At 67.9% G+C, this 56762-nt stretch carries 52 protein-coding genes and 1 tRNA gene (1 of these 53 running past the window's edge); 25 read left to right on the top strand and 28 right to left on the bottom strand.

Annotated elements, in window-relative coordinates; genetic code table 11:
* Positions 1-671, bottom strand: a 671-nt coding sequence (locus CXY76_RS05600) for a hypothetical protein (RefSeq protein WP_369826073.1), incomplete at its 3' end; no start/stop codon positions are given.
* Between the two features lie 493 nt (positions 672-1164).
* On the opposite strand from CXY76_RS05600, the gene CXY76_RS05605 reads away from it, so the two are divergent.
* The 4 genes from CXY76_RS05605 (at position 1165) to CXY76_RS05620 (ending at position 4467) form a co-directional block, all read left to right on the top strand.
* The gene (locus CXY76_RS05605; protein WP_088455544.1) at positions 1165-1857 is read left to right on the top strand and encodes an NTP transferase domain-containing protein; all 693 of its coding nucleotides are present in this window, start codon (positions 1165-1167) and stop codon (positions 1855-1857) included.
* Positions 1858-1927: 70 nt separating this feature from the next.
* Complete coding sequence (locus tag CXY76_RS05610) at positions 1928-2728, top strand: ABC transporter permease (protein ID WP_233199595.1); 801 nt, start codon at positions 1928-1930, stop codon at positions 2726-2728.
* A complete protein-coding gene (locus CXY76_RS05615; RefSeq protein ID WP_104163266.1) occupies positions 2728-3474 on the top strand; it encodes an ABC transporter ATP-binding protein in 747 nt (248 codons plus the stop codon). Before CXY76_RS05610 ends, CXY76_RS05615 begins: the two co-directional genes overlap by 1 nt.
* A 93-nt stretch (positions 3475-3567) precedes the next feature.
* Positions 3568-4467 (top strand): hypothetical protein, encoded by a 900-nt coding sequence (locus CXY76_RS05620; protein WP_233199596.1) that lies wholly within the window; start codon positions 3568-3570, stop codon positions 4465-4467.
* Between the two features lie 29 nt (positions 4468-4496).
* On the opposite strand, the gene CXY76_RS05625 is transcribed toward CXY76_RS05620, so the two are convergent.
* The 7 genes from CXY76_RS05625 to CXY76_RS05655 form a co-directional block, all read right to left on the bottom strand.
* Complete coding sequence (locus CXY76_RS05625) at positions 4497-5780, bottom strand: hypothetical protein (RefSeq protein ID WP_104163267.1); 1284 nt, start codon at positions 5778-5780, stop codon at positions 4497-4499.
* 85 nt (positions 5781-5865) lie between these two features.
* Positions 5866-6732: a glycosyltransferase family 2 protein gene (locus CXY76_RS05630; RefSeq protein ID WP_104163268.1), complete on the bottom strand. Its 867-nt coding sequence runs from the start codon at positions 6730-6732 to the stop codon at positions 5866-5868.
* 14 nt (positions 6733-6746) lie between these two features.
* On the bottom strand, positions 6747-7559 hold the full coding sequence (locus tag CXY76_RS05635) for a CDP-alcohol phosphatidyltransferase family protein (RefSeq protein ID WP_104163269.1): 813 nt from the start codon (positions 7557-7559) through the stop codon (positions 6747-6749).
* Positions 7556-8617 (bottom strand): glycosyltransferase family 2 protein, encoded by a 1062-nt coding sequence (locus tag CXY76_RS05640; RefSeq protein ID WP_233199597.1) that lies wholly within the window; start codon positions 8615-8617, stop codon positions 7556-7558. The genes CXY76_RS05635 and CXY76_RS05640 overlap by 4 nt, the downstream gene beginning before the upstream one ends.
* Before the next feature lie 163 nt (positions 8618-8780).
* On the bottom strand, positions 8781-10442 hold the full coding sequence (locus CXY76_RS05645) for a S1C family serine protease (protein WP_104163270.1): 1662 nt from the start codon (positions 10440-10442) through the stop codon (positions 8781-8783).
* 139 nt (positions 10443-10581) lie between these two features.
* The gene (locus CXY76_RS05650; protein WP_104163271.1) at positions 10582-11127 is read right to left on the bottom strand and encodes a hypothetical protein; all 546 of its coding nucleotides are present in this window, start codon (positions 11125-11127) and stop codon (positions 10582-10584) included.
* A 365-nt stretch (positions 11128-11492) separates the two neighbouring features.
* Positions 11493-12071, bottom strand: a complete 579-nt coding sequence (locus CXY76_RS05655) for a hypothetical protein (protein ID WP_146073375.1) — start codon at positions 12069-12071, stop codon at positions 11493-11495.
* Between the two features lie 142 nt (positions 12072-12213).
* Between CXY76_RS05655 and CXY76_RS05660 the strand changes: the two genes are divergently transcribed.
* Positions 12214-13404: an aminotransferase class I/II-fold pyridoxal phosphate-dependent enzyme gene (locus CXY76_RS05660; protein ID WP_104163273.1), complete on the top strand. Its 1191-nt coding sequence runs from the start codon at positions 12214-12216 to the stop codon at positions 13402-13404.
* Between the two features lie 78 nt (positions 13405-13482).
* Here the strand turns inward: CXY76_RS05660 and CXY76_RS05665 are convergent, their stop codons facing one another.
* Entirely contained in the window at positions 13483-14556 is a 1074-nt protein-coding gene (locus tag CXY76_RS05665) for an alkene reductase (RefSeq protein WP_104163274.1), read from the bottom strand.
* 188 nt (positions 14557-14744) lie between these two features.
* Between CXY76_RS05665 and CXY76_RS05670 the strand changes: the two genes are divergently transcribed.
* Both CXY76_RS05670 and CXY76_RS05675 read left to right on the top strand, forming a co-directional pair.
* On the top strand, positions 14745-15746 hold the full coding sequence (locus tag CXY76_RS05670) for an alpha/beta fold hydrolase (RefSeq protein ID WP_104163275.1): 1002 nt from the start codon (positions 14745-14747) through the stop codon (positions 15744-15746).
* Between the two features lie 92 nt (positions 15747-15838).
* Positions 15839-16225: an ATP-dependent DNA ligase gene (locus tag CXY76_RS05675; protein WP_233199598.1), complete on the top strand. Its 387-nt coding sequence runs from the start codon at positions 15839-15841 to the stop codon at positions 16223-16225.
* A gap of 4 nt (positions 16226-16229) precedes the next feature.
* Here CXY76_RS05675 and CXY76_RS05680 read toward each other — a convergent pair whose 3' ends face one another.
* A complete protein-coding gene (locus tag CXY76_RS05680) occupies positions 16230-17051 on the bottom strand; it encodes a carbon-nitrogen hydrolase family protein (RefSeq protein ID WP_369826074.1) in 822 nt (273 codons plus the stop codon).
* A 104-nt stretch (positions 17052-17155) separates the two neighbouring features.
* Between CXY76_RS05680 and CXY76_RS05685 the strand changes: the two genes are divergently transcribed.
* The 10 genes from CXY76_RS05685 to CXY76_RS05730 all read left to right on the top strand — a co-directional run bounded on the left by CXY76_RS05685 (position 17156) and on the right by CXY76_RS05730 (position 30169).
* Positions 17156-17830 carry a response regulator transcription factor gene (locus tag CXY76_RS05685; RefSeq protein WP_104163276.1) on the top strand — a complete coding sequence of 225 codons (675 nt, stop codon included), beginning with the start codon at positions 17156-17158 and terminating at the stop codon, positions 17828-17830.
* A gap of 13 nt (positions 17831-17843) precedes the next feature.
* Positions 17844-19223 (top strand): HAMP domain-containing sensor histidine kinase, encoded by a 1380-nt coding sequence (locus CXY76_RS05690; protein ID WP_158253844.1) that lies wholly within the window; start codon positions 17844-17846, stop codon positions 19221-19223.
* Positions 19224-19295: 72 nt separating this feature from the next.
* Positions 19296-20843: a glycosyltransferase family 39 protein gene (locus CXY76_RS05695; protein WP_104163278.1), complete on the top strand. Its 1548-nt coding sequence runs from the start codon at positions 19296-19298 to the stop codon at positions 20841-20843.
* A gap of 96 nt (positions 20844-20939) precedes the next feature.
* A complete protein-coding gene (locus CXY76_RS05700) occupies positions 20940-21680 on the top strand; it encodes an NUDIX domain-containing protein (protein ID WP_104163279.1) in 741 nt (246 codons plus the stop codon).
* Positions 21677-23008, top strand: a complete 1332-nt coding sequence (gene nadA / locus CXY76_RS05705) for a quinolinate synthase NadA (protein WP_104163280.1) — start codon at positions 21677-21679, stop codon at positions 23006-23008. The genes CXY76_RS05700 and nadA overlap by 4 nt, the downstream gene beginning before the upstream one ends.
* Before the next feature lie 2 nt (positions 23009-23010).
* Positions 23011-24666 (top strand): L-aspartate oxidase, encoded by a 1656-nt coding sequence (gene nadB / locus CXY76_RS05710; RefSeq protein ID WP_104163281.1) that lies wholly within the window; start codon positions 23011-23013, stop codon positions 24664-24666.
* Positions 24660-25520, top strand: a complete 861-nt coding sequence (nadC, locus tag CXY76_RS05715) for a carboxylating nicotinate-nucleotide diphosphorylase (protein WP_104163282.1) — start codon at positions 24660-24662, stop codon at positions 25518-25520. Before nadB ends, nadC begins: the two co-directional genes overlap by 7 nt.
* Positions 25521-25550: 30 nt before the next feature.
* A complete protein-coding gene (locus tag CXY76_RS05720) occupies positions 25551-26696 on the top strand; it encodes a cysteine desulfurase family protein (protein WP_104163283.1) in 1146 nt (381 codons plus the stop codon).
* A gap of 203 nt (positions 26697-26899) precedes the next feature.
* Positions 26900-29653: a bifunctional acetaldehyde-CoA/alcohol dehydrogenase gene (gene adhE / locus CXY76_RS05725; protein WP_199190203.1), complete on the top strand. Its 2754-nt coding sequence runs from the start codon at positions 26900-26902 to the stop codon at positions 29651-29653.
* Positions 29654-29791: 138 nt separating this feature from the next.
* Complete coding sequence (locus CXY76_RS05730) at positions 29792-30169, top strand: hypothetical protein (RefSeq protein WP_158253845.1); 378 nt, start codon at positions 29792-29794, stop codon at positions 30167-30169.
* A 63-nt stretch (positions 30170-30232) separates the two neighbouring features.
* On the opposite strand, the gene CXY76_RS05735 is transcribed toward CXY76_RS05730, so the two are convergent.
* From CXY76_RS05735 to CXY76_RS05750, 4 genes are all read right to left on the bottom strand, one after another.
* Positions 30233-30901, bottom strand: coding sequence for a phosphatase (locus tag CXY76_RS05735; RefSeq protein ID WP_104163285.1), 669 nt, complete (start codon positions 30899-30901; stop codon positions 30233-30235).
* Between the two features lie 30 nt (positions 30902-30931).
* A complete protein-coding gene (locus tag CXY76_RS05740) occupies positions 30932-31366 on the bottom strand; it encodes an arsenate reductase ArsC (RefSeq protein ID WP_104163286.1) in 435 nt (144 codons plus the stop codon).
* Between the two features lie 672 nt (positions 31367-32038).
* The gene (locus CXY76_RS05745) at positions 32039-32809 is read right to left on the bottom strand and encodes a hypothetical protein (RefSeq protein ID WP_104163287.1); all 771 of its coding nucleotides are present in this window, start codon (positions 32807-32809) and stop codon (positions 32039-32041) included.
* 42 nt (positions 32810-32851) lie between these two features.
* Entirely contained in the window at positions 32852-33448 is a 597-nt protein-coding gene (locus CXY76_RS05750; RefSeq protein WP_104163288.1) for a dihydrofolate reductase family protein, read from the bottom strand.
* A 239-nt stretch (positions 33449-33687) separates the two neighbouring features.
* On the opposite strand from CXY76_RS05750, the gene CXY76_RS19185 reads away from it, so the two are divergent.
* Entirely contained in the window at positions 33688-33936 is a 249-nt protein-coding gene (locus CXY76_RS19185; protein WP_146073376.1) for a hypothetical protein, read from the top strand.
* A gap of 26 nt (positions 33937-33962) precedes the next feature.
* Here the strand turns inward: CXY76_RS19185 and CXY76_RS05755 are convergent.
* From CXY76_RS05755 to CXY76_RS05765, 3 genes are all read right to left on the bottom strand, one after another.
* Positions 33963-34036 (bottom strand) — tRNA-Met (locus CXY76_RS05755).
* A 149-nt stretch (positions 34037-34185) separates the two neighbouring features.
* Positions 34186-37095 carry a UPF0182 family protein gene (locus CXY76_RS05760; RefSeq protein ID WP_199190204.1) on the bottom strand — a complete coding sequence of 970 codons (2910 nt, stop codon included), beginning with the start codon at positions 37093-37095 and terminating at the stop codon, positions 34186-34188.
* Positions 37096-37204: 109 nt separating this feature from the next.
* Positions 37205-38308, bottom strand: a complete 1104-nt coding sequence (locus CXY76_RS05765) for a PDZ domain-containing protein (protein ID WP_104163289.1) — start codon at positions 38306-38308, stop codon at positions 37205-37207.
* 141 nt (positions 38309-38449) lie between these two features.
* Between CXY76_RS05765 and CXY76_RS05770 the strand changes: the two genes are divergently transcribed.
* On the top strand, positions 38450-39811 hold the full coding sequence (locus CXY76_RS05770; RefSeq protein WP_369826076.1) for a zinc-dependent metalloprotease: 1362 nt from the start codon (positions 38450-38452) through the stop codon (positions 39809-39811).
* Between the two features lie 74 nt (positions 39812-39885).
* Here CXY76_RS05770 and CXY76_RS05775 read toward each other — a convergent pair whose 3' ends face one another.
* Positions 39886-40833 (bottom strand): sugar-binding transcriptional regulator, encoded by a 948-nt coding sequence (locus CXY76_RS05775; protein ID WP_104163290.1) that lies wholly within the window; start codon positions 40831-40833, stop codon positions 39886-39888.
* A gap of 92 nt (positions 40834-40925) precedes the next feature.
* Complete coding sequence (locus CXY76_RS05780; RefSeq protein ID WP_104163291.1) at positions 40926-42155, bottom strand: MFS transporter; 1230 nt, start codon at positions 42153-42155, stop codon at positions 40926-40928.
* Positions 42156-42178: 23 nt separating this feature from the next.
* On the opposite strand from CXY76_RS05780, the gene CXY76_RS05785 reads away from it, so the two are divergent.
* A complete protein-coding gene (locus CXY76_RS05785; RefSeq protein ID WP_104163292.1) occupies positions 42179-42871 on the top strand; it encodes a maleylpyruvate isomerase family mycothiol-dependent enzyme in 693 nt (230 codons plus the stop codon).
* Positions 42872-42879: 8 nt separating this feature from the next.
* Here CXY76_RS05785 and CXY76_RS05790 read toward each other — a convergent pair whose 3' ends face one another.
* From CXY76_RS05790 to CXY76_RS05810, 5 genes are read right to left on the bottom strand one after another with little or no spacing between them, the layout of a single operon-like run.
* A complete protein-coding gene (locus CXY76_RS05790) occupies positions 42880-43821 on the bottom strand; it encodes a bifunctional riboflavin kinase/FAD synthetase (RefSeq protein WP_104163357.1) in 942 nt (313 codons plus the stop codon).
* A gap of 56 nt (positions 43822-43877) precedes the next feature.
* On the bottom strand, positions 43878-44342 hold the full coding sequence (locus CXY76_RS05795) for a hypothetical protein (RefSeq protein WP_104163293.1): 465 nt from the start codon (positions 44340-44342) through the stop codon (positions 43878-43880).
* A gap of 58 nt (positions 44343-44400) precedes the next feature.
* A complete protein-coding gene (locus CXY76_RS05800) occupies positions 44401-44769 on the bottom strand; it encodes a hypothetical protein (protein WP_104163294.1) in 369 nt (122 codons plus the stop codon).
* Positions 44766-45752 carry a tRNA pseudouridine(55) synthase TruB gene (gene truB / locus CXY76_RS05805; protein ID WP_104163295.1) on the bottom strand — a complete coding sequence of 329 codons (987 nt, stop codon included), beginning with the start codon at positions 45750-45752 and terminating at the stop codon, positions 44766-44768. Before truB ends, CXY76_RS05800 begins: the two co-directional genes overlap by 4 nt.
* Positions 45745-46392, bottom strand: a complete 648-nt coding sequence (locus CXY76_RS05810) for a TetR/AcrR family transcriptional regulator (RefSeq protein WP_104163296.1) — start codon at positions 46390-46392, stop codon at positions 45745-45747. Before CXY76_RS05810 ends, truB begins: the two co-directional genes overlap by 8 nt.
* A gap of 89 nt (positions 46393-46481) precedes the next feature.
* On the opposite strand from CXY76_RS05810, the gene CXY76_RS05815 reads away from it, so the two are divergent.
* Both CXY76_RS05815 and CXY76_RS05820 read left to right on the top strand, forming a co-directional pair.
* Positions 46482-47933 (top strand): DHA2 family efflux MFS transporter permease subunit, encoded by a 1452-nt coding sequence (locus CXY76_RS05815; protein ID WP_104163297.1) that lies wholly within the window; start codon positions 46482-46484, stop codon positions 47931-47933.
* Positions 47934-47969: 36 nt separating this feature from the next.
* Positions 47970-48971 (top strand): ketopantoate reductase family protein, encoded by a 1002-nt coding sequence (locus CXY76_RS05820; RefSeq protein WP_104163298.1) that lies wholly within the window; start codon positions 47970-47972, stop codon positions 48969-48971.
* Here CXY76_RS05820 and CXY76_RS05825 read toward each other — a convergent pair.
* Positions 48955-49557, bottom strand: coding sequence for a hypothetical protein (locus CXY76_RS05825; RefSeq protein ID WP_104163299.1), 603 nt, complete (start codon positions 49555-49557; stop codon positions 48955-48957). The genes CXY76_RS05820 and CXY76_RS05825 overlap by 17 nt on opposite strands.
* A 65-nt stretch (positions 49558-49622) precedes the next feature.
* Here CXY76_RS05825 and CXY76_RS05830 point away from each other — a divergent pair, with 65 nt between their 5' ends.
* The 3 genes from CXY76_RS05830 to CXY76_RS05840 are packed head-to-tail and all read left to right on the top strand — an operon-like array spanning position 49623 to position 52786.
* Complete coding sequence (locus CXY76_RS05830; RefSeq protein WP_104163358.1) at positions 49623-50519, top strand: A/G-specific adenine glycosylase; 897 nt, start codon at positions 49623-49625, stop codon at positions 50517-50519.
* A gap of 34 nt (positions 50520-50553) precedes the next feature.
* Positions 50554-51825 carry a D-arabinono-1,4-lactone oxidase gene (locus CXY76_RS05835; RefSeq protein ID WP_104163300.1) on the top strand — a complete coding sequence of 424 codons (1272 nt, stop codon included), beginning with the start codon at positions 50554-50556 and terminating at the stop codon, positions 51823-51825.
* Positions 51818-52786, top strand: coding sequence for an aldose 1-epimerase family protein (locus tag CXY76_RS05840; RefSeq protein WP_104163301.1), 969 nt, complete (start codon positions 51818-51820; stop codon positions 52784-52786). Before CXY76_RS05835 ends, CXY76_RS05840 begins: the two co-directional genes overlap by 8 nt.
* Positions 52787-52868: 82 nt before the next feature.
* Here the strand turns inward: CXY76_RS05840 and CXY76_RS05845 are convergent, their stop codons facing one another.
* The 3 genes from CXY76_RS05845 to infB form a co-directional block, all read right to left on the bottom strand.
* On the bottom strand, positions 52869-53351 hold the full coding sequence (locus tag CXY76_RS05845) for a DUF805 domain-containing protein (protein ID WP_104163302.1): 483 nt from the start codon (positions 53349-53351) through the stop codon (positions 52869-52871).
* A 165-nt stretch (positions 53352-53516) separates the two neighbouring features.
* Positions 53517-54050, bottom strand: a complete 534-nt coding sequence (rbfA, locus tag CXY76_RS05850) for a 30S ribosome-binding factor RbfA (RefSeq protein WP_104163303.1) — start codon at positions 54048-54050, stop codon at positions 53517-53519.
* A 212-nt stretch (positions 54051-54262) separates the two neighbouring features.
* On the bottom strand, positions 54263-56762 hold the 3' portion of the coding sequence (gene infB, locus CXY76_RS05855) for a translation initiation factor IF-2 (RefSeq protein ID WP_104163304.1). The gene runs 356 nt beyond the window's last position; only the last 2500 of its 2856 coding nucleotides appear in the window; its start codon lies beyond the right edge, outside the window — the gene reads right to left on this strand; its stop codon occupies positions 54263-54265.

Raw genomic sequence — 56762 nt, forward strand, 5'->3', positions numbered from 1 at the left:
GCTGCGGCCGCGGTGGCGGCGCGTGCCGAAGCCGTCGCGGCGGTCCTGGCGGCGGCAGACTTCGCCGCGGCGGACTTGGTCGCGGCGGCGCGGGCCGCTCCGGCCTTGGTGGCCGACTCAGTCTTCGCGGCAGCGGCCTTGGCGGCGGCGGCCTTGGCGGCAGCCGTCCGCGCGCTGCTCGAGCGGGCGGCAGCGGTCTTGGGCTTCTCGGGGCTGACCTCCGCGGAGCCGGCCGGCAGGTCCTGGTCGGAGGCCGCGGCGACGGCGGCGGCTTCGACGGCGGCAGCGGTATCCGCTGTGGACGTCGTGGTGGCCGGCAGCCGGGTGGCCTTGGACACCGCGGGCTTCACCGGCGCCTTGCGTGCGGCGGGGGTGCGCGTCACCGCGACGCGCGCGGGGGCGGTCGCGGGTTCGGCGGCGTCCGGGGTCACGGGCGTCGTCGTCGGTACCGACACGTCCTCCGCCAGCACGGCTGCGGCCGGCTTCTTCTTTGCCGGAGCGCGGGGAGTCGAAGTGGTTCGTGGAGTGACGGGGGTGCGCGGTGCGCGGGTCGTGCTTCGCACGGGCTTCACCGGCGTCGCCGCGTCATCGGGGGTCGCTACGTCGGCCGACACCGACGGGTCGGCGCCGGCTGCGGCGGGCGCGCTCGACGCCCCACCGGCCGGGGGCACGCTGGTCCGGGGCGTGCGACGGACCGGGGCCTTACGGGGTGGCTTCGCGCCCGTGGTCGGCGCGGTCGTGGAAAGAGAATCGGGCTCAGGGGCTCGGTTCGCAGGGGTGTCGTGTTCGATGGCACTACCCTCGCGTTCCGGCTCCGTATCGGGAACGGGCAAGACCGGAGTCCGCTCGTCAGGCTCGGAGTTCGGAGGCACTGGAGTCACCTCGCTAACTTACCAAGGACCGTTTGACCTTGCTGGGGCCTGTGGGCGGTCACAGGCGGATTCCCAACAAAACTCGTGCCGGAATTGCGGGTAACCGGGCCGCGCCAATCGTCACGATCCGGACACGCATCCGGTCGTCCCTTCCCCCAGAACGGGGTCGTCGGGTAGTCTGAAGGTGGCATAACGGTGTGTCTATACGTGAACTTAGGGGTGAACCGCAGGCAAACTCGGCGAAAACGTCCGGCCGCTGCGGGGCCACCCAGATCTTACTTAGGAGATATTCGTGACCACCCAGGTTGTAATACTTGCAGCAGGAATGGGAAGCCGCCTCGGCCGCTCCCTTCCTAAACCGCTGACCGAACTCAACGACGGCCGCACGATCATGCAGCAGCAGTTCGACAACATCGAGCACGCCTTCGGCAAGAAGACCAAGGTCACCATCGTCGTCGGCTACAAGCTCGAGCACATCATCGAGGCTTTCCCGCAGGCATCCTTCGTGTACAACGAGCAGTACGACGTGACGAACACGTCGAAGAGCCTGCTGCGCGCCCTCCGCGCGTCCGCCAGCGGTGGCGTGTTGTGGATGAACGGTGACGTTGTCTTCGATCCCGCCATCCTCGATCGCGCCGCCGCGATGATGAAGCGCGACCAGTCATTCGTCACGGTCAACACGTCGAAGGTGTCTGACGAAGAAGTCAAGTACACGACGAGCGCCGAGGGCTACATCAAGGAGCTGTCGAAGACCGTGAAGAACGGACTCGGCGAGGCCGTCGGCATCAACTACGTGTCTGCCGCAGACAAGCCCATGCTCATCCACCACCTCAGCAAGGTCGGCGACCAGGACTACTTCGAACGCGGCATCGAGCTGGCGATCGAGAAGAACCGCATGCTCGTCGAGCCCGTCGACATCTCCGACTTCTACGCTGTCGAGGTCGACTTCGCCGAAGACCTCGAGCGCGCCAACCTCTTCGTCTGATCAGCCTTGAGCCGTGGGGCGGCCGCGTCGATGGCGCGCCGCCCCGATCCGCTCCCATACGATAGAGCGCGTGAGTAGTTACGCTCAGGTGCGTCCTGAACAGCGCACCCCGTTTGCGCGGTACCGTCATTCCCTCTGGCTGTTGACCCAGCGGGACCTGCGGGTACGGTACTCCACGTCCGTGCTCGGCTACTTCTGGTCGATCCTCGACCCGCTGGTCATGGCCGGCATCTACTGGTTCGTTTTCACCCAGGTCTTCCAGCGCACCGTCGGCAACGAACCGTACATCGTGTTCCTGCTCGCCGCGCTGCTGCCGTGGATGTGGTTCAACGGGGCCGTCTCCGACTGCACCCGGGCCTTCCTGCGTGAGGCCAAACTCATCCGCTCCACCCGGATCCCACGCACCATCTGGGTGAACCGCCTGGTGCTCTCCAAGGGCATCGAGTTCATCGCCGCGATTCCGGTGCTGATCATCTTCGCGGTCCTCTCCGGTGCCGAGATCACCATCGATGCGGTCTTCTTCCCGCTCGCCATCCTCATCCAGGCCATCCTCACGGCCGGCGTCGGCCTCATCGTGGCCCCCCTGGTCGTGTTCTTCCGCGACCTCGAGCGGGCCGTCAAGCTCATCCTGCGTTTTCTGTTCTACGCATCGCCGATCATCTACGGCACCAGCGACCTGCCGGAGGAACTGCACTTCTGGGCCGCCTTCAACCCGCTCAGCGGCATCTTCAGCCTCTACCGGGCCGCGTTCTTCCCCGGTGAGCTGGACTGGTTCGTCGTGGCCGTCAGCGCGGTCATGTCGGTGGCGTTCCTCGGGATCGGCCTCCTGGTCTTCTCCCGCACCGAGCGCGCCGTGCTGAAGGAGATCTGATGAGCGAGACCGTCATCTCCCTGGACGACGTCGGCATCAGGTTCCGCCGCAACCGGCGCAGCCGCCGCAGTTTCAAGGACCTCTTCGCCGGCACCCGGCGCCGCACCAGGCCGGGCGAGTTCTGGGCGCTGCAGAACGTGTCGTTCACCGTGCAACGTGGCGAGGCGATCGGCGTGGTCGGCCGCAACGGCCAGGGCAAGTCCACCCTGCTCAAGCTCGTCACGGGTGTTGTGCTGCCCGACGAGGGCACCGTGACCGTCATCGAGGGCGTCGCACCGCTGATCGAGATCACCGGCGGCTTCGTCGACGACCTCACCGTGCGCGACAACGTGTACCTCACGGCGGGCCTGCACGGCATGACCCGCAAGCAGATCGATTCCCGATTCGATGACATCATCGAGTTCGCCGAGATCGCCGACTTCATCGATACCCCGTACAAGCACCTCTCCAGCGGCATGAAGGTGCGCATCGCGTTCGCGGTGATCTCCAGGCTCGAGGAACCGATCATCCTCGTCGACGAGGTCCTGGCTGTCGGAGACAAGGCGTTCCGCGAGAAGTGCTACCGCCGTATCGAGGAGCTGCTCGCCGGTGGGCGCACCCTGTTCTTCGTGTCGCACAACGAACGCGACCTGCGCCGCTTTTGCGCCAGGGGCCTGTACCTCGATAAGGGCGAGCTGGTTCTGGACGCCCCGATCGACGAGGTGCTCGACCGGTACAACGCGGAGTACGGCATTAAGAAAGCCTGATCGGCACCGCTGGCGCGTCGTCTGGGAGTTGCCTCGACGGATGCCCAGTTTCGGCCCGTAAACTCGTGCCACCGCACCGAGGAGGACTGCACCATGGCTAAGAAGCCCACCCCACTGCTGTCACCCACCGGCGGACTGCCGCAGGGCGGCCAGCTCCCGACCGGTGTCGCCACGGGTTTCGACAGGGTCATGGCGATCCATCGACCCGCCGTTCTCGCGCACATTCGCAGCATCCGTCACCGGCACCCCGATGCCACACCTGAACAGCTCGTCCGCATCCTGGAACGACGGTATCTCGCCGCGGTCACCAGCGGCGGCGCCGCAGTCGGCGCCACAGCCGTGATCCCCGGCGTCGGCACCGGCATCACCCTGGCCCTGTCCGGCGTCGAGACGGCCGGTTTCCTCGAAGCGACCGCGCTCTTCTCACAGTCCGTCAGCGAGGTGCACGGCATCACGGTGAGCGATCCCGAACGTGCCAGGGCCCTCGTGATGACCATGATGCTCGGCCACGAGGGTTCGGACCTGGTGCGGCAGCTGGCCGGGCAAGCCACCGGTGGCGGCGTGGCCCGCACCGCGTACTGGGGCGAACTGGTCACCACGAGCCTGCCCCGCGCCATCATGGGGCCGCTGACCGACCGTCTCAAGCGCACCTTCATCAAGCAGTTCGCCGCCAAGGGTGGAGCCAGCCTGATCGGCAAGGCCGTGCCGTTCGGCATCGGCGCCGTCATCGGCGGGATGGGCAACCACATCCTAGGCAAGCGGGTGGTCGGTTCGTCCAGGCTCGCGTTCGGCCAGGCCCCCGCCGGCTTCCGCCCGGAGCTCGAACCGCGGATGCACACCATCACGCTGCGGGACGGCGCCGTGATACCCGGCAACCGGCTCACCCAGCTGGGCCACGGCGCGCTCCGCGCCCTCCCCCGGCCGCTGCGCCGCCGGCCGACCGGCGCGGATCGGGTCGAGCCGGACCCGGCCGCACCGGCTGATCCCGCCTAGGCAGAAGCGGGCCGGCGGTGCCGGGCCGTTCAGACCTCTTCGGTCTCGCTGACTTCTTCGACGAACTCGGCGAGGCCGTCGTCGTCATCGGCATGCACCTGGGCGAACCTGTCCCACTCGGTCATCAGATGCTCGATCGCGGCATGGAAGCGGGCCGTCGGCGCGCCGGGTGCGGGATCGCCGAAGTACTGCTCGACCCAGACCCGCAGGCGCTGCTCGGCGCCGTCGTCGTTCACAAGCTCGTCGAGGGCTTCGACGATGCCGGCGGTCTCGCTCGCATCGAGCCATTCGCAGTCGGACAGGTAGCCGGTGGTGTCGATGGCGGCGAGAGGGTTCAGCGGACGTGTCACCATGAGCGGTTTGCCCGACGCAAGGCGGTCATAGACCATCGCCGAGATGTCGACGATCGCGACATCGGCTGCGGAGAGCTGCCAGCCGAGCTCTGCACCGGTGTCGATGATGTGCTGGGCACTGGCATCTCGGCTGTTCGCCGTGCTGATCGCCGCCATGATCTGCTTGTTCGCCAGACCGTATTCGTGGTCGACCACGCCTGAGCGCGGATGCGGCCGGTACACCAACCGGTGCCGGGGGCTTCGCAGCAGGGCCGTGACCAGGGCGACGCCGTGCGTGGCGATGGAGCCGTACGCGGCGGCGGCGCGGTCGCCTTCCCAGGTGGGCGCGTAGAGCACAACGGTGCGCTCGTCGGGCGTGAACGGCAACGGGCCCGAATAGTGGTCAGCCTGGGGGCGACCGATCGTGATCGCCCGCTTGTCGAAGTCGTAGTCCCAGAGCACCTTACCGAGCCTCGCGACGGCGGCCTGACCGGCCACGAACGAGTAGTCGTAGGCCTTGAACTGGTTGGTGGTCATGTACATCTTGTCGCTCTCACCATGGTTGATGAAAACGTGCCAGCGGCGCCCGTAGCGCATCATCTGGAAGTTGCGGGAGTTCTGGTTGACGTACAGGACGATGCGGATGTCCTGCTCGGCGATCACCCGTTCGAGGTCGGAGACCTTGCGCACGTAGGCGACCGGGATCGGGCTCTCCTCGATCAGCTTCATCGTGCCGCCGGCGGTGCGGCTCAGGACGACCACGGGCCAGGTCTCGGCCAGCTTCGCGAGGGGCTTGTACCACTGGCGCATCTGGTAGAGGTTCACCGGGCCATCCGCGAAGTACACGGCGATCTTGAAGGTATGGGCGGGCAGCGGGCCGCGTACGGCGAGGCGCTCGGTGAGAAGGCGCTGGGCCTTGCGGGAACCGAGCACATCCTTCACCAGCTTTGCTGCGAGTCGGACGTCTTTCCTGCTTACCACTGTTCCAGCCTACCCACCGGGCCGGGACCTAGGGCCCGCTGACCCCCGGAAGAGGCGCACCGGTAGTCAATCGTTAGGCGGCCGGTCAGATGACGGGGGGCCGGCCCGCGCGGGTCATCCGCCAGATGGTGCGTGTCGACAGCGGACGGCGTTCGCCAGGGTCGGTGGTCCACCCCTCCCACCAGCCACGGAACCAGGCCTTCAGGGCGGCCGGGTTGCGGGCGCCGCGCAGCACCTGGATCGCCGTCCACGACCCCACGTAAAGCGGCATCAGCGGCGCCGGCAGGTTGCGACGGGCGATCCAGACCCGGTTGCGGGCGTTGAGCCGGTAAAAATCAGCGTGCCGGGTGGGCAGGATCACCGGGTGGTTCGCCACCAGGTTGCCGGCGTACCAGGTGCGCAGGCCCTGGTCCCACACCCGCCAGGCCAGCTCGATGCCCTCGTGGGCGTAGAAGAACGGTTCGGCCCAGCCGCCCGTGGCGTCGAAGACGGGTCTGGGCAGAAGCACGGCGCCCTCCCAGACCGAGAACACGGCGCCCGAGTGCGCGGCGTCGCCCTTGCGGATGCGCGGGATCCAGCGGCGCGGCGCGGTCAGGCCGGCCGGGTCGACCACCTGCGGCTGCAGCAGCCCGATGCTGGGGTCGGCGCGCAGCACCCCCACGGCGTCGATCAGGAACCGGGGATCGGGCAGGCTGGCGTCGTCGTCGAGAAAGAAGAGGTAATCGCCGCTGACGTGCTCGACACCGCGATTGCGGCCGGCGGGGATGCCCAGGTTCTCGGGCAACCCGAGCGCGGCGACCCCGGCGGGCAGACCCGTGGGCTGCCAGCCGTTGCCCACGCAGACGATGTCCAGCTGCACGTCTTCCTGGGCGAGCAGGCTGCGGATGCCACGCTCGAGGTCGTCCGGGCGGCGGCCCTGGGTGAGCACGACCACGCCGACGGTGACGGTCACGCTGTCGCCTGACCTCAGGAGCGCACTCGCTTCGAGGCCATGATCGCCAGGAAGTGGCCGATCAGCGCGAGGAACGCGAGCGGGACGAGCACGGCGAGGAAGACCCGGTCGGTGATCGGCTGGCCGAAGAAGAGGCCGATGACCGCGGCGACGAAGATCACCATCGTCATTTCCACCGAGTGGTACAGGCGGTGGAACGGCAGGAACCGGGCCAGGCGGCGCAGGGTCGCGATCAGGCCGGCCTGTGGGACCTTCTCACCCTTGTTGTCGGCCAGCTTGGCCAGGCCGGCGTTGGCGCGGGCCACGTGCACCATGTCGTTGAGGGCCTTGTTCAGCACGATCAGCAGCGCAAGGGCCAGGCCGAGCGTGGTGAACAGGAAGTCGGCGGGTGCTTCAAAAGGGTAGGCGGCGGCGCGGATGCCCAGCGCAATGGGGATCAGGGCTTCGGTGGAGTAGTGCCCGACCTTGTCGAGGAACACCCCGGCCGGTGACGATGTTCGGCGCCAGCGGGCGACCTCGCCGTCGCAGCAGTCCACGAGCATCTGTAGCTGGCCGAGCACCAGGGCGAGCAGGGCACCCCAGATGCCGGGGATGAGCAGCGCCGCGGCCGTGGACCAGCCGACGAGGATCATCAGGCCGGTCACGCCGTTGGCCGAGATGCGCGTCTTCAGCAACATCCAGGTGAGGTACGGCGACAGGTCACGCAGGTACAGCGACGCCGTCCAGTGTTCGGCGTTGGCGCGCATCCGCACCTCGGGAGGTTGCGCGACGGCACGAAGCTCGGCGATCGAAGAGGGCCGAGCCGTGTTGGGCGAACCAGACGTCATTGATGTCTTCCCGTGTGTGCCGAGATGTTGGTGGTGAGCTTGAGGTAACCGAGCAGGAAGCCGATACCCCAGCAGAAGTGAATGCACGGCAAGACTACGAGAAACCAGAGCGCGACACGAACACCGTCGGCCCGGGTCGACAGGGCCGTGGCCGCCACGACGATGAGCAGGTAGGCCAGCGGGGCCAGGAAACCCAGCAGCAGCCAGCCCGGACCGCCCAGCAGGACCTGCACCAAGCCGGCCAGGCCGAGCAGGATGCCGATGGTGACGCCGAGCACCATCACGGGCGGAGCGAAGTAGCGCAGGCCGTTGGATTCGGGGAACCGGCGGGCCAGTTCACCGCGCCACAGCCCGGTCGAGACCATCTGGCGGGCCAGGCGGGACAGGCTGGGCCGCGGCCGGTAGATGACCTTCAGCGCCGGGGTGAACCAGACCGAGCCGCCGTGCTCGCGCAGGCGCCGGTTAAGTTCCCAGTCCTGGCCGCGCTTGATGCCCTCATCGAACATGCCCACTCGCACCAGGCTGTCGCGACGGAAGCAGCCGAGGTACACGGTTTCGGCTTCGCCCTCGGGGCCACCGACGTGCAGCGGTGTGCCGCCCAGGCCGATGCGGGTGCCATAGGCGCGGGCTACGGCCTTCTGGAAGGGTGCGGTGCCCTGGGCATCCATGATGCCGCCGACGTTGTCGGCGCCGGTGCGCTGCAGGGTGTCAACGGCGATGCGGGCGTAGTCGCGCGGCAGCACCGAGTGGGCGTCGACGCGGATCACGACAGGGAAGGTGGAGGCGCGAATGGCGATGTTGAGGCCCGCCGGCGTCGACCCGACGTCGTTGGCGACGACACGGATGCGCGGATCCACCGCGGCCATCTCCTCGACGAGTTCGGTGGTGCCGTCGATGCTCGGCCCCAGGGCCAGAGTGACCTCGAACGGGCCCTCGTAGTCCTGCTCGAGCAGGCTCTGAACCGCGGCTCGCACATGGCTGGCCTCGTTGAGCACGGGCATGATGTACGAGACGCCGATCAGCACTGTGTCTGCGCTCTCCTGCACTGGGCTGGCCATCTTTCCACTCATTCGGGCAATCGCCTGAGCCTAGCAGCCGAGTCTTTTCACTCGGTCCGCGTTACCTGTGGCCCTCCTCCACGGCGACGGCCGCGTCCCGAGACACAGCTGCGCCGCCGGTGCAGGACCGGCGGCGCAGAAGGAAGGAAGGAGCTGACCCGGGCTAGCTGGTGAGCTCACCGACGGTGACTGACACCGTTACCGATTCGCCATCACGCACGTACGTGAGGTCGGCTGTGGCACCGGCCGCGAGGGTACGCACCTGGGCGGTGAGGTCGGTCGCGTCGGTGATGGGAACACCGTTGAAGTTGGTGACGACGTCACCGGCCTTCAGCCCCGCCTTCTGGGCGGCTCCCCCGGACGACACCTCGCTGATGAGGGCGCCGACGGTGTCGCTGTCGGTGCTGGTGGCGCCGGTGACGCTGGCGCCGAGCAGGCCGTGCGTGGCAGATCCGGTTTCGATGATCTCTTCCGAGACCCGCTTGGCCAGGTTGGCCGGGATCGAGAAGCCGACACCGATGCTCCCGGCCGTGGTGGCGGTCGAGCTGCCGCCGGCGTTGGCGATGGCGACGTTGATGCCGATCAGCTCGCCCTTGCTGTTGAGCAGGGCTCCGCCGGAGTTGCCGGGGTTGATCGCGGCATCCGTCTGGATCACCGCGAGCGAAATGCTGCTCTGGGTGGCCTGGGTGTCCGGGGTCGAACCATCCCGGTTGGGCAGGTCGTAGTTGAAGAAGTTGCCGTCACCCTCGTCCGGCGTGGTCTCGTCGGGCGTGGTGGGTGCGGCGGAGGAGGCAACGGTGATGCTGCGGTTGAGGGCGCTCACGATGCCGTTGGTGACAGTGCCGGACAGACCGAGCGGCGCGCCGATCGCAATGGCGGTGTCGCCGACGTTGAGATCGCTCGAGTCCGCCCAGGCGATGGGCGTGAGGTCCGACGCGTCAGTGAGCTTGATCACGGCGAGGTCGGATACCGGGTCGGTGCCGACCAGGGTGGCCGCATACAGCTTGCCGTCGCTGGCCTTCACCTGAATGGTCGCGTCTGACGCGGCGCCGTCGAGTGTGACGACGTGGGTGTTCGTCAGGACGTAACCGTCTTCGCTCAGGATGACGCCGGAGCCGGACCCACCGGAGTCGCCCGCGGCCACCTCGATGGTGACGACACTGGGCGAGGCCTTGGCGGCGACGGCGGTGATCTCGTTGACGCTGTCGGTGTTGTTGACGACCACCGAGCTCGGGCCCTGGGCCTCGCTGGCCGGGGTGCCGTTGCTCTGGCTCGAGTAGACGACAGCGGACACCCCGGCTGCGGAGACCCCGCCGACGAGGGCGGCGATGGCCAGCGCGGCGACGAAGGCGACGTTGCTCCTGCGGCGGTTGGGGTCCTTGGGCGCCTTCGGTGCGACGGACGGCTGCGCGGGGTAGCCGTTCGCGTTGGCGTAGGCCTGCTGCTGCGCCGCGGTGGGGGCGTAAATCGGGGTGGACCCGTCCGGGCCCGGAATCGGACGACCGAAGGCATCCGTGGGGTAGGCCGGGGCCGGCTGGGTGTAGGGATGCGTCGGCTGCGTTGCCTGAGCGTGCTGGGCTGCGGCCTGGTGCGCTGCGGCCTGTTGGGCTGCCGCCTGGTGCTCTGCCGCGGTGGGCGCCGGGGCGGCGACCGGGGCATCTCCAGAACCGAGAACCTCGGTGGACTGGTTGTCGGCGGTGCGGGGAACGGCAGGCTGCGCCGCGGTGGGCTGCGCCGGGGTTTCACCCGACGAGTTCACCTCGAACGGTGCGCCGTCCTGAGGCTGGTCGGGGGTGGTGCCCGGGTCCTGAGTGTTGTCAGTCATGGTGTGCTCCTTCCAAGCGAAGCTAGCTTCTCGCCTAAAGCTGAACGTTTGATATGCGCAGACTGGGAGCAATCAATGATGAAGCCGTGACCTTGCCCGGCTCGCGGAACAACGGGGTCCTGCAGCGGCCCGATGGGCCTCAGCAGCCCGGACCACTGGGGTTGCCGGAGCAGGACTCGGCCACGAGAACCGTGCCGGCACGGTCGGCGATCGCGGTGATCGGGCTGGTCGGCACCAGCACCAGACCCTGCACATCGCGCCATTCGGCACCGGAAAAGCGATACTCGGCCGCATAGGACACCACCAGCCCGATCGACAGGGTGCCGGTGCTCTCGAACACGTGACTGGTTGCGGTTTCTGAGAACTCGGGAAGGTTCAGGGCCGCCCAGCTCGCGCCGCCCGAAACCGACGTTCGCGACGTTCCATCGCCATAGTCCCACCGGAACCCCACCGGAGTGAACCGCACCTCGGCCGAAGCGCCGAGAAGCGGCCCGGACCGGACATGCGCTGACGCCGTGGCGAAGAAATTGGCCGGAACACCCACGACGAGCCAGCCGTTGGGTTCCATCCCCTGCGTGGGTGCGGCGGCCGGGATACTGACCAGATCACTGACACGCACAATCAGATCCGGGTCGCAGGGCGTCTGGGGCTGGCACACGGGCACCGCGGGGTCGGCCGGCACCACTATCGGCGTGCGCCTCGGCCCCGTCCCCGGCCCAGCGGATGCATCGCCCTGGTCGACAGGAACTCCCCCGGGAACCCGGCTGACGCCGTCGGGCAGCCCATCCCACTCACCACCACCTGAACCGCCACCACCATCGCCGCCCCGGCCGTTGCCGGAACCAGAACCCTGCCGCCCAGGCGTGTTGACCTCCCGGTCCGCGCTGAGGTCCACCCCGCCGTTCCCAACCGCGGCGCCAGCCTGTGCACAAGAACCAGCCTTTTGCTGAATACGGTCGCATCCCGAGTCCGCGGTTGCACTCAATGGCGCCAGGACTCCGGCGAGAGAGGTTGCAAGTACAACAGCGATGGCTATCAGACCTCGCCCAATTAGCAAAAGCTCTTCCCCTTCCAAACCTCGCGAGAGTCCACGATTAGGGCTTCAACACTATTCAGGGCGAAGCCGACCTCGAACGGTGTCACGCTGTCGCGAATCTCTGAAACGAGTGAGGAGCCACTCTCGTCAAGCACATCGACTTCCGATACGTCATCGCAGATGTACAGCGAGATGGCGATCTCATCTGGACTTGCGTAGCTCAGTTGCTGGGCGCCCGCAACAACAAATGTTGTCGACCCAACGCTTCGTGCTCCCGCTTCTCTAAAACCATCGGATTGGTGCACCGCTGTCGGGAGGAGGCTAGCTGACACGAATGGAGCTATGCGTTCTGGATCGATTCCGCCTTCACTATCGATCTGGTCGGACATATCTTGATAGTTCGCGTAGGCCTCGGTGGCCGCGGCGAGCGCCTCCTCGTCGGAAGCGAAGATGGGGGCGATCGTGGGCGTGGGCGACGGTGGTGCGGGCTTCGGCGCCGCCGTACAGCCCGCCGCACCCAACAGCAGACCACCCACACAGGCAGCAGTAACCATCCGTCCGACACCCCGTCGCCCACCACCCACGATCACCATCACGCCAACGTAGGGCAGCGGCCCTCCCCCGCGTGCAAGTTATCCACAGCCCCAAACCCAGCCATGGAAGTGCGGGACGTACGGGCGCGACAGAAGTGGCTGGCGGGATGTCGTAAATTTGGGGTATGCAGCAGGTCACCACATGACGATCGCCGGCGCCTGGCGTCGCACCGCCCGAGGAGCCGGGCTCCTCGCCGCCGACGGCACCGTCTCCGCCAGCATTTTCGCGGAAATGAGCGCCCTCGCCATGTGCACCGGCGCCATCAACCTGGGCCAGGGTTTCCCCGACGAGGACGGTCCCGCCGTCGTGCTCGAAGCCGCTCGTCAGGCCATCAGCGACGGGGTCAACCAGTACCCGCCCGGGCGGGGAGCACCGGTGCTGCTCGAGGCGATTGCCCGCCACCAGCAACGCTTCTATGGGCTGGCCGTCGACCCCGGCACCGAGGTGCTCGTCACCGCCGGCGCCACCGAGGCGCTCTCCGCCACCCTGCTGGCGCTGCTCGAACCGGGCGACGAGGTGGTGACCTTCGAGCCGTTTTACGATGCGTACGGCGGCCTGATCGCCCTGGCCGGCGGTGTGCATCGCACGGTACGGCTGCACTCCCCCGATTTTCAGCCCGACCTGGATGAGCTCACGGCCGTCGTCACCGACCGCACCCGGATCATCCTGGTCAACAACCCGCACAACCCCACCGGCACGGTCTTCACCCGCGAGACCCTCCAACTGATCGTGGCGCTTGCGCACAAGCACGACGCCCTCATCGTGACCGACGAGGTCTACGAACACCTCACCTTCGGTGTCGCCCACCTGCCTGTGGCTACGCTGCCGGGCGCCCGCGAGCGCACCGTCACGATCTCCTCCGCCGGCAAGACCTTCAGCACCACGGGTTGGAAGGTCGGCTGGTTGAGCGCCCCGGCGGCCATCGTCACGGCGATCCTCGCCGTCAAGCAGTTCCTCACCTACGTCAACGGCGCCCCATTCCAGCCGGCCACGGCGATCGGCCTGGACCTGCCCGATACCTATTACACCGGCATCGCCGACGACCTGCAGGCCAAGCGCGACGTGCTCGCCGGCGGACTCAGCGCGGCGGGGTTCACCCTCGCGGTGCCGCAAGGCTCGTATTTCATCGTGGCGGATGCCGCGTCCCTCGGCCATCCCGACGCCGTCGAGTTCTGCCGCGCCCTGCCCGATCTGGCCGGGGTGGTCGGGATCCCGATCTCGGCGTTCTGCCTGCCGGAGCACAAGGCGCAGTACGCGTCGCTCGTGCGGTTCGCATTCTGCAAGCGCGTTGATGTACTTCAGGACGCCGCCGCACGGCTCGCACGCCTCTAACGGTCCGGCGAAACGAAACGGCCCCCTGCTGCAGGGGGGCCGTTTCGGTCTGATCGTGCGGGCGCGCCGCGGGTGAGGCTAGTGCGCGTAGGCCGGGTAGTCGGTGTACCCCACGGCATCCGGGCCGTAGAACGTGGCCGGGTTGGGCTCGTTGACCGGCAGGTTCTCCAACCAGCGGCGCACCAGGTCGGGGTTGGCGATCACGGCACGACCCACGACGACGCCGTCACCGAGACCGTCGTCGAGCAGGGCGATCGCCTCCTCACGGGTGGTCACCGCGCTGAAACCGGTGTTGACCAGCAGCGGTCCGCCGAACCGGGTGCGCAGCGTGCGCACCAGTTCTCCGGCGGGGTCGCGGTTCAACACGCTGAGGTAAGCCAGTCCGAGCGGCGCCAGGCCGTCGACCAACGCACCATAGGTGGCCAGGACGTCGGCATCGTCGGTCTCGAGGGCGTCCTGGATGTTGTGCTGGGGCGAGATGCGGATGCCTACCCGGTCGGCGCCGATCGCCGCGGCGACGGCCGTCACCACCTCGATCACCAAACGGGCCCGGTTCTCGGCCGAGCCGCCATAGATGTCATCGCGCTGGTTGGCGGCCGGCGAGAGGAACTCGTGCAGCAGGTAACCGTTGGCGGAGTGGATCTCGACGCCGTCGAGGCCGGCAGCGACGGCGTTGCGGGAGGCCTGCACGAAGCCGTCGACGATGCCGGGCAGTTCCTCGATGGTCAGTGCGCGCGGCACCGGGTAGGGCAGTTTGCCCTTATAGGTGTGGCTCTCGCCCTGGATGGCGATGGCGCTGGGGGCGACGATCTGGAGGCCTCCGGTGATCTCGGGATGGGACACCCGGCCGGCGTGCATGACCTGAGCCACGATGCGGCCGCCGGAGGCGTGCACGGCGTCGGCGACCTTGGCCCAGCCGGCGATCTGCTCGGTGGTGACCAGGCCCGGCTGGCCTGGGAATCCCTGACCGGCCTTGTCCGGGTAGACGCCCTCGGACACGATCAGACCCAGGGTGGCCCGCTGGCGGTAGTGCTCGATGTTGAGCGCTCCCGGAATGCCGTCGACCCCTGACCGCATCCGGGTCAACGGTGCCATGACCATTCGGTTGGGCAGCTCGAGGGCGCCGAGGTTCAGCGGGGTGAAAAGACTCACGTGGTGCTCCTTTATGTCTGTGTGATGCGGACGCAGTGGATGCGCGGCTGTGCCGCCGTTGTCGAACACGCGTCCCGTTCAGCAAACTCTGCGACCGGGCAGGGTATTCCGGACTCGGCCGATGATCAGCCGGCACTCAGACTCGTCCGGCGGCCAATCCGGACCCCTCGCCGCACCGAACCCTTGTCATGAGCACCGCCACCGACGTTCCGGCCGGGTTCGACGCCGACCTGGGCTACTGCCCGTTTGCGCTGTCACACGACTCCGGCCGGCTGGGCCTGGACACGAGCCGGATCGACACGGCCCTCGGCCCGGTCACGGTTCGGCATGGTCGGCGAACCGCGACGGGAACCTCCGGGACGGCGACGATCCTGCTGCACGGTGCGGCCGGATCGTGGACCACCTGGACACCGCTGATCAACGCTGCAGACCGGTTGCCTGCGGCGCCGCTCGCGGACCTGATCATCCCCGACCTGCCCGGCTGGGGCGACACTCCCCTGGCGATCGACGAAGACGCCGAGACCATTGAATCCCTGGCCGCCGCCGTAGCCGAGATCGCACGCGCCCTGGGCTATCGGCGCTGGCGGGTGATCGGGCACTCCCTGGGCGGGTTCGTCGCCCTTGAACTCGCGGCGAGCGCGCCCGGGACCACATTCGTCGGACTGGTGTCCGCCACGACGTTCGGCGTCATCGACAGCGTGCGGCATCCGTTGACCCGGTTCGCCACTCTGCCCGGCTTTACGGGCCTGCTCTGCGTGATGAGGGTGCTCTCGGCGTGCGGCGCGGCCGGCCGCGGCCTGGCTGCCGGGCTGCATCGGCTGGGACTGTTGCGCCCTGTGGTGGCACCGTTGTTCGGCACAGTCCACCGGGTAGACAGGAGCGTGGTGGCCGCCTTGGCCGCCGAGGCGCGGCCACACTCGTTCGCCTTGGCTGCTACCAGGGCCGGGCGGTACGACGCCGACGCATCCTGGGCGCGCATCGACTGCCCGGTGCGATCCCTGCACGGCGACCGTGATGTCTTCGTCGGCGCCGACGACGACCGGCGGCTGGCCGGCGTCATCGGTGACTTCGAGGTCACGGTACTCACCGGCACCGGTCACTTCGGGCACGTGGAGCGTCCGGTCGACACGCTGAAGGCTCTACATTCCCCGAAATTCCTTGCGCTTTACCGGGCGGCAGAGGAGAGTTGAGGTTTACTCCGGTTCTTCTGTCAGTGCCCCATCATCGCTTTCACCCGTCCCGGCACCGTGCGTGGCCAATCTGGAAGTGAACGTGAAACCTCATGGGCACCCTGTCCTACGACCGGGTCGTCGTTGAATTTGACGACAGGATCCTGACACATCTGCAAGTCGTCATCGTGCAGAAGCTCCGCCGTGGTGAGAGCTTCCTCTTCTCCTGGCGCAACGCCATCGAGGTCGGCGACGGCCGCAGTTCGGCGTGGATGAATCCGGCCATACCGCTGTACTTCAAGTTCACCGGCGGACATACGCCGACTCTCAACCCGGAGTGGATCGCGCAGCTGACGCGCTCCGCCAACAGTTCGCAGGGGCTCATCGCCACCAGTGAAGAACGCTGCATCGAATCCAGCCACACGGGTGGCATTGACGCGTCGTTCGCGGTGAAATCGGCCTCCGCGATGCCGAAATCGTCGGTGGCCGCGCCCGAATGAGCGCTTAGAGCGGCACTGTCCCGAAGCGGCGCAGAGCAAGGGCGGGGTTGACCCTCCGCACCTCGATGATTCGTGCGGCGGAAATCCAGCCGACGGCGACGTCCGTCGTCTCACCGATCGTGACCAGCTCAACCCCCATCGGGTCGACCACCATGCTCGCGCCGACACCGCTGGGCGGCGCGTGGTCGGCCGCAGCGAGATAGACCGTGTTCTCGAGCGCCCGCGCCGTGACCAGGGTGCGCCAGTGCTGCTCCTTGAGCGGTCCGCGCACCCACTCCGCGGGCACGAGCACGAGGTCGGCGCCGGCATCGACAAGACGGCGGGTCACCTCGGGGAACCTGATGTCGTAACAGGTCTGCAGGCCAACGGTGAGACCGGCAACGTCGAAGGTCTCCGGCGCCTCGATGACTCCGGCGAGCACCCGGTCGGATTCCCGTGACCCGAACGCGTCGTACAGGTGCAGTTTGCGGTACCGAGCCACGACCAGCCCGGCGGGGTCGACGGCGACGAGAGTGTTCTGCACCCGCTGGGGGTCGGCGGTGCGCTCGAGCATGCCGGCCACAACATGTATGCCCAAATCGGCGGCCAGTTGCCCCAGTGCGGTCACGAACGGTCCGTCGAGCGGTTCGGCGGCGGCAACGGATGCGTCGCCCAGCCGGCTCTCGAAGAACGACGAGTATTCGGGGAACACCACGATGCTCGCCCCGCGTGCCACGGCGGTGCCGGCCAGCGAGCGCATCGCGGCCAGATTCGCTGCCTGATCGACGCCGGGCGCGAACTGCGCCACGGCCACCCCGAGTTCGTCGCTCGCGCCCGCATCCATCATGCCGCCAGCCTAGCGGCGGCTTCCCAGCTTGCCGTCGGCAGGTCGCGAGCAAAGCGTCACGCAACGTGCCAGCATGAGATCCTGATGTGAGCGAAGGGTGACGGATGAAGATCTTGGTCGTGGAGGACGATGACCAGATGGGTGCCCTCATCGAACGCGGACTGCAGGCCGAGGGGTACGAGACCGTACGGGTCTCCACCGGGGTCGATGCACTCATCGCACTCGCCCAGGACGGTTTCAGCCTGGCCGCCATCGATGTGATGCTGCCACAGATGTCGGGATTTGAAATCTGCCGGCGCATCCGCGAGTCGGGCAACACCATGCCCGTGCTGCTGCTCACCGCACGCGACACCGTCGACGACAGGGTATTCGGCCTGGACAGTGGAGCCGACGACTACCTCACCAAGCCGTTTGCGTTCGCCGAACTCTCCGCCAGGGTGCGCGCCCTGCTGCGGCGCCGATCGATGGGCGCCCCGACCACCGTGGAGATCGGCAACATCGTGCTGGACTCACGCGACCTCCGGGTGACCGTCGCCGGACGTGCGGTGTCGATGAGCCCCAAGGAGGTGGCGTTGCTTCGGCTGCTCTGCAGCAGGGCCGGCACCACGGTCGACCGCACCACCATTCTCGAAGAGATCTGGAACGGCACCAACCACATCGATCCCAATATCGTCGACCAGTACATCAGCTACCTGCGACGCAAGATCGACACCGATGCCGCCGGCGTCCGCATCGTCACGGTTCGAGGCACCGGCTACGCCGTGGAGCTCGCCGAATGAGGCGGCCCTCCCGGTGAGTGGCCCCCGGGGCATCTGGTTGCCCGCGCTGTCGATCCGCGCGCGCATCACCTTGGGAAGCCTCCTGGTCGCGACCCTGTTGTTCAGCACCGCCGCGTTCTTCGTCCGCCTCGAGGTGCAGTCGATTCTCACCGATTCAAACGAGACGATGCTGCGCAACGACGCCGAGTCCCTGCTCGGTCAGCTCGCGACGAATCCCGCCGAGGCCATCCAGAGTCCGAGCGAAGGCCAGCTGCTGGCCATCGTCGACCCGGCCGGAACGGTGCGTAAGTCGTCACTGCCGCGCAGCCTGGACCGGCAGCTCGACGCCCTCATCGAACTGGGCGCCGAACCGCAGACCGTGACCACCCCTGCCGCCACCTACCTGGTCTCGGCGACGCCGGTGAGCTCGGATTCGGGTGACTGGCTCGTCATCGCCGCCCGCAACCAGCAGGCCCCCACCCTGCTGCTCGATGAGCTCACCGGGGTGCTCGTGCTGGGCACGGTGATCCTCACCGCCGGGTTCGGCCTGGCCTCCTGGCTACTCACCGGCGCGGCGCTGCGCCCGGTGACCCGCCTGCGAGAGGAAGCCGAGAGCCTGAGCACCACGGGCTCCTCGGCCCAGCTGCAGGTGCCCGCCGGCAAGGACGAGGTGAGCCAACTCGCCCGCACCCTCAACGACTTCATCGAGAGGCTCCGGCGCGGTGTGGACCGCGAAAAACAGATCGTGTCGGATGCGAGTCACGAACTGCGCACCCCCCTCGCGGTGCTTCAGGCGCAGCTCGAGCTGGCCCATCTCGACTCCGGCGATGCCCCCGCGCTCGAGCGCGACATCCGCGATGCGTCGGCGACCGCCGGGCGCCTGAGCCGGCTGGCGACCAACCTGCTCGAGCTGAGCAAGCTGGAGAGCGAGCAGGCGCCGCCCGAGACGGACTGGACCGGCCTGGTCGACGAGATCACGGCGTCGGTCGACCGGGCGCGGGTGGTGCGGGACGGCCACGAACTCGAGGTCGTTTACCGCATCGACGATGACGATCCCGTGGGTCGCTACGGCATTTCGGCCACCAACATGGGCCAGCTCCTCGACAACCTCATCTCGAACGCCGTCACGGCGATGGCGGGCCACGGCGGCGTCACGGTCTCCCTCTCCCGTTCAGGCTCCGGCGCGCTGCTCACCGTGATCGACACCGGTCCCGGCCTGCCCGAGGAGTTCATCCCCCTGGCCTTCGACAGGTTTTCCCGGCCGGACCATTCCCGGTCAAGCAGCTCCGGAGGATCGGGGCTCGGCCTGGCCATCGTGCACGCCATCGTCGAGCGGGCCAACGGCACGGTCCTGCTGCGCAACACCGGAAGCGGCCTCGCAGTCGAGATCCGGCTGCCGCGGCACGTCAACTAGTGCGATGTCGAGATCTTTCCAGGTCGCTGAGGCCCCTCGTCGGTAAACGTTGGATGGTTCTACGGTCTCGATGTGACGACTGTTTTCGCCCCTCCACTCGTCGAGGCCTCTGAGCCCACGAAGCGGGCTCGGCGCGGCTTCACCGGCGTAGCCATCCTGCTCGGCCTGGTCGGTTTCCTGGTGTCGGTGGCCGGATCCTGGCAACCCTCTTACTGGGGCGATGAGGCGGCCAGCGTGCTCTCCGCCCAGCGGCCGCTTCCGTCGCTGTTTCGGATGCTCGGCAACGTCGATGCCGTGCACGGCGTCTACTACCTGCTCCTGCACGGCTGGATCGACGTGTTCGGGGCGTCCGAGTTCGCCACCCGGCTGCCGAGCGCCCTGTCCATCGGCGCCGCCACGGCCGGCACCGCCGTGCTGGCCCGGATGCTCGTGAACGTGCGCGTCGCCGTGATCGCCGCCCTCGTCTTCACGGTGCTCCCCCGGGTCACGTACATGGGCGCTGAAGCCCGGTCCACGGCCCTGGCCACCATGATCGCGGTGTGGTGCACCGTGCTCCTCGTGCACGTCGTGCGATCCCGGCCCACCACCGCCACGCGGGACCTCTCCCTCTGGGCCGGCTACGCGGTCCTGCTCGGCGCCGGCATGGCCGTGTTCGTCTACACGGCTCTTCTGGTGCCGGTGCACGGGCTGCTGGTGGCCCTGCTGACCCGGCGCTCCCGGCGCGCAACGGCGGCGGCCTGGACCTGCGGAGTGGCCGCCGCGGTGGCGCTTGCCTCCCCGATCATTTTTTGGGGCCTCACCCAGCGCGAGCAGATCTTCTTCCTGGCCCGCCGCCCCCAGGCGAGCGCACTCGACGCCGCCGTGCAGCAGTGGTTCGGCACTCCGCCGCTGGCTGCTCTCGCCTGGCTGCTGATCACGGTCGGCTGCCTGGCCGCGTTCATCCCCCGCTTCCAGGGCCCTGGCGAGGGCGCCCGGCACGAGCGGGCTCCGCGGGCCGAACTACTCATCCTGCTGGCCTGGCTGGTCGTGCCGAGCGCCACCCTGCTGATCGGCACCCATCTGATCACGCCGATGTACGCCTATCGGTACCTCTCTGTCTGCGCCCCGGCCGCCGCCATCCTGGTTGCCGTGGGGATCGCCGGGCTGAGGCCGTTCTGGGCTCGGGCGACGACCCTGCTGCTCGTGGTCGCCCTCGCGGCGCCCGGCTATCTGGCCCAGCGCAGCGATTTTGCCAAGGACTACGGCAGTGACTGGCGCCAGAGCGCCGACATCCTGCGCGTCGAGGCCCGACCCCGCGATGCCGTCGTCTTCGACGAGAGCACGCGGCCGTCGAGGCGCCCGCGCCTGGCCATGCACCTCTACCCGGCGGCATTCGTCGGGTTGAACGACATCACCCGCGAGGACACGTTCGAGAACACCGACGGACTGTGGGACAGCACAATCCCGCTCGAGGCGGCCGCCTTCCGGCTGGCCGGCACCGACAGGGTCTGGTTCCTGCAGAACATCGGGAGCCGGGAAACGACCGCTGGAACCGGGCTCGCGGTGCTCCGGGAGGCGGGCTTCTCCATCGCGTCGTCCCGAACGATCAACCGCACCATCCTTATCGAACTGACAAGGTAGACCGTGCTGTGAGCCCGGGTTGTGACTTCTGGTCAAGATGACTATATGATGTACCTCACGTTAGAGTCACATTGACCTTTACTCGAGGGATGCCCGATGACCGATCCACGCCCGCCCGTGCTTGCGGTTTCGACGGTCATTTTCGCGCTCCGGCCCGACGCCGAATCCGGCTTCATGACGCTCTGGCTTCCCCTGGTGCGCCGCACCAGGGATCCATATCTGGGCCTGTGGGCGCTGCCGGGCGGCTGGCTGCCGCCCGAGGAGGAGCTCTCCGCCGCGGCGGCCAGCACCCTGCGGGAAACCACCGGCCTCTCCCCTAAGTACCTCGAGCAGCTGTACACCTTCGGTGATCTCAGCCGTTCCCCGGGCAGCCGCGTCGTCTCGATCGTGTACTGGGCCCTGGTGCAGTCCACCGAGGCCGACCTCGCCGCCGTCGATGAGAACGTGCAGTGGTTCCCGGCCGACCGGCTTCCCGAGCTCGCGTTCGACCACAACCACATCGTCGAATATGCGCTCTGGCGTCTGCGCACCAAGGTGGAATACTCCCGCATCGCGCACGCTTTCCTCGGCGAGACGTTCACCCTCGCCCAGCTGCGCGACGTGCACGAGGCGGTCCTGCGCCGAGCACTCGACCCGGCGAACTTCCGCCGCATGATCGAGTCGACCGGGACCGTGGTCGACACCGGGCTCCGCCTAGCCGGGGTGCCGCACAGGCCGCCTCGCCTCTACCGCTACAACGACTCCCACTCCCTCGCCGAGGGGCCCCTGGGCTCCGCCGTCGGCTGGCCCGAAACTCCCCTTCAATCCACCCCGCACTCCCCGAGGAGCACGACATGACCATCGCATCGGTCGACCGCACCATCCGCCTGATCAGCACGGGCAAGAGCACGGGCAGCACCTGCACCCCCGACCTCGCCGTAGACCCGTGGTACTTCGACGACAAGGCGCCCGGCTACGGGCCCGGCTCCTCGATGGGCGACGTCATTCCCACCGGCTCCCCCCGCCAGGGCGAGCTGCCCGCGCGCTACCGCACGGCGTCGAACGGCGAACTGGGCGACTGGATCCGCGCCGCCAAGGCCACCCTGGGCGAGCGTGTCGTGGTGCTCGGCCACTTCTACCAGCGCGAAGAGGTGCTGCAGCACGCCGATTTCGTCGGCGACTCCTTCCAGCTCGCCGTGGCCACCCAGAGCCGGCCGGATGCCGAAGCCATCGTCTTCTGCGGTGTGCACTTCATGGCCGAGACCGCCGACCTGCTGTCCCGCCCCGAGCAGGCCGTGATCCTGCCCAACCTCGCCGCTGGCTGTTCGATGGCCGACATGGCCGATATCGACTCCGTCACCGAGTGCTGGGAACAGCTCGAAGAGCTCTACGGCACCGAACCGGATGCCTCCGGGCGCGTCCCGGTGATCCCGGTCACCTACATGAACTCCTCCGCGGCGCTCAAGGGCTTCTGCGGCGAGCACGGCGGCATCGTCTGCACCTCCTCGAACGCCGAGACCGTGCTGGAGTGGGCCTTCGAGCGCGGCCAGCGGGTGCTGTTCTTCCCCGACCAGCACCTGGGCCGCAACACCGCCAAGGCCATGGGCGTGCCCCTCACGCAGATGCCGATGTGGAACCCGCGCAAGGCCCTCGGCGGCAACACCGAGGCCGCGCTCGAAGACTCGCGGGTGATCCTCTGGCACGGCTTCTGCAGCGTGCACCGCCGCTTCACCGTCGACCAGATCGAGACCGCCCGGGTTGAGCACCCCGGCGTGCGCGTGATCGTGCACCCCGAGTGCCCGATGGCGGTCGTGGACGCGGCCGACGAATACGGCTCCACGGACTACATCGCCAAGGCCATCGCGGCCGCGCCGGCCGGTTCGACGTTCGCGATCGGCACCGAGATCAACCTCGTGCAGCGCCTCGCCGCCCAGTACCCGCAGCACACCATCTTCTGCCTGGACCCGGTGGTCTGCCCGTGCTCCACGATGTACCGCATCCACTCCGGCTACCTGGCCTGGGTGCTTGAAGCCCTCGTGGGCGGCGACGGCGTGCCGGCCGAGGTGCTCAACCGCATCACGGTCACCGACGACGTCGCCGGGCACGCCAGGGTCGCGCTCGAACGGATGCTCGCGGCCAAGCCGCCCGCGGCCGGTCCCGTCGCCCCCGTCGGGACCGGGGCCTGACCATGACGCGCGTGCTGGTTGTCGGCAGCGGCCTCGCCGGGCTGATCGCCGCGGTGCGGGCAACGGATGCCGGCCACCGGGTGACCCTGGTGACCAAGGCCGCCCTCTCCGACAGCAACACCCGCTACGCCCAGGGCGGCATCGCCGCGGCGCTGTTCCCCGACGACTCCACCGACGCGCACATCCTCGACACCCTGCGCGCCGGCGCCGGACTCTGCGACGCCGCCGCCGTCCGCGTGCTCTGCGAGGAAGGCCCGGCACGGGTGCGCGACCTGATCAGGTTCGGCGTCGACTTCGACCGCGACGAATCCGGTATCACCCGCGGGCTCGAGGCCGCGCACTCCAGGTCGCGAGTGCTGCACGCCGGCGGCGACGCCACCGGCGCCGCCATCGAAACCGCCCTGGTGGCCACGGTGCAGGAGCGCGCCAAGCGTGCCCACGCGCTCGGCGGCGACCAGATCACCATCCACGAACACACCATGCTCGTCGACCTGATCGTCACCGACGACCAGGGCTCGGCCCGAGTGACCGGCGCGCTGCTGCTCGGCCCGGACGGCGACCGGCACACGGTCTCCGCCGACGCCGTGATCCTCGCCACCGGAGGCGCGGGGGCGCTGTACCGGCACACGACCAACCCGGCCATCGCCACCGGAGACGGTGTCGCCGCCGCCTGGCGGGCCGGCGCGGCCGTCGCCGACGTCGAGTTCTACCAGTTCCACCCGACCGCGCTCGCGGTCCCCGGCACCCCGCTGGTCTCTGAGGCGGTGCGCGGTGAGGGCGCCGTGTTGCTCACCAGCACCGGTGAGCGCTTCATGCCGGCCATCCACCCGGATGCCGAGCTCGCGCCCCGCGACATCGTGGCACGCGGCATCGCCGCCCAGATGAAGGCACAGGGCGGCGCCCCGGTGCTGCTGGACGCCACCGGGCTCGGCCGCGCCCTGCTCGAAAGCCGGTTCCCCACCATCACGGCAGCCTGCCGCGCCGCCGGACTGGACTGGGCGGTGGAACCGATCCCGGTCGCTCCAGCCGCGCACTACTGGATGGGCGGAGTCGCCACCGACGGCTGGGGCCGCACCTCGCTGTCGGGCCTCTACGCCGTGGGCGAGGTGGCCCGCACCGGAGCGCACGGTGCCAACCGGCTGGCCTCCAACTCGCTGCTCGAAGCCGCGGTCTTCGCCGACCGGGCCGTGCGCGCACTCGACGCGGAAGAGCAAGGACCGCCGTTCTTCGACGACCTCGACGTTATTGCCGAACTCGACGGCGCCGTTCTCGACAGCGCCGATCCTGACAGCGCCGAGCACGCGGACGGCACCCTCGTTGACCGCGGCACCCTGCAGGAGCTGCTCTGGGAGGCCGCCGGTGTGCACCGGTCCGGCTCGGGCCTGACCCGTGCCGCCGTGACCCTGGCCGGCTGGCGGGCCGTCGACCGTGCCGGGGCCGGCGTCGCCGAGCTCGAGACGGGCAACCTGCTCGACCTCGGCCGCCTCATCGTGGCCGCAGCCCTGGCCCGCGAGGAATCCCGCGGCGCCCACCACCGCGCCGACTTCCCCGACAGCCGGCCCGAATTGGCCCGGCCGCATTTCAGCCGACGCCCGGAGTCGCTGACCCGCACTCTCCTCACCGTTCCATCGCAGCCTTCGGAGGCCATCGCATGCTGACCACACACGCCATCGACACCGTCGTGCGGGCCGCCCTCGACGAAGACGCCCCGTGGGGCGACCTCACCAGCGAGATGCTGATCCCCGCCGACGCCGCCGCCACCGCGCAGCTGGTCGCCAGGGAAGCCGGCGTCTTCAGCGGCGGGGCCGTGTTCGCGGCGGCATTCCGGCTGGTCGACCCGCGCATAGCGGTGCACCTGCACGTCACCGACGGCGCCGCCTTCGCCGCGGGTGACCTGCTCGCCGAGGCGTCCGGCCCGGCCCGCGGCATCCTGCAGGCCGAACGCATCGGCCTGAACTTCGTGCAGCGGATGAGCGGCATCGCCGCCCTCACCGCACAGTACGTGGCCGAGACCACGGGCACCGCGGCCCGCATCGTCGACACCCGCAAGACCACACCGGGCCTGCGCGCGTTCGAACGTCAGGCCGTGCGCGACGGCGGCGGCCACAACCACCGGTTCAGCCTCTCCGACGCTGTGATGGCCAAGGACAACCATCTCGCGGTCCTGAGCGCCGGCGGCATCGGCCTCACCGAGGCCCTGCTGGCCGTGCGCGCCAAGCTCTCGCACACCACCCACTTCGAGGTGGAGGTGGACACGATCGAGCAGATCGAACCGGTGCTCGCGGCCGGCATCGACACGATCATGCTCGACAACTTCGATGCCGACAGCCTCCGCGAAGGCGTGCGCCTGGTCGCCGGCCGGGCCATCGTCGAGGCCAGCGGCGGGGTCTCGCTCGACACCGTAAGACGCATCGCCGAGTCCGGCGTCGACGTCATCTCGGTGGGCGCCCTCACCCACAGCGTTCGCTCGCTCGACCTGGGCCTGGACGTCGTGATCCTCACCGAGGATTGACACCACCCCTCACCTGAACCCGGAGCCGCCATGATCTACCTGGACAACGCCGCGACGACCCCGCTCCGCCGCGAGGTCGCCGAAGCCATCTGGCCGGTCATGACCCGCGGGTTCGGCAACCCGTCCAGCCACCACCGGGTGGGTGAGGCCGCCGCGGCAGCCCTGAAGACCGCGCGCACCCGCATCGCCACGGTGTTGGGCTGCCGCCCCGGCGAGATCACCATCACCAGCGGCGGCACCGAGGCCGACAACCTTGCCATCAAGGGCCTCGCGCTCGGCACCCCGCGTGGGCGGCACATCATCAGCACCGACCTCGAACACGAGGCCGTGCTCGAATCCTGCGACTACCTGCGCCGGGTGCACGGGTTCGAGATCACCCTGTTGGCCACGGATGCCGCCGGCCGCGTCGACCCCGCCGAGCTCGCCCGGGTCATCCGGCCGGACAGCACCCTCGTGACCGTGCACTACGCCAACAACGAGATCGGCACCGTGCAGCCCATCCGCGAACTCGCCGCGATCGCCCGCGCGGCCGGCGTGCCGTTGCACACCGACGCGGTGCAGGCCGCCGGCTGGCTGGAGCTGAACGTCGCAGACCTCGGCGTCGACGCGCTGAGCATCTCCGGCCACAAGCTCGGCGCACCCCAGGGCGTCGGCGCGCTGTACCTGCGCGGCCGCCTGCAGGTCGAACCGGTGCTGCACGGCGGCGGCCAGGAGCGCGGCAAGCGCAGCGGCACCGAGAACGTAGCCGGGGCCGTGGGGCTCGCCGTCGCCCTCGACCTGGCCGAGGCCGAACGGCGAGAGCTCGCGCCCGCCCTGGCCGCCCTACGGGACGGCTTCGTCACGGCGGTGCTCGAGAGCACGCCGGGCGCCGCACTGACCGGGGACCCACTGCACCGGCTGCCCGGCCATGCCTCGTTCACCTTCGCCGGCACCGGCGGGGAGGCCGTGCTGCTCGAACTCGAACGCCACGACATCGTCTGCTCGAGCGGGTCGGCCTGCGCCGCGGGCAGCGACGAGCCGTCACACGTTCTCACGGCCCTGGGCATCCCGGCCGACCTCGCCCAGACCGCCGTGCGGTTCACCCTGTCGGCCACCACCACCGCCGCGGAGCTGGCCGAGGCAGCCGCCCGCGTGCGCGACGCCGTCGCCGCCGTGCGCGGCCTCGCCACCCCGTAACTGTTCCCAAAACGGACAATTGGTCCCGGCGCACCGGGACCAATTGTCCGCGCGGGGCACAGTTGCGGTGCGGGGCGAACGGATGCTGAACGGGAGACGACTGGCAGCGGGGTGGGACCTTTGGCCCGTGTTTTGGGCGGTGGGGCAGCCTATGTTTGAACCAGAGACAAAGATCCCAGATCGGGTTGTCCAGGAGGAAAACTATGACGATCACAGACCAACCAGTCGCCACTCCCATAGCTACAAAGATCGACACCTTGGTTGCAGCCGGCAACGTCGCGCTGAAGGACTACGCGGACTTCACCCAGGAACAGATCGACTTCATCGTCAAGAAGGCCTCCGTCGCCGCGCTGTCCCAGCACGCCACGCTCGCCGTTCACGCCGTCGCTGAGACCGGCCGTGGTGTCTTCGAAGACAAGGCCGTGAAGAACCTCTTCGCGTGCGAGCACGTCACCAACTCCATGCAGAACCTCAAGACCGTTGGCATCATCAGCCGCGACGAGATCACCGGCATCACCGAGATCGCCGAGCCCGTCGGCGTCATCTGTGGCATCACCCCCGTGACGAACTGTACGTCCACCGCGATCTTCAAGTCGCTCATCGCACTCAAGACCCGTAACCCCATCATCTTCGGCTTCCACCCCGCCGCGCAGGAGTCCTCCGCAGCCGCCGCCCGCGTCGTCCGCGACGCCGCCATCGCAGCAGGCGCACCCGCCAACTGCATCCAGTGGATCGAGCAGCCGTCCCTCGAGGCTTCCACCCTGCTGATGAACCACCCCGGTGTGGCCCTCATCCTCGCGACCGGTGGAAACGCCATGGTCCGCGCCGCGTACTCCTGCGGCAAGCCCGCCCTGGGCGTCGGCGCCGGCAACGTGCCCGCCTTCATCGAGAAGAGCGCCAAGCTCAAGCGTGCCGTCAACGACGTCGTGCTCTCGAAGGCCTTCGACTACGGCATGATCTGCGCTTCGGAGCAGGCCGTCATCATCGAAGAGCCCCTCTACAACGAGGCCATGGCCGAGTTCAAGATCCTGCACGCCTACCGCACCAACAAGGAGGAGAAGGCCCTCCTCGAGGAGTTCATCTTCGGTGTGCAGGCCAACTCGGAGAACTGCGCCGGAGCCAAGCTGAACCCGAACGTCGTCGGTAAGTCGCCGGTGTGGATCGCCCAGCAGGCCGGCTTCAGCGTTCCCGAAGACACGTCGATCATCCTGGTCGAGGTCTCGGGAGTCGGACCGCACGAGCCGATGACCCGCGAAAAGCTGGCACCGGTGCTCGCCGTCATGCACGCCAAGGACGCCGAAGAGGGCATCTCGCTCTCCGAGCAGATGGTGGAATTCGACGGACTGGGCCACTCGGGCTCGATCCACAGCGAAAACCCCGCGATCATCGAAGAATTCGGCAAGCGCGTCAAGGCTGTCCGCATCATCACCAACGCCCCCAGCTCGCTCGGTGGCATCGGTGACATCTACAACGCGTTCATCCCCTCGCTCACGCTCGGCTGTGGTTCGTACGGACACAACTCCGTCTCGAACAACGTCTCGGCGATCAACCTGATCAACATCAAGCGCATCGGCCGGAGGAACAACAACTTGCAGTGGTTCAAGATCCCCGCGAAGACCTACTTCGAGCCGAACGCCATCCGTTACCTGGCCGACATGCGCGACGTCACCCGGGTCACCATCGTCACCGACTCGACCATGACTCGCCTGGGCTTCGTCGACAAGATCCTCGACGTGCTCAACCGCCGCGAGGGCCGTGTCGCCCTGCAGATCATCGACAACGTGCTCCCCGAGCCCACCGTTGCCGCCGTCGAGAAGGGCGCAGAGGAAATGCGCGCCTTCAAGCCGGACACCATCATCGCCCTCGGTGGCGGTTCGCCGATGGACGCCGCCAAGGTCATGTGGCTGCTCTACGAACACCCTGAAATCGACTTCGCCGACATGAAGGAAAAGTTCTTCGACGTGCGCAAGCGCGCGTTCAAGTTCCCCGACCTCGGTGAGCTCGCCAAGCTGGTCTGCATCCCGACCACCTCGGGCACCGGTAGCGAGATGACCCCGTTCGCCGTGATCACCGACGACGTGACCGGCGTCAAGTACCCGCTGGCCGACTACGCGCTGATCCCGTCCGTCGCGATCATCGACCCCGTGCTCACGGCCATGATGCCGTCGTTCCTCGCCGCCGACTCCGGCTTCGACGCCCTGACCCACGCCACTGAGGCGTATGTCTCGGTGTACGCGAACGACTTCACCGACGGCCTCTGCCTGCACGCGATCAAGCTGATCTTCGAGAACATCGAGACCAGCGTCAAGGGCACCATCGGCAGCACCGATGACGCCGTGATCAAGGCTCGCGAGAAGATGCACAACGCCGCGTCGATCTCTGGCATGGCATTCGGTAACGCGTTCCTGGGCATAGTCCACGCCATGGCGCACGTCACCGGCGCGCAGCTGCACCTGATCCACGGCCGGGTCAACGCGACCTACCTGCCGCACGTGATCCGGTACAACGGCACCGTACCGACCAAGCTGACCAGCTGGCCCAAGTACGAGCACTACATCGCCCCGGAGCGCTTCCAGGAAATCGCGAAGCACCTCGGCCTCCCGGCCTCGACCCCGGCCGAGGGCGTCGAGTCCTACGCCAAGGCCGTCGAGAAGCTGCGCGACCAGGTCGGCATCAAGCCGTCCTTCCAGGCACAGGGCGTGCCGGAAGAGGACTTCATCAGCCGCCTCGACTCGCTCGCCATGGGCGCCTACGGCGACCAGTGCGCACCCGCCAACCCGCGGATGCCGATGCTGGACGACATGAAGACCCTCATGGAAGCCGCGTACTACGGCACGTCATTCGCCGAGGTTCGCGCCGGACGCGCAGCCGTGGTTGACGCCGCGCACGAGACCGGTGCAGTGGTTGCCGCCCCGGCCGAGGACGCCAAGAAGCCGGCCCGCAAGGCCGGCAAGTAGGCTCCACGCTCCCAGCAGTAACCGTTCGACCTGCACCACCACAACGGCCCCGCACACTCGTGCGGGGCCGTTTTGTGTGAGGATGCCACCTGTTTTCGGTCGACGACACCGGTGCTCCTCACCACCCATTGGTGTTAGATGGAGGCTGTGGGCAACCCAACTGACTCTCCGCACGGCAGCGGCGACGCTGCCGAGCCCGACTCAGCCCAAATGCCGGAGCACGAGCCGGACGAGGACCACAACCTGCGTCAAGCCGCCCAGGATCAGAAGATCCAGAAGATCCTGCTGGACGCGCACCGACGGGACGACGAAGCTGACATCCGCGACATCGAGTCTGACAAGCGAGCGGAAGCCGCCGACCTCGAGGCCTTTCTCGACACCAGCGAAACGTATTCGGGCCACGGAGAACGCCGAGCGGCAGCTCTGGACCGGTCGCATGCCAAGAGCGACCGTCAGTCCTCGGCCGACGATCGAGCCGAACTAACGAAGCACAAAGACAACCCGGACACCGAATAGCCGCCTGCCTGGGGTCGTCGCGCCGATTCTTGTGGGTGGTGGGCTGATGCGCACAGAGTCTGATCAGGCCGGGAGCGGCTGCTGTTCGACGCCGACACTGATCAGCAGCGTGACGACATGGGCGCGTATGTCGTCCCGGATGCCCCGCACGGCCGCCAGGGACTGCCCGGCCGGGTCGGCCAGCTCCCAGTCCTGGTAGCGCTTGCCCGAGTAGACCGGGCAGGCGTCGCCGCAACCCATGGTGACCACGACGTCGGCGGCCTGCACGACGTCATCGGTGAGCGGCTTGGGGAATTCCTCGCCCAGGTCCAGGCCGATCTCGCGCATGGCCTCGATCACCGTGGCGTGGATCTCGCCAGAGGGAATCGAGCCGGCGCTGCGCACGTGCACCCGTCCGCCGGAGAGATGCCTGGTGAGCACGGCCGCCATCTGGGACCGACCCGCGTTCTGCTCACAGACGAAGAGGACCTCGGGAACCTCCCGCGCGATCGCGCCCTTGGCCTGGGCGAGCGCGGTGAGCCGGTCGGTGGCAAACCGCACCGTGCGCGCGGCGACGTACGCGCGCACGGTCGAACCACGCAGGAGGCTGGTATACGACTCGAGGACGTACCGTTCCACGGTCTCGAGGCCGAAGATACCGGAGAACTTGAGCGAGAGCTCGTCGGAGAGACGGTGTAGATACGCCTCCGGGTAGGTGAGCCCGGGAATCGGGCGACGGTCCGAAACATCCATTGCTTGCGCCTTGTCGTCGGGTGTCGGGGGCTAAACGGTGACGGGAAGGATCTCGGTGAGCAGCTTCTCGATGCGCGCCTTGATATCGTCGCGGATGGGGCGCACCGATTCGATGCCCTGGCCGGCCGGGTCGGCCAGCTCCCAGTCCTCGTAACGCTTGCCGGGGAAGATCGGGCAGGCGTCGCCGCAGCCCATGGTGATCACGACGTCGGAGTCCTTGACTGCTTCGGTCGTGAGGATTTTGGGCACGTTGTGCGCGATGTCGATGCCGTCTTCGGCCATGGCCGCGATTGCGACGGGGTTGATCTGGTCCTTCGGCTCGGAGCCGGCCGAGAGCACCTCGACACGGCCTCCGGAGAGAGCTGCGAGGTAACCGGCGGCCATCTGGGACCGTCCGGCATTGTGCACGCAGACGAAGAGGACTGTGGGCTTGGCGGCGGACGTGCCGGCACTGATGTCAGACATGGGATTCCTTCGGCTGGCGATTGATCGACATCTGTCAATATAGTCGATGCACCCGGGTTTCGGCATTCAGGGACGACTTATCACCCACCGCACACTCTCCGTTCACCTTCCGTTCATCCGCTCCCGAGGAGCCCGTATACCGAGTTGCCCACGTGCGGACCAGGTACCCCCGCACACCAGGGCAGTTCATCCGGTTCGGGGCAACTCGGCAATGCACCGCGGAGCGGGAGGCTCGATGAGCGGCTCGGGAGACTCGATTCACGAGGGCAACCTCGCTTAACGCAAAAGTCCCGGTCTCTTTCGAGACCAGGACTTTAGTTTTAGTGGGCGTTTCACGGAATCCCAGAGCCCTGACTACAGCTGGGCTTTCTCTGGGACTTCGTGTTGCGATTCCAAGCTAAGGCGGATTTCATTCCAGCAACCGAGTAGTCCCGGCCCGGCGGTTCGCGCCTCGCCGTCGAGACACCCACGCTCTTCGCCGTCGAGGACGCCTCGTCGATTGACGTGAGGGGTTCATCAACATGCATCGAAGTGGCCGGCCCGCCGGAAGAACCAGGTCGCTTCAGCGCGCGGCATCCCGCTCAGGACCTGAGGATCCTCGGGGGGAGCGTCCTCCTGCTCTTCGGCACTCCTAACATCTACTCCGGCACCCAGACGATCGACTAAGGTTTCCTAGTTTTTCGCCCCTCGTCGAGAACTTCGCTTTTCTCGACCGACGAAGTAGTGCTCAACGAACCCCGACTGGGTGAAGCGAGTCACCAGATCGACTGACGATTCTGTGAGCCCCACAAGGCGGGCACTCTGCGCTATGCGATCGTCAAGATCTCGTAACGCGTCCCTTCCGGGCTCGAAGGTCGCAACACTTCCAGCTCGGCGAAGCGCGACTTCGTAGTCACCCGTAAATGAATGCGACACGAAACCAAATTCCTGGGTCAGCATCGGCGTATCTAACTCGATCCATGGCCAAACCCCCCACTCGGCAAGGCCTCGGAGAAGCCCGTCTCTTATCCGTTGTTCAACCCAATCGCTGGCGTCCGAAAGCAACCAGGGAACAAAGTCAAACGGCTCGTAGGTCCTTACCGATGGGCCCATCAGCTCGCCTTGGACGTAGTTGCACGCAACGGTCGGCCACCTCAGCGCACTCAGATCTGGCATCCGAAATGCAACGTCTTCGGCGCACGATGATGGCTTGCCATCGGGTCCGAATTGTAGGGTGGACTCGAAGTACTCCTGAATCTCCTCCTCAAATTCCCCACCGTTGCCCGGCATGGCGAGTTGGGGTGCGTAGGCAAGGAGATAGGCAACGGTTTCTCGCTCGACCTTCGCCAAGTCTGCATCCTGCTTGGAATCGCTGATCCGAGCGCGCAGCACCCGCGTGACACGCTCTCTACGGTCGTCCGGCAGGAGGAGCCACTTCGCTTCGGCAGCCGTCGCTTCGGTCATCGATGACGTTGATCAAATACTGCATAGTGTCGGTCCTCTCGCTCAGGCGTACTCAGGGCGGCCGCCCACGCGGTAGGTGAGCGCAACGATACCGGTGCCGAACACCACCGAATCCTCCACGTGCAGTCCGAAGTCCAAGCCGTTCTGCGGGAAGAGCCGCTCGCCCTCCCCGACGATCACCGGGAACTGGACGAGGTTCAACTCATCCACAAGTTCGTTCTCGAGGAGCCAGCGGGCGAGCGCCGCACTCCCGACCACGAGGAGCTCGCCAGCCGGCTGGGCCTTGAGCTCGCGAATCTCGGCGGCGACGTCACCCGAGATCACCGTCGCGTGCTCCCAGGCCGGATTGGTCAGGGTGTTCGAGACCACGTACTTCGGCTTCGAGCTGATCGCCTCCCCGAACCCACCATCGTTGCTTCGGGTGCCCCAGTACGTCTCGAACAGGCCGAATGTCTTTCGGCCAAGCAGGAACGCATCCGGGCGCCGCCAGGTATCGAGGATGTATTGCGCGGCATCCTTGTCGCCGAACGCACGCGCCCAGCCGCCGCGCGTGAATCCGGGGTCCATCTCCTCGTTGTTGCCGCCGTTCGCCTGAGCGACGCCATCCAGGGTGACCTGCAGGCTGATGGTGAGTTTCATGGTGCTACTCCCTTCGCGCCACCCCTGGTGGGCGGCCTCACTACTGCAACGAATGCGTCCGATCCAATTCGACAGTTTTGCTTGGAATTCTCCGGAAGTACCAATCTTGATGGGAAGCGTCGGCTCCGCCTCGCTCCAGGTGAATGTACTCGAAGAACTCGAGGGGAGCGCGCCGACGCTGTGTCAGAAGGGAACCCTGACCTGGACGGCGTGCCCTACCTGGCGTGGCGCGGAGATGAATGGGCGTGCTGCCGTTCTGGTTACCGCAGACGCGTCAATCCGAAGAGCGATTCTTCTGGATGATTGTTTCCGTCTCTATGGGGACGAAACCCAAGAATCCGGCCTGCCGAAAAGCGGGCTATTTCTATTTAGCTACCGGACGTCGGCGGCTCGCTAAGCCTGAAGAGTCCGCCGATTGGGCAAAAAGAAAGGACCGGCCCAGCATTTCTGCTGAACCGGTCCTTCTCAGTCAATTTCATGAAAACTGACTTGGCATTCCGTGAAACGCCCTTAGTTGCGGGGGCAGGATTTGAACCTACGACCTCTGGGTTATGAGCCCAGCGAGCTACCGAACTGCTCCACCCCGCGCTACAAGAACTAAGTTACCACAGTTACTCAAGGCCTTCGAATCGGCCCCTCCGCCCGGGCGCGTCGCGCCCGACGCAAAAAAACGCGGGTGGTGCGACCGGGTTTCCCCGGCGCACCACCCGCGCGCGGATGAGGCGGCGAACTACGCGCTACTGCTGGTCGAGCAGCACCAGCAGCTCGGCGACCGCATCGTTCAGCTTCTTGTCGGCAACCCCGTAGGCGGAGAAGTCACCAGACGCCAGGGCCGCCTGCTTCTCGGTCACGGCCAGCTTGGCCTCCGCGAGGAGCGACCTGATCTGCGCATCCGTCGCCGGGTCACCGGTCGTAGTCGACGGGGCTGTGCCTCCGTCGGCGGGAGCCTCGCCCGGGGCGGGCGTTTCCACGGCCGGCACGTCGGTGTCGCCGGCGTTGGCGCCGGACTCACCGCCGAAGAGCACGTTGAGCGCGTTGTCCAGGGTGTCCTCGAAGGCGATCTGGTCACCGAAAGCCACCAGGACCTTCTGCAGCAGCGGGTAGCTGGTCTCACCGGTGGACTGCACGTAGACGGGCTGCACGTACAGCAGACCGCCACCGACGGGCAGCGTCAGCAGGTTTCCGTTGAGCACACTGGACTGGCCCTGCTTGAGCAGGTTGAGCTCGGCGGAGATCGTGGGATCACCGTTGAACTTGGCCTGCACCTGGCCGGGGCCGGGCACCGTGATGTCGTTCGGCAGGGTCAGCAGGCGCAGCTTGCCGTAGCCCTCCGCCCGTTCCCCGTCGGTGGCACCCGCGTCGGCGTCGGCGGCGAGGTACCCCGTCAGGACGTTCCGGCTGGTTTCACCGGACGCGTTGGGGATGAAGGTCGAGTACAGCGAGTACGACGGCGCTTCCTGGCCGGGCATCTGCATCGTCAGGTAGTACGGCGGCTGCAGCGTGGTGTTGGTGCTCGGCGACACGGGGTCGTTCGGCGTCGTCCAGGCGTCGTCTTCGGAGTAGAACGAGCCCGGGTCGGTCACGTGGTACTTGCCCAGGACCGCGCGCTGCACCTTGAACATGTCGGCCGGGTAGCGCACGTGGCTCATCATGTCGCCGGTCATCTCGCTCATCGGCTCAACCGTCGACGGGAAGATCTTCTGCCAGGTCTGCAGCAGCGGGTCCTTCTCGTCCCAGGCGTACAGCGTCACGGAGCCGTCGTAGGCATCAACGGTCGCCTTGACGGAGTTGCGCATGTAGTTGATGTTGTCCAGCGCGAACGGCTGCTCCGGCGTCTCGGTGTCGGCGATGGAGTCACTCAGGCTGACCGCGGTGGAGTACGGGTAGCTGGCCGAGGTCGTGTACGCGTCGACAACCCACTTGATGCGCCCGTCGACGACGGTCGGGTACGGGTCGGAGTCGAGCGTGAGGTACGGGGCGACCTTCTGCACGCGGGTGATCGGGTCGCGGTCGTAGAGGATCTGTGACTCGTCGTTGACCGCATTGGCCAGGAAGATCTGCTCGGACTGGAACTTGAGCGCGTAGATCAGCTTGTTGAACGGGCCGTTCAGGCTGGGACCGCCGTCACCCGTGAAGGTGGTGTAGGTCTGCTGGGCGCCGTCCTCGCCGGACGGGTAGTCCAGCTCGATCGGGTCGGTGCCCTCCGGGGCGCCGACAATCGAGTACGTCGGTGAGGTCTCGCCGAAGTACACCCGCGGCTCGAACTTGCCCAGCGATCCGGAGGTGGGGATGCCGGACTCCAGGAACACCGGCTGGCCGTCGGCCGAGCGCTGGTTGCCGTATGCGGCGACGACGCCGTAGCCGTGCGTGTAGACGACCGAGGAGTTGACCCAGGTCTCACTGCTCAGGCCACCGAGGTCGAGGTCACGCACCGACACCACGGTGTCCTGGGACTTGCCGTCGATCGTGTAGCGGTCCACGTCGAGCTTGGACGGGAACTGGTAGTACTGCTTGAACTGCTCGAGCTGGGCGAACGCGTCGCTGACCAGGGCAGGGTCGAGAATACGGATGTTCGCGGTGGTCTCGGCGTCTTCGCGCAGCGCCCCCGGCTCGGCCGTGGTGGTGGCGGTGTACGGGATCTCTTCCACGTCGGCGACGCCGTAGGCATCCCGGGTGAGGTCGATGTTGCGCTGGATGTACGGTGCCTCGAGGGTCTTCGCGCTCGGGTCCACCTGGAAGCGCTGCACGACCCAGGGGTAGAGCGAACCGATCAGCAGGCTGCTCACGATCAGCAGCGCGGTGCCGATCACCGGCAGGCGCCACCGGCCGATGAAGGCCGTGACGATGAAGAGGATGGCGACGAAGACCGCGATGCCGGCCAGGATGGCGCGCCCCGGGATGGTGGCGCTGACGTCGGTGTAGCCGGCGCCCGTGATCAGGTCGTTCGACTGGGTGAGCGTGGAGTACTGGTCGAGCCAGATGCTCACACCCTGCAGCAGCAGGTAGACGGCGGCGGTGACGGCGATCTGCACACGGGCGGCCTTGGCCACGAACACCTCACGGCCGGTGACGCGGATGGCGCCGTACAGGTAGGAGGTGGCGAGGGCGACCAGCGCCGAGATGAGCACGACGGCCGAGCTGAAGGCCAGCAGCGACTGGTAGAACGGCAGGTCGAAGAGGTAGAACGACACGTCGAAGCCGAATTGCGGGTCGGTGGTGCCGGCTTCGGTGCGGTTGAGCCACATCAGGATGGTCTGCCAGTGCGTTGCGGCGGCGACACCGGCGAAGAGGCCGAGCAGGGCGGGGATCCCGTACATCGCGAGCCGGCGCAGCGGCTCGATGACCTGCTGGTAGCGGTCGACCTGCGAGTTCAGCTTTGCGTAGACCGGGCGAAGCCTGTAGGCGAGCTGGATGCTCACCCACACCGGCACGGCCATGCCGAGGAACCCGACGACGAACAGCACCGCACTGGCGATCCACTGCGTGGTCAGCACGCTGAGGAAGCCGAGCTGGTCGAACCACAGCACGTCCGCGTACAGCCCGGCGAAGATGAAGAACAAGATCACCAGCCCTGCGATGATCGCTGCCGTAATGGCGAGCGGGGCACGGCTCCGGCGTGGAGCGCTTCCGGCGGATGATGTGGTCACGAATTGGCCTCTTGCTCTGATAGATCGGGGGTCAGACCCTCATTCTATGCAGGCCTCCTCAGGGCAAACCCCGAGTTCGCTGAGGGCTCGCCCAGAAGTGCCCGTGCTATCAGTTTGCCGGGCAGGTCGGCAGGTCGCCGGTGTCAGCTCCGCTGCCTATGGCATCCAGCGCCGCCAGGGACTCGTCGAGGGTGCTCACGGCCAGAACCGTCAAGCCATCCGGGATATGACCGGAGACCTCGTCGCAGTTGGCGGCGGGCGCCAGGAACCACTCCGAACCGGCTTCCTTGGCGCCGAAGAGCTTCTGGCGGATGCCGCCGATGGGACCGACGACGCCGGACTGGTCGATGGTGCCGGTGCCGGCGACATCCGCCCCGCCATGGATGGAACCCGGGGTGAGCTTGTCGATGATTCCCAACGCGAACATCATGCCGGCACTGGGCCCGCCGACCTTGTCGAGCTGGATGTTGACGTCGAACGGGAACTTATACTCCGACTTGACGTTGATGCCCAGCACCACGTTGCCGTCGATGTCGACGGGGGTCACCTCGACGCTCTGCTCGGCGCCGCCGCGGGTCAGCCCGATGGTGGCCGGCGCGTCGGCGCCGTTGGCGGTGAGCGCGGCCCGCAGCGCGGTGATGTCCGCCACGGCTTCACCGTTGACGGTCTCGATCAGGTCGCCGGCCTCGATCAGGCCGGCCGCCGGCGCCTCGTCGGCCAGCGACACGACGCTCAATTCGGTCGGGTAGTCGTAGCCGAGGCTGGTCAGCGCCGCGGCGATGGCGTCCTGTTGGGAGTTCACCATGGCCGCCTGGTTCTGCTCGTCACGCTGTTCGGTGGTGACATCGGCCGGGAAGACCGACTCCATCGGCACCACCGCCTGACTCGGATCGAGCCAGGCCGACGCGACCGTCAACCAGTTCAGGCGGTTGTCCGGGTTGCCGAGCACCGAGACCGTGAGCAGGTCCAGCGTGCCCTCTGTCGGGTACACGGTCTCGCCCGGGATCGTGATGAGGTCGGTCTTCTCCCCTTCGTATTCGGCCGAGCCGAGCGTGTTGTACACCGGCCCCGGCTTCTCGACGACATACGGAGACGGCACAATCGCCAGGGTGAGCCCGGTTACCAGTGCGATGCCCAGCACCACCCACCCCGTGCGGGAACCCCGACGGGGTCGGTCGGAGCCTGAATGCGGGTCAGCGGTGAAGAGGGCCACCAGGCTCCTTAGAAGGATGAACGGGAAGTACGCAAGCTGTTCGCTACGGGCGACAACGCAAGAACCCAGCGTAGGTCATTTCCCAGTTCTAGCCGGGGTTCTCGGGCTAGCGTAGAGGGACGCAACTGAGAGGTGCCTGAAGTGGCCGATGACTCCCGACCCGACGAAGGTCAGAACCCAGAAGACGAATTCCGGGACATGCTCCGAGACATCCTGTCGGGCAAGTCGTCCATCGACCCCGGCCAGTTGGCCGGCGCGGCCGGACTCCCGAATGATCCAGCGAGTGTGGCAGCGCTGATGAGCCAGTTGCAGGGCGCCCTGAAGGGCGGCGGCGATGGCGGCATCAACTGGGACATCGCCCTGCAGCAGGGCCAGGAACGCGCTGTTACCGGGCAGCTCAGCACGACCGACGCCCAGCGCGCCGAGCTCGAGCAGGCCTTCCACATCGCGGCGCTTTGGCTGGACGACGTGATCAACGTCGCCGAGCTCACCGTCGTGCCTCGCCTGATGACCCGCAAGGAGTGGGTGACCGCCACCATGCCGCTCTGGAGCCAGCTCTCCGAGCCCGTGGCGACGAGCATTTCGGACTCGCTCACCAACGTGCTCACCGAACAGGCCCCCGAGGAGCTCAAGGGCATGCTCGCCGGCGCCAGCCAGATGATGCGCAGCCTCGGCGGCACCCTGTTCGCCATGCAGCTGGGCCAGGTTGTCGGCCAGCTCGCCAGCGAGGTCGTCTCAGGCGGCGACATCGGCATTCCCCTCTTCGGCGACCAGCAGGCCGCCCTGCTCCCCCAGAACGTCGCCGAGTTCGGCGAGGGCCTGGATGTGCCCACCGACCAGGTGCAGATCTATCTCGCCGTTCGTGAACTCGCCCACGCCCGCCTGTTCCGGCACTCCCGCTGGTTGCGCCTGCACATGATCAGCTCGATCACGGATTTCGCGCACGGCATCAGCATCGACACCGAACGACTGGAGTCACTCGCCGAGGGGTTCGACCCGTCGAACCCCGAGGAGCTGCGCGACGCCATGGTGAACGGCTCGCTAATCCCACCCAAGTCCGACGCCCAGCTGGCCGCCCTCGGCCGGCTCGAGACCATGCTCGCCCTCGTCGAGGGCTGGGTCGACGTGGTCACCGTTGAGGCCACCAGCCGGCTGCCGCGCGCGGACGCTATCAACGAGACCGTCAAGCGCCGCCGGGCATCCGGCGGCCCGGCGGAGTCGGCGTTCGCCACCCTGGTCGGTCTGGAGCTGCGTCCCCGCCGCCTGCGTGAGGCCGCCGCGATGTGGCAGGCCGTCACCGACGCCGTGGGCAACGAGGCCAGGGATGCCCTGTGGGCGCACCCCGACATCCTGCCGACGTCCGCGGACCTCGACGACCCGCAGGCCCTGGTCGCCCGGCTCACCTCCACCGCCAAGGGCGAGCCCCCCATCTTGGACGACGTCGACCAGGCCCTGGCCGACCTCCTCCGAGACGACAACCCCGACCGCCCCCACGAGGCGTAACCACCCCCGCGAACTGTGAGTTAAGCCCCGAAAACTTGCGTTTTTAGGTGCTTAGCTCACAGTTCGCGGAGGGGTCAGGCGGCTTTGATCAGTGCCTGGGCGGTGTCTTCGTCGGTGATCAGGACCGTGCACAGGCCGCTGAGGACGACGGAACGCGCGATGGCGTGTTTGCGCGGGCCGCTGATCACGGCGATGGCGGTCTTCGCGCGGCGTAATTGCTCGAGCGGGATGCCGAACGTGCGCTCGTCCAGCGCCGGGTCGACGATTTGGCCGGCGCTGTCGATGAACCGGCCCACCACATCGCCGACCGCACCCTTGCGCACCAGCTCGTCGACCTGGTCCGGCGTGAGGTAGCCGCTGTCGACGTGGGCGGAGCCCGCGTCGGCCTGGCCCGCGCTGAACAGGTAGGCGGATGCCGAGGAACCCATCTCGAGGACCGCCGCGACCGACCGGTCGGAGGCGATGGCCAATTTGGTCTCGACCCGTTCCAGGATGGCGGGGCTGGGCAACAGCGTGAACTGGCCCGCACCCTTCTGGGCGATGCTGACGGCGGTGGCCGCGGCGGTTCCCGGCCGGGCGTTCAGGCTCACACCGCCGTTGATCTGCACCACGTTGACGCCGCTGGCCCAACCGGGCTTGAGCTGCACCGAGATGTCGTACAGGGTGCGTCCCCAGCTGATGCCGAGCGTGCGCGGCACCGGCCGCAGTGCGCTGAGGTAGTCAGCGGCCGCCTGCGCGGTGCGTTTCTGGAGGTCGAGTTCGTCGACGACTCCGGCGGTGGAGACCACGATCGCATCGGCGAGGCCGGTGGCACTGCGCAGCTGTCGTTCGATGCCGAGCCGGCGGGCGCGGGGATGCACGATCTCGATGCGGATGAACCCGTTGGCCTTGGCCTGGGCCAGCAGCCTGCCGACCTTCCAGCGAGTGAGCCGGAGGATCGTGCCGATCTCGTCCTGGGTCTTGTCCTCTTCGTAGTACAGCTCGGCCGCCCGAATAGACAGCAGCTCATCGATGTCGGTCATTCGTTGGTGCCTTCCTCCGTGGCCCTAGCGTAGGTGGAGCTGACCGGCCGGTACAACACTCGTTGCCGATCTTGCTCATATGAGCAGGAGCCTCACCCTCGGTGCTGGCGCTCCAGGTCGTCCTCGAGCAGGTGCGGACGCGCGACGACGGCGCCGGCCACGGTGATCGCCAGGGCCGTGCCGATCAGGAACAGCAGCGGGGCCGTCCACGCCCCGGTGATCTCGTGCAGCAGGGCCATGCACAGCGGGCCGAGCGCGCCGAGGGTGTAGCCGACGCTCTGCACGAAACCACTCAGGGCCACCGAACCGGCGTGGGTGCGGGTGCGCAGGTTGATCAGAACCAGTGTGAGCGGGAAGAACAGCGGCCCGAGGCCGGCCAGCACCACCCAGAGCCAGGTGAGCGTGCCGGGCGCCAGGAGCAGGCCGAGGTCGCCGATGAGGAAGGCGGCGACCCCCAGGTAAACCAGGATCGCCACGTTTTTCATCCGGGAGGTCAGCCACGGAATCAGCAGGGCGCAGGGGATGCCCATGGCGGCGTAGACCGAGAGCAGCGTGCCGGCCTGGGCCGGGGTCACGCCCGCGGTATCGATGAGCAACTGCGGCAGCCACGCGAACATGGCGTAGGCGTTCAGCGACGACGCCGCGAACACCACCGCCAGCGCCCAGGCGATCGAGGAACGCCAGATCCGGCCGAGCAGCGCCGGCTCCGCTTCCTCGACGAGGGCGCCGGGGGTGACCTGCACGCGGTGTCGCACGAACATTGTCAGCCAGGGCACGAGGGCGAACACAACGGGCAGCACCCAGAGCCCGAGGGACACCCGCCAGCCGGCGGCATCCGCGACCGGCACGGCGATCAGCGGCGGGATCAGGGTACTCAGTGACACCACGGTGACGTAAAGAGAGGTGATCAGACCCACCCGGTCGGGGAAGTACTTCTTCACCAGAGGCGGCAGCAGCACGTTGCCGACCCCGAGTCCGGCGAAGGTGATCACGCTGCCGATCATCAGGGCGGTCAGGGATCCGGCCGCGCCGCGGGTGAGGTGCCCGATGAGCATCGCGGTGAGGGCGAGCACCAGCACGTTTTCCAGGCCCAACCGGCGGGTGAAGACCGGGGTGAAGATTCCGAAGACCGCGAAGCAGACCGGCGGCAGCATGCCGAGGATGCCGATGGCCGTTGCGGTCAGCGGGATGTCGGTGGAGATCTCGCTGACGATGGGCGAGAGCGCCGCGACGGCGGTGCGCAGGTTGGCGGCGACCAGGACGATACCCAGCAGCGCCAGGGTTCGCCCGGTCCACAGGGGGCGGAGCGAGAGTTCTGACACTCCGCAAGTCTAGGCTGGACGGCATGGCAGAATTCGCGCGACTCCTCCCCCTCAGCTTGCGGAGCGTCGGCAACGAGTCCGGCGTGAACGCACGCTGGTCGGGGCACCTGGCGGCCACCGTCACGGCCATCGCCGACCTGCTCGCCGGGCTGACCCCCGAGCAGTGGGAGGCAGAGAGCCTGTGCGCCGGCTGGCGGGTGCGTGACGTCGCCGGACACCTGGTCTGGCGGCTCGGCAGCAGCAGACGGGAACTCGTCGGCAGCGCCGCCCGCGCGTACGTCGGTCACTTTGTGCGCCCGTCGCGCGCCATCGACGTCGTGAGCCGGGCCGCGGCCGCGGCCGAGCCGGCGCAGCTGGTGGCCCGGCTGCGGGAGATCGCCGCCGCCAGGGCGGCCTCGGGCCGCGGTGGCATCACCGAGCTGACCGAGGCCGTGGTGCACGGCCTCGACGTGGCGCATCCGCTCGGCCTGACCCTGCCCGTACACGCGACCGCGGGCGGGGCGGTGGCGTTGCGGCGCAGTCTGATCGCCCCCACCGAGATCAAGGCCGTGCTGCGCACCCGCCGGCTGATTGCGACGGATGCCGAATGGAGCGTCGGCCACGGCACGCCGCTGCGGGCACCGGCGTCGGGCCTGATTCTGTTCCTGTTCGGCCGCGGACCGCTGCCCGCCGATACCCCACCCGTTCAGGCACCGCCGGAGCAGCCGGCCGGGTAGTAGGCGGGCTAGCCGGGCGGGAGCTGCAGGATGGCGCGGGTCTTCACGACGTCGTCCTCGATCTGCCGGATCAGCGGCTCGATGCCGGTGAACGCGACCATGCCGCGGATGTGCTCGACAAAAGCGACCTCGACGACGTGGTCGTACAGGTCGATGTCCTGGTCGAGCACGTACGCCTCGACCTGTTTCTGCGGCACGCCCTCGAAGGTGGGGTTGTTGCCGATGGAGATGGCGGCAGGATGGCGCACCCCGTTGTCGGTGAGCCAGCCGGCGTAGACGCCGTCCGCAGGCACCAGTCCCTCGGCCTCCGGCGCGAGGTTCGCGGTGGGAAAGCCGAGTTCGCGCCCCCTGGCCGCACCGTGCACAACCATTCCGCGAACGGTGGGGGTGTGCCCGAGCAACCGGGCCGCCGCCCGCACGTCACCGTCCGAGAGCAGCTCGCGGATCCAGGTCGACGAGACCCGGCGCTCCCCGAGCGGCGTGACGTCGTCGATCAGTCGCACATCGAATCCGTACCGGCCGCCGAGCTCTGTGAGCAGGTCGGCGTCGCCGGCACCGCGAGCGCCGAACCTGAAGTCCCGGCCCACCATCACGTGCCGGGCGTGCAGCGTGTCCACGAGGATGTCACGCACGAAATCCTCCGGCGGCAGCGACGAGAGCGCCCTGTCGAAGGCGAGCACCACGGTGGCGTCGATGCCGGTGTCACCGAGCAGGTCGAGCTTCTGCTGCACACTGACCAGCTCGGCGGGACACTTGTCGGGGTTCAGCAGGGACAGCGGATGCCTGTCGAAGGTGACGACGACGGCGGCCAGGCCTTCCCTGCGGGCAAGGGTCTTCAGCTCCGCGATCACGGCGCGGTGACCGGCGTGCACACCGTCGAACTTGCCGATGCTCACCGCGGAGGCCGGCCAGTCGGTCGGAACGGCGTCGCGGCCGGTGAAAACCCTCATGGCCGCGCTCGAGGGCAGGTCTGAGGGGACGTTCATGGGCGTGGCCTGGGCGCCGGTCATGCCGGGACGCCGTTCCGGTCGGTGCGCTCCGGCGCGTGGCGGGCCAACCACCACATGCCCAGGATCGGCAGTACCAACGGGATGAACAGGTAGCCGCGGCCGTACACCGACCACACGGTGTCGTGCGGGAACAGCTGCGGGTCGACCAGGCTGAGGGTACCGATCACGAGAACGCCGAGCAGTTCGAAGCCGATGGTGATCCAGGCGATCCGGTACCAGGCGCGCCCACGCTTGATGAGCGCGACTGTCGCGACGATGTAGACCACCGCGGCGAGGGCCGACAGGGTGTACGCCAGCGGAGCCTCGTCGAACTTCCCGACGATCTGCACGAAGGACCGGCCGGTTGCGGCGAGGGCGAGGACGCCGTAGACCATGATCAGCACACGCCCGATGCCGGTCACCCGGCCGGGATTCGTCGTGCCGGTGGCATTGTCTCCGGAGTCGGTCTTGAGATCATTCATCGCTCAGTAATTATCGCAGCATCTTCACGCCGAACGGTGCCGGTCGTGTTCCCCCGGCTCAGACGCCCTGCACCGTCCAGATTTGCAGCATCCGGTAGAGCATGACAGCCACCGACAGGCACACCACCCCGAGGATCACCGTGCTCCACCGGCTGCGTTCGATGAGCGCCCACACTCCCCCGAATATCGGCAGCAGGATGGCGCTGACCAGGTAGGTGTAGAACTCCAGCAGGCTGCCGGTGGCCTGGTTTCCGGTGAGGGGCGCGACGATGGCCACCACGAGCTGAACGATCAGGAGCACCTCGACGAGCAGGGTCGCTCCCATGCTGAGGTCGGTGGGTTTCCGGCCGGCCAGCCCCAGGCCCAGGCAGAGCAGGCCGGCGGCGGTCGCGATCGCCAGTTGCAGGTAGGTGAACCACTCGATCACGAGCCGTCCTCCACAAGCGCCGTGCCGGCCGCTGGTTCGTCTGGCGGGAAGTTCACGATCGACTTGGCCTGGCCGGCGCGGTACTCGACGAGGCCGATGAGCCGGCCGTCCGGGTTGATGGCGGCGATCGGTCCCGCGTCGCCGGCGCCGACGGGTGCGTCGATGCGCTTGCCGTGGCCGAGGTCGATGGCCTGCTGCTCGCTCAGGTCGAGCCTGCCGAAGAGCCGGCTCGCCGCATCCGCCGGGCCGATCAGGGCGCGGGCCACGTCGAGCTGGTCGAGCGGGTCGGCGGCGTCGATGCCGAACGGGCCGATGCGGGTGCGGCGGAGGCTGGTGAGGTGGCCGCCCACACCGAGACCCGCGCCGAGGTCGCGGGCCAGCGCCCGGATGTAGGTGCCGGAGGAGCACACCACGCGCACCTCGAGGTCGAGGAATCCCTCGACCGGCGTGCTGGAGAGCAATTCGAACTCGCTCACGGTGACGGGCCGGGCGGGCAGTTCGACGTCTTCGCCGGCACGCACCCTGGCGTAGGCGCGTTTGCCGTCCACCTTGATGGCGCTCACGGCGCTGGGCCGCTGGCTGATGTCCCCGGTCAGGGCCCGGATGCCGTCGGTGACGGCGGTCTCGGCCAGTGCGCCGACCACATCGGCGGGCGCGCGGGTGAGTTCCTCCCCCTCGGCGTCGTCGGTGGTCGTCGCGGCTCCCAGCCGGATGGTGGCCAGGTATTCCTTGTCGAGGCCGACCACGTAGGTGAGCAGCCGGGTGGAGCTGTTGATGCCGAGGATCAGCAGGCCCGTCGCCATCGGGTCGAGGGTGCCGGCGTGGCCGACCTTGCGGGTGTTCGCCAGGCGCCGGGTGCGCGCGACGGCGTCGTGGCTGGTCCAGCCCTGGGGCTTGTCGATCAGCACGAGGCCGCTGGTCGTGCTGCCGGGCGTGCGGCGTGGGGCGTTCACTGGAAATCCTTCTTGGCTGGGGTCAGGCATGTTCTGCGGCGTCGGCGGCTGTGGCGCCGAGCACCACGTCGAGCTTGCCACGGAACGTGCACCGCATGAGTTCCTCGGCGTCGGGGTCCTCGTCGAAGATGTCGGGCAGCCGGATGGCCAGGAGCGTGTTGAACAGCATCCCGTCGGCCAGGAACCCACGGATGGCGTCCGGCGGGAACCCGGCCTCGTCGCGCAGCATCCGGTAGATCTCGAGGAACCCGGCCCTGGCCTTGGCACCGACGACGGTGTTATGCCCGCTGATGAAGGCCTGCATGAGCGAGAGCAGGATGCCTCGATCTTCGATGAGGTCGACGTAGGCGGCGCCGAGCCGCATGGCCAGCAGTTCCGCCTCGTCTTCGCCGTGCTCGCGCGGCTCGGCGATGATCTGCCTGAACGCGGCGACCAGACGCCCGAGAGCCCGGGCAAGCACCTCCAGAAAGAGGTTCTCCTTGGTGCCGAACATGCGCACCACGTAGGGCTGGCTGATACCGGCGGCCCTGGCCACCTGGTCGGTGGTGGCGCCGGCATAGCCCCGCTCACCAAAGACCACACTGGCCGCGGCCAAGATCTGTTCACGGCGTTCCGCGGCGGGGATGCGCTCGGTGGGCTGGGCGGCTGCGGTGCCGGATGTCTCGTTCACACTTGACAGGTTATCAGTCGATTACTAATCTCCTACTTTGTAATCATTCGATTACAACATTCCTGGCTCCGTTCCCGAAGGGACCTCCCATGACCACCGCTTCTTCCCCGCCGGCCGGCGGTCGCCTGAACCGGGTGCCCGTCTGGCTTGCCGTCGTCGCCGCGTCGCTGCCCATGTTCATGGCCACCCTCGACAACCTCGTGGTCACCAGTGCCCTGCCGGTGATCAACACCGACCTCTCCGCGACCATCGAAGAACTGCAATGGGTGGTGAACGCCTACTCCCTCAGTTTCGCCACGTTCATGTTGATGGCCGTTGCAATCGGCGACCGTTTCGGCCGCCGCTCGGTGTTCCTGGCCGGCATCGCGGTGTTCACCGCCGCTTCAGCGCTGTGTGCGATGAGTGTCGAGCCGTGGATGCTGATCTCAGCCCGTGCGCTCCAGGGTGTGGGTGCCGCCGCGCTGATGCCGCTCTCCCTTACCCTGCTCGTCGGGTCGGTGGCCGACCGCTTCCGGCCCGCGGCCATCGGGATCTGGGGCGGCATCGCCGGTCTCGGCGTGGCCCTCGGCCCGCTCATCGGCGGGGCCGTGGTGGAAGGCTGGAACTGGGAGGCCATCTTCTGGTTGAACGTACCGCTCGGCGTGCTGTCGGTCCCGCTGGCGCTGATCGCGCTGCCCAATAGTTTCGGTGCCCGGCTGCGCGCCGATGTGGTCGGCCTGCTGTTGGCCGGCGGCGGGGTCTTCGGGATCGTCTACGGAATCGTGCGGGGCAACGAGGCCGGCTGGACCAGCACCGAGGTGCTCACGGCGCTCATCGGCGGCGGGGCGCTCCTGCTGGTCTTCGTCTGGTGGGAGGGCCGGGCATCCGCACCGCTGCTGCCGTTGCGGCTGTTTCGAGACCGGAGCTTCACGGTCGCGAACCTGGTGGGGATCACCTTCAGCTTCGGCATCTTCGGGTCGATCTTCATCCTCATCCAATTCCTGCAGATCGTGCAGGGCCACAGCCCGCTCGAAGCCGGTGTGATGACGATGCCGTGGACGCTGGCACCCATGATCGTGGCCCCGCTCACCGGCATGCTCAGCCCGAGAACCGGCACAAGGCTGCCGATCGTGCTGGGGCTGGCCCTGCTCGCGATCGCCATGTTCTGGCTCGCCCTGACAATGTCGGCCGACGTCGAATACGGCGAGCTGGTGGGCGCGTTCATCCTGGCCGGGCTCGGCATGGGGCTGGTCTTCGCGCCGAGTTCCACCGCCGTGCTCGCCAACATGGTGCCCGACGACCATGCCAAGGCGTCCGGCACCAACTCCACCTTCCGCGAGATCGGCGTGGCGCTGGGCGTCGCGGTGCTCACCGCGGTGTTCACCGGCTCCGGCGGCACCCTGACTCCCACCGGGTACGTGGATGCCGCAGTGCCCGCCGTGATGGTCGGCGCCGGGGTGCTCGCCGTCGCGGCCGTGATCGCCCTCGCGCTGCCGTCCGGCCGCCGGGTGGCACAAGCGCCGGCGCCTCTTCCGGCGGACGCCCTCCTCGTGCGCGGGTAGTCCACGTTGCCCGGCCGGGGCTCCTAGGCTGAGTTCATGCGAATTGCTGTGATCGGCGCCGGCGCCCTGGGCGGGACCTTCGCCACCCTGCTCAGTGCGGCGGGCCACGAGGTGACCGTCACCGCGCGCGGAGCCGGACTGGCCGCGATCCGCGAACACGGCATCCGGCTCGAGGGCGGTTTCGGCCCGGCTACGGCGCATCCCACCGCCCTCGAAAGGCTGGTCGAGACGCCCGATCTGGCCCTGGTGTGCACCAAGGCGCAGGATGCCGAGGCCGCGATCGCTGACAACGCCACCGTGCTCGACGGCGCGGCGGTGATCGTGATCCAGAACGGCCTGGACGGCGTCGACACCGCCCGACGGCTGCTGCCCGGCTCTGACTGCTTCGGCGCGCTGTCGATCATCGCCGCCAATTACACCGAACCAGGTCTGGTCACGATCACTACCGTCGCTCCCACCTATCTCGGCCGGGGCTCGGGGCAAGCCGACGCGGCCACCCGGCACTGGCAGGCGGTGCTCGCCGAGGCGGTGCCCTGCCAGGCCATCGACAATTTCGTCGGCGCCCAGTGGACGAAGCTCGTGGTCAACATGCTCAACGCACTGCCCGCGATCACCGGGCTCAGCGTTCAGGCCGTCGTCGCCCACCGGGGCCTGCGCCGGGTGATGACGTTGAGCATGCGCGAGGCCGTGCGGGTGGGCATGCGCCGCGGCATCCGGTTCGGGGCGATGCAGGCGCTCGGCGACCGCCGGCTTCGCGCCTTCTCGTTGCTGCCCGCGTGGGCGGGCCAGGTGCTGCCACTGCGGATGCGCGCCCGCATGGGCAGTGTGCCCAACCTGGGCTCCACTCTGCAGAGCGTCACCCGCGGCCAACGCACCGAGGTGGACCACCTCAACGGCGTCGTGGTGCGTGAGGCCGCCGCCGCCGGCGTTCCGGCCCCGGTGAACAGCCGGCTGACGGCCCTGGTGCACGAGGTGGAGGAACGCGGAACGTTCCTCAGCCCCGACGACGTGCTGGCGCGGTTCAGCAGGAGTCGCTGAACACCCGCTGGGGACGGTGCCGCTCGCTGAGGTCGATCACGGCCGACGCCACCTGACGGGGGCGTTCCTCCTTCTGGTAGAGGTAGTCGGTCTCCGAGGTCGCTTCGCTCTCCAGCAGGATGCGGTAATTCCAGGCGTCCCGCAGCTCACTGCGGTTGATGAACTCACCGTCGATGACCAGGAACGCATCCGCCGGAGCCGTGGTCCAGGTCGGTTCGATCCAGCTGTCCCGGTCGGGGTCGAACACCTGGGTGACGAAGCCGGTGCTGCCGCCGAGCCTGAACGGTTCGAGCAGCACCCGGCGCAGCGCCGAGTAGTCGAAGCCGTGCCGGTAGAAGCGCTCCGGGGAGTCGACGCCGAACCGGCCGATGTCCTCCCTGGACCGCTGGAAGTAGCGCAGCGACGCCCGATAGGTGGGCTTTTCGGCTTCATCGAGCACCGCGGCCAGATCATCGGCGAAAGCCGTGCGAGCCGCGGCGTCGGCGCCGTCAACGGCCACGATCACCCGGCCCCGGCCGTTCAGATTGAGGATCTCGGTCGCGAGGGTACGCAGGTACTCGACGCGGGGTGTGGAAACGAGCTTCATGAATCGAGCCTAGGTTAGAACCGATGAACGTCACAGTCCAGAACGCTGCCCCCGTCGACGGCGCCATGCTCAGCGCAGCACCCGCCGGCCCCGCCCTCAGCCACAGCATCAGTGTCTGGTTCGGCGACAACGCCCGCGACCTGCCCTGGCGTCGTGACGGTTTCAGCGCCTGGGGCACCCTGGTGAGCGAGTTCATGCTGCAACAGACCCCGGTGAACCGGGTCATCCCCCGTCTTGCGGAATGGCTCGAACGCTGGCCGACACCCACCGACCTGGCCTCCGTTCCGCCCGGCGAGGCCGTTCGAGCCTGGGCGAGCCTGGGCTACCCGCGCCGGGCGCTGTGGCTGCACGCCGCTGCAGTGCAAATCACCGAACGGCACGGCGGCATCGTGCCGGAGGACGTGGACGACCTGCTTGCCCTCACCGGGATCGGCGACTACACGGCCAGGGCGGTTGCGGTCTTCGCCTATGGCCACCGGCATCCGGTGGTCGACACCAACACCCGCCGGGTGATCGCCAGGGCCGTGGCCGGGCAGGCCCAACCCGCGCCGCCCAGCCGAACCAGGGACCTCGAATCGATGTCGGCGCTGTTGCCCGCCGAACCCGTCGCGGCGGCGGTGTTCAACGCGGCCATCATGGAGCTGGGCGCCATCGTGTGCACCAGCCGCAGCCCGCGGTGCGAGACCTGCCCGATCCGGGATGCCTGCGCCTGGCGCGCGGCCGGCTACCCGGCCTACACGGGACCGAAGAAGGCCGTGCAGAAGAAGTTCGAGGGCAGCGACCGGCAGGTGCGCGGGCTGATCATGGCCGAACTGCGTGCCACTCACCATCCGGTGACCGACGGTGAGATCGACACCGTGTGGCCGGATGCCGAGCAGCGCGACCGGGCACTGGCCGGACTCCTCGCCGACGGCCTCGCCGTTCTCGTCGAACCCGGGCGGTACGCTCTTTCGCAGGGGTGAAAACCCTGCATTCTCTCCAACAGAAATGGTTTCAATGAAGAACTGGGCCGGCAACGTCGAGTATTCGACGGACGACATCAGGCATCCGGCGACGACCGATGAGGTCGCCCGAATCGTCGCGGCGGTCGCCTCCGCCGCCGGACAGGTCAAGGCCCTGGGCTCCCGTCACTCCTTCTCCACGATCGCCGACAGCGTCGGCACCCTGATCGCCCTCGACCGGCTGGGCATCGAACCGTCGCTCCAGTTCGGTGACGACGGTGCCGCGGTGAGCGTGCGGGTAGGCGCGGGAAGCACCTACGCCCAGGTCGGCGCGTACCTCTCCGAGCATGGCCTCGCCCTGCCGAACCTCGCGTCCCTGCCCCACATCTCGGTCGCCGGCGCCATTCAGACCGGCACCCACGGCTCCGGCGTGCGCAACGGGTCACTGGCGTCCTCGGTCGTGGCGCTGGAGATCGTGCGCGCATCGGGGCAGGTCGAGATCGTGAGTGAACACGACACTGACTTCGCCGCCTCCGTGGTGGGACTGGGCGCGGTCGGCATCGTCACCGCGGTGACCCTGAGGGTGCAGCCGCACTTCCAGATCTCCCAGTACGTGCACGAGGGGCTGCCCTGGACCGCGGCCCTCGCGAACTGGGCCGCCATCATGTCCAGTGGCTACAGCGTCAGCGTGTTCACGACCTTCCAGGGTGAGAACACCCACCAGATCTGGTCCAAGCGCCGGCTCGACGTGGATGGGCCGGAGCTGGACCTCACTGCCCTGGGCGCGACGGAGGCCGCGGTGCCCCTGCATCCGCTGCCCGGCGTCGCCGCCGACAGCGTGACGGCGCAACTGCGCGAACCGGGGCCGTGGAACGAGCGCCTCGCGCATTTCCGGTCCGAGTTCCAGCCCAGTCACGGCGAGGAGATCCAGTCGGAGTACCTGATCCCCGCCGAGCACGCCGTCGCCGCGATCACGGCGCTGCGCGCGATCGGCGACCGGATCGCGCCGCTGCTGCACATCTCCGAGCTCCGCAGCGTGGCCGCAGACACCGCCTGGCTCAGCCCCAGCTACGCCCGCGATTCCCTCGCCATCCACTTCACCTGGAAGCCGCTGCCGGCCGAGATCCTCACGGTGTTGCCGCTGATCGAGCACACCCTGGAGCCCTTCGCGCCCCGCCCGCACTGGGGCAAGGTGTCCACGATGTCGCCTGCCGGGCTGCGCCGGGCCTACCCGCGCCTCGACGATTTCGCCGCCCACCTGCGTCGGGTCGATCCCGACGCACGGTTCCAGAACGCCTACCTGAAACGAGTGCTGCCCCATGACTGACGCCGCCGTCGCATCCGCCACCGACCTCACGGATGCGTCCGTACTGCCGCTCTCGGGCCTGCAGTACACGATCAGTCACGACGGCTACTCGGCCACGATCGCCAGTGTCGGTGCGAGCCTGCGCATACTCACCTGGAACGGCCGCGACCTGGTCGTGCCCTTCGACGCCGACGAGGTGCGTCCCGGCTACCGGGGTGCCGTGCTCGCACCCTGGCCCAACCGGGTGGTCGACGGCAGCTACACCTTCGACGGCGTCGACTACCAGCTGCCGCTCACCGAGCCCAGCCGCTCACACGCCCTGCACGGGCTGGTCTGCTGGACCGACTGGACGCTGCAGGCGCGGTCCGCGGACTCGGTGACCCTGGGCACCACCATCGTGCCCAGTGACGGCTACCCGCACCGCATCGCCCTCCTGGTGACCTACAGCCTCTCCGACGACGGCCTCACCAGCACGGTGACCGCCCAGAACCTCGGCGCCGGCACGGCCCCCTACGGCACCGGCCCGCACCCCTACCTCGTGGCCGGTCCCGGCGTCGTCGACGACTGGACCCTCGAGTTCCCGGCCGCGGCGTATCTCACGGTGACCCCGGACCGGCTCAGCCCCGTGGCCACTGTCCCGGTCGAGACCACGCCGGAGTTCGACTTCCGCGCCCCCCGGCTGATCGGTGACACCTTCATCGACCACGCCTTCGCCGCGATCGCACGCCAGGCGGATGGGTCGGCATCCGTCACCCTCACCAGCCCGGCCGGCACCGGCGTGCGCATGAGCTTCGGCACCGAGTTGCCCTGGCTGCAGGTGCACACCGCCGACCGTCCAGCGCCAGAGCGCAGCCGCATCGGCCTGGCCGTGGAACCGATGACCTGCCCGCCGGACGCCTTCTCCACCGGCGAAGACCTGGTGCTGCTGGCCCCCGCCGCCTCCCACTCGGCAGCCTGGACCATAGCCGCCATCCAGGCCTGACCGGGCCGGCCCGACACAGCAGAAGACCCCGTGGCACCAGCCACGGGGTCTTCCTCTTGTGCTCGGGCTGGTGTGCTCGAGATCAGCGGTACTCGGCAGAACCCTGGTCGAAACGTGAGCCTTCCGGCTTCGACGGCAGCAGGGTGAGGATGAAGAGGATCAGTCCGCCGATGCCGGGCACCAGGGCGATGAGGATGAACAGGGCCGAGAAGTTGCCGTCGTGCAGGCGGCGGGCCGTGAGCGCCAGTCCCGGGATGATCGTGGCCAGCGAGTACACGGTGATTATGAGCACCACCACGATTGCTCCACCGGACGGCGGCGCCACCGTGCCGGCGGCTGACACCGTCGGGGTGCCGCCGGCAACGAGTGCGAGGATACCCAGCACCAAGAGCACCGCGTAGTTCACCAGTGCCCACCACCAGTACTCACTCAGGCTGGCCCGACCGGAGAAGGTGGCGTACTTGCTGAAGAAGCGCTTGACCGCTACCGCGATCGGGGCGCCGTAGTACGGCTGGGAGAGGGGAACGCCCGCGACAGGTGCGGCGGTTTGCTGGGGTACGACCATGACAACTCCTTCAGGATGGGACGATTGCGTCGATCCTAGAAGTAAATGGGCGCGGTCACCGGGGATTTCTTAGAAAGATGCCTGATGTTCCGTTATATGTCACACAGCCGAAACCTCCGGGACCCGAGGGTCGGCCGGAGGCTTCGAACGATGGTGCGCGGAGGACTACAGAGCGTCAGGTTCCGTGGGTGCGGCGTGACGGCCCGTGTGTACGGGGGGCGTCTCCGCCTCGTCCTCTTCGGTGTCGTCGTCATCCTCGTCGTCGTCGTCCTCGGCGTATTCGCGGGGCTTGACGTACGGGTCTTCGTCGCCGGCGTAGACGGCCGTGCGGGCCATCTCGCCTACCTGGGTGTCGCGTTCGCGCGCTTCGCGCAGCAGGTCGTCGATGAGAGCGGCGTTTTCCGGGATGGCGTCGGCGATGAACTCGATCGACGGTGTCAGCCGGGCGGTGATGTTCTTGCCCACCTCGCTGCGCATCATGCCGGTGGCGGCCTTGAGCGCTGCGGCGCTGTCCTTGCGCTCGTCTTCGGAGCCGTAGACCGTGTAGAACACCGAGGCGTGCTGCAGGTCGCCGGTGACCTTGACGTCGGTGATGGTCACGAAGCCGAGCCTCGGGTCGCGGATGCCGCGTTCGAGCCGCTTGGCCACGATGACCTTGATGCGGTCCGCCATCTTTCTAGCGCGTGCCGGATCTACCATGTCGAACTCCTATTGAACCTATAAATTTCGGGGTACTTCTTCACGCTCTTGAGCCCTCCCCCACCATCGTATTGACGGATGGTGTCTCGAGGACTGGGGTCGGAGCTCGATCCCCCCACGGCGTCTAATAGACGCAGGGGAATCGGGGTAGGGGTCCCCGCTCTTCCCTTTTCAGGGGGGATCAAGCGGAGACCCCTTGCCACGAGTAGCTACTAGCTACGCGGCTTTTCCTTCAATTCGATCGTCTCGATCTCATCGCCGATCTGGATGTCGTTGAACTTACCAAGACCGATACCGGCCTCGAAGTCCGTACGCACCTCGGTGACGTCATCCTTGAAGCGACGCAGCGACTCGATGGCCAGGTTGTCGCCCACAACGATGCCGTCGCGGATGACCCGCGCCTTGGCGTTTCGCGTGATCGTTCCCGAACGCACGATGACACCGGCGACGTTTCCGAACTTGGACGAGCTGAAGACCTCGCGGATCTCGGCGATACCACTCTGCACTTCTTCGAACTCGGGCTTGAGCATTCCGGTGAGGGAAGACTCGATGTCCTCGAGCGCGTTGTAGATGACGGAGTAGAAGCGCACGTCCACGCCTTCACGAGCCGCACGTTCGCGCGCCTTCGTGTCGGGGCGAACGTTGAAGCCGATGATGATGGCGTTGTCGACGGTAGCGAGGTTGACGTCGCTCTCCGTGACCGCACCGACACCACGGTGGATGATGCGCAGCTGTACGGAGTCGTCGACCTCGATCTTGAGCAGCGATTCTTCCAGGGCCTCAACGGCACCGGAAACGTCACCCTTGATGATGAGGTTGAGCGATTCGACCTTGCCCTCTTCGAGTGCACGGGTGAAGTCTTCGAGGCTGATGCGCTTGCGGGCCTTGGCCAGCAGTGCGTTCCGCTCTGCGGCTTCGCGCTTCTCGGCGATCTGACGCGCGGTGCGGTCTTCCTCGATGACGAGGAAGGTGTCACCGGCGCGGGGAACGCTCGAGAGGCCCTGCACCTGGACGGCACGGGACGGCGTGGCGGCGAGAACGGCGTTGCCGTTTTCGTCGGCCATCGCACGAACGCGGCCGTAGGCGGTGCCGGCGACGATCGAGTCGCCGACGTGCAGCGTTCCGGACTGGATGAGCACCGTGGCGACTGCACCGCGGCCCTTGTCGAGCTTGGCCTCAATGGCCACACCGCGAGCATCCTTGTTCGGCTTGGCGCGCATGTCGAGTCCGGCGTCTGCGGTGAGCAGGACGGCGTCGAGGATTTCCTGGATGCCGATCTTGTTCTTCGCCGACACGTCGACGAACATGACGTCTCCGCCGTACTCTTCGGCGACGAGACCGAATTCGGTGAGCTGCTGGCGCACCTTCTGCGGGTTCGCACCGGCCTTGTCGATCTTGTTCACTGCGACCACGATCGGCACGTTGGCGGCCTGCGCGTGGTTGAGCGCCTCAATCGTCTGCGGCATGATGCCGTCATCGGCGGCGACCACGAGGATCGCGATGTCGGTGACCTGCGCACCACGAGCACGCATGGCGGTGAACGCCTCGTGACCGGGGGTGTCGATGAAGGTGATGGCGCGTTCGATGCCCTCGTGCTCGGTGACGACCTGGTAGGCACCGATGTGCTGGGTGATGCCACCGGCTTCACCGGCAGCGACCTTGGCGTTACGGATGGCGTCGAGCAGCGCGGTCTTACCGTGGTCGACGTGACCCATGACGGTGACGACGGGAGGACGAACTACGAGCTCTTCGTCGGTCTCGTCGGCCAGCTCCTGGTCGATGTCGATATCGAAGGCGAGCAGCAGCTCGCGGTCTTCGTCGTCGGGCGAGACCATCTGGATCTTGTAACCCAGCTCGCTGCCCAGCACGTCGAAGGTGGCCTCGTCGAGCGACTCGGTCGCCGTTGCCATCTCACCGAGGTGGAACAGCACGGTGACCAGGTTGCCCGGGCTCGCGTCGATCTTGTCGGCAAAGTCGGTGATCGAGGCACCGCGGCGCAGACGCACCACGGTTCCGCCATCGCCACGGGGGACGCTGACGCCACCCAGCGACGGAGCCTCGCGCAGCTCGAACTCGGCCCTCTTCGTCCGCTTCGACTTGCGTGCCTTGTTCTTGCCGCCTCCGCGACCGAACGCACCAGCGGTTCCACCGCCGGGACCACGGCCACGACCACCGGCGCCGCCGCCACCGGCGGGGCGGGGCGGGCCGAAGCCGGGGGCACCGGCAGGTGCACCGGGGCGGGTGAAGCCGGGGCGTGCGCCACCGGCGCCGCCCGGAGCGCCACCGGGACGCTGGAAGCCACCCGGACGCTGGCCGAAGCCGGTCGGGCGGGGTGCCTGTCCGGGTCCGCCCGGACGCGGAGCGCCGGGACGGGGTGCGGCGGGGCGGGGGATGTTGCTGGGCGAGGACGTGGACGGCGGACGCTGTCCCATACCCTGCGCGCTCGCGAACGGGTTGTTGCCCGGACGCGGGGTGGGGGTCTTGCCCATGCCCTGGTTGCTGGCGAACGGGTTGTTACCCGGACGTGCTCCCGGACGCGGGACGGTTCCACCGGGCTTGGCGGCGGCGGGCTTGTCGCCGTCGGCCGGAGCGGCCGGTGCGGCGGCCTCGGGGGTCACGTCGGTGCCGGCGACCTCGGTTGCGGCGGCCTTCTCGGTCGCTGCAGCCTTCTCGGCTGCGGCGGCCTTCTCGGTCGCTGCGGCCTGGCGCTCT

The sequence above is a fragment of the Cryobacterium sp. N22 genome (assembly GCF_002929555.1).
Taxonomy (GTDB): domain Bacteria; phylum Actinomycetota; class Actinomycetes; order Actinomycetales; family Microbacteriaceae; genus Cryobacterium.

What these genes read in the sequence shown, in the direction of transcription:
- CXY76_RS05620 (WP_233199596.1), top strand. Translation starts at nt 3,568, where the DNA reads ATGGCTAAGAAGCCCACCCCACTGCTGTCACCCACCGGCGGACTGCCG.
- nadC (WP_104163282.1), top strand. Translation starts at nt 24,660, where the DNA reads ATGCTGACCACACACGCCATCGACACCGTCGTGCGGGCCGCCCTCGAC.
- CXY76_RS05675 (WP_233199598.1), top strand. Translation starts at nt 15,839, where the DNA reads ATGGGCACCCTGTCCTACGACCGGGTCGTCGTTGAATTTGACGACAGG.
- CXY76_RS05790 (WP_104163357.1), bottom strand. Translation starts at nt 43,821, where the DNA reads ATGAGGGTTTTCACCGGCCGCGACGCCGTTCCGACCGACTGGCCGGCC.
- CXY76_RS05645 (WP_104163270.1), bottom strand. Translation starts at nt 10,442, where the DNA reads ATGACTGACAACACTCAGGACCCGGGCACCACCCCCGACCAGCCTCAG.
- truB (WP_104163295.1), bottom strand. Translation starts at nt 45,752, where the DNA reads ATGCCTGACCCCAGCCAAGAAGGATTTCCAGTGAACGCCCCACGCCGC.
- CXY76_RS05730 (WP_158253845.1), top strand. Translation starts at nt 29,792, where the DNA reads ATGGAGGCTGTGGGCAACCCAACTGACTCTCCGCACGGCAGCGGCGAC.
- CXY76_RS05825 (WP_104163299.1), bottom strand. Translation starts at nt 49,557, where the DNA reads ATGAAGCTCGTTTCCACACCCCGCGTCGAGTACCTGCGTACCCTCGCG.
- CXY76_RS05700 (WP_104163279.1), top strand. Translation starts at nt 20,940, where the DNA reads ATGACCGATCCACGCCCGCCCGTGCTTGCGGTTTCGACGGTCATTTTC.
- nadB (WP_104163281.1), top strand. Translation starts at nt 23,011, where the DNA reads ATGACGCGCGTGCTGGTTGTCGGCAGCGGCCTCGCCGGGCTGATCGCC.
- CXY76_RS05670 (WP_104163275.1), top strand. Translation starts at nt 14,745, where the DNA reads ATGAGCACCGCCACCGACGTTCCGGCCGGGTTCGACGCCGACCTGGGC.
- CXY76_RS05640 (WP_233199597.1), bottom strand. Translation starts at nt 8,617, where the DNA reads ATGGCCAGCCCAGTGCAGGAGAGCGCAGACACAGTGCTGATCGGCGTC.
- CXY76_RS05775 (WP_104163290.1), bottom strand. Translation starts at nt 40,833, where the DNA reads ATGACCGACATCGATGAGCTGCTGTCTATTCGGGCGGCCGAGCTGTAC.
- CXY76_RS05835 (WP_104163300.1), top strand. Translation starts at nt 50,554, where the DNA reads ATGAAGAACTGGGCCGGCAACGTCGAGTATTCGACGGACGACATCAGG.
- CXY76_RS05845 (WP_104163302.1), bottom strand. Translation starts at nt 53,351, where the DNA reads ATGGTCGTACCCCAGCAAACCGCCGCACCTGTCGCGGGCGTTCCCCTC.
- CXY76_RS05685 (WP_104163276.1), top strand. Translation starts at nt 17,156, where the DNA reads ATGAAGATCTTGGTCGTGGAGGACGATGACCAGATGGGTGCCCTCATC.
- CXY76_RS05840 (WP_104163301.1), top strand. Translation starts at nt 51,818, where the DNA reads ATGACTGACGCCGCCGTCGCATCCGCCACCGACCTCACGGATGCGTCC.
- CXY76_RS05735 (WP_104163285.1), bottom strand. Translation starts at nt 30,901, where the DNA reads ATGGATGTTTCGGACCGTCGCCCGATTCCCGGGCTCACCTACCCGGAG.
- CXY76_RS05655 (WP_146073375.1), bottom strand. Translation starts at nt 12,071, where the DNA reads ATGGTGATCGTGGGTGGTGGGCGACGGGGTGTCGGACGGATGGTTACT.
- CXY76_RS05635 (WP_104163269.1), bottom strand. Translation starts at nt 7,559, where the DNA reads ATGACGTCTGGTTCGCCCAACACGGCTCGGCCCTCTTCGATCGCCGAG.
- CXY76_RS05750 (WP_104163288.1), bottom strand. Translation starts at nt 33,448, where the DNA reads ATGAAACTCACCATCAGCCTGCAGGTCACCCTGGATGGCGTCGCTCAG.
- CXY76_RS19185 (WP_146073376.1), top strand. Translation starts at nt 33,688, where the DNA reads ATGGGCGTGCTGCCGTTCTGGTTACCGCAGACGCGTCAATCCGAAGAG.
- CXY76_RS05815 (WP_104163297.1), top strand. Translation starts at nt 46,482, where the DNA reads ATGACCACCGCTTCTTCCCCGCCGGCCGGCGGTCGCCTGAACCGGGTG.
- CXY76_RS05745 (WP_104163287.1), bottom strand. Translation starts at nt 32,809, where the DNA reads ATGACCGAAGCGACGGCTGCCGAAGCGAAGTGGCTCCTCCTGCCGGAC.
- CXY76_RS05830 (WP_104163358.1), top strand. Translation starts at nt 49,623, where the DNA reads ATGCTCAGCGCAGCACCCGCCGGCCCCGCCCTCAGCCACAGCATCAGT.
- nadA (WP_104163280.1), top strand. Translation starts at nt 21,677, where the DNA reads ATGACCATCGCATCGGTCGACCGCACCATCCGCCTGATCAGCACGGGC.
- CXY76_RS05795 (WP_104163293.1), bottom strand. Translation starts at nt 44,342, where the DNA reads ATGAATGATCTCAAGACCGACTCCGGAGACAATGCCACCGGCACGACG.
- CXY76_RS05820 (WP_104163298.1), top strand. Translation starts at nt 47,970, where the DNA reads ATGCGAATTGCTGTGATCGGCGCCGGCGCCCTGGGCGGGACCTTCGCC.
- CXY76_RS05660 (WP_104163273.1), top strand. Translation starts at nt 12,214, where the DNA reads ATGACGATCGCCGGCGCCTGGCGTCGCACCGCCCGAGGAGCCGGGCTC.
- adhE (WP_199190203.1), top strand. Translation starts at nt 26,900, where the DNA reads ATGACGATCACAGACCAACCAGTCGCCACTCCCATAGCTACAAAGATC.
- CXY76_RS05740 (WP_104163286.1), bottom strand. Translation starts at nt 31,366, where the DNA reads ATGTCTGACATCAGTGCCGGCACGTCCGCCGCCAAGCCCACAGTCCTC.
- CXY76_RS05615 (WP_104163266.1), top strand. Translation starts at nt 2,728, where the DNA reads ATGAGCGAGACCGTCATCTCCCTGGACGACGTCGGCATCAGGTTCCGC.
- CXY76_RS05785 (WP_104163292.1), top strand. Translation starts at nt 42,179, where the DNA reads ATGGCAGAATTCGCGCGACTCCTCCCCCTCAGCTTGCGGAGCGTCGGC.
- rbfA (WP_104163303.1), bottom strand. Translation starts at nt 54,050, where the DNA reads ATGGTAGATCCGGCACGCGCTAGAAAGATGGCGGACCGCATCAAGGTC.
- CXY76_RS05720 (WP_104163283.1), top strand. Translation starts at nt 25,551, where the DNA reads ATGATCTACCTGGACAACGCCGCGACGACCCCGCTCCGCCGCGAGGTC.
- CXY76_RS05680 (WP_369826074.1), bottom strand. Translation starts at nt 17,051, where the DNA reads ATGATGGATGCGGGCGCGAGCGACGAACTCGGGGTGGCCGTGGCGCAG.